52 protein-coding genes and 1 pseudogene (1 of these 53 only partly in view) are annotated in these 55335 nt (G+C 63.1%); 27 read left to right on the top strand and 26 right to left on the bottom strand.

What is annotated here, in order from left to right; all coding sequences use genetic code 11:
- Nucleotides 1-303, top strand: a pseudogene (locus tag ACNFBR_RS12955) (hypothetical protein); the annotation flags it as partial.
- Between the two features lie 90 nt (nucleotides 304-393).
- The gene (locus ACNFBR_RS12950; protein WP_416735249.1) at nucleotides 394-1290 is read left to right on the top strand and encodes a formate/nitrite transporter family protein; all 897 of its coding nucleotides are present in this window, start codon (nucleotides 394-396) and stop codon (nucleotides 1288-1290) included.
- Nucleotides 1291-1293: 3 nt separating this feature from the next.
- Here ACNFBR_RS12950 and ACNFBR_RS12945 read toward each other — a convergent pair whose 3' ends face one another.
- On the bottom strand, nucleotides 1294-2385 hold the full coding sequence (locus ACNFBR_RS12945) for an MBL fold metallo-hydrolase (protein ID WP_416735248.1): 1092 nt from the start codon (nucleotides 2383-2385) through the stop codon (nucleotides 1294-1296).
- A gap of 129 nt (nucleotides 2386-2514) precedes the next feature.
- On the opposite strand from ACNFBR_RS12945, the gene ACNFBR_RS12940 reads away from it, so the two are divergent.
- Nucleotides 2515-3588 (top strand): diguanylate cyclase, encoded by a 1074-nt coding sequence (locus ACNFBR_RS12940; RefSeq protein ID WP_416735258.1) that lies wholly within the window; start codon nucleotides 2515-2517, stop codon nucleotides 3586-3588.
- 50 nt (nucleotides 3589-3638) lie between these two features.
- The gene (locus ACNFBR_RS12935; RefSeq protein ID WP_416735247.1) at nucleotides 3639-6224 is read left to right on the top strand and encodes an EAL domain-containing protein; all 2586 of its coding nucleotides are present in this window, start codon (nucleotides 3639-3641) and stop codon (nucleotides 6222-6224) included.
- Between the two features lie 105 nt (nucleotides 6225-6329).
- Here the strand turns inward: ACNFBR_RS12935 and ACNFBR_RS12930 are convergent, their stop codons facing one another.
- Both ACNFBR_RS12930 and ACNFBR_RS12925 read right to left on the bottom strand, forming a co-directional pair.
- On the bottom strand, nucleotides 6330-6659 hold the full coding sequence (locus tag ACNFBR_RS12930; protein ID WP_416735246.1) for a DUF2025 family protein: 330 nt from the start codon (nucleotides 6657-6659) through the stop codon (nucleotides 6330-6332).
- A 119-nt stretch (nucleotides 6660-6778) separates the two neighbouring features.
- On the bottom strand, nucleotides 6779-7693 hold the full coding sequence (locus ACNFBR_RS12925; protein ID WP_416735245.1) for a LysR family transcriptional regulator: 915 nt from the start codon (nucleotides 7691-7693) through the stop codon (nucleotides 6779-6781).
- Between the two features lie 112 nt (nucleotides 7694-7805).
- On the opposite strand from ACNFBR_RS12925, the gene ACNFBR_RS12920 reads away from it, so the two are divergent.
- A complete protein-coding gene (locus ACNFBR_RS12920) occupies nucleotides 7806-8564 on the top strand; it encodes an SDR family NAD(P)-dependent oxidoreductase (RefSeq protein ID WP_416735244.1) in 759 nt (252 codons plus the stop codon).
- A 35-nt stretch (nucleotides 8565-8599) separates the two neighbouring features.
- Here ACNFBR_RS12920 and ACNFBR_RS12915 read toward each other — a convergent pair whose 3' ends face one another.
- From ACNFBR_RS12915 to ACNFBR_RS12885, 7 genes are all read right to left on the bottom strand, one after another.
- The gene (locus tag ACNFBR_RS12915) at nucleotides 8600-9457 is read right to left on the bottom strand and encodes an efflux RND transporter periplasmic adaptor subunit (protein WP_416735243.1); all 858 of its coding nucleotides are present in this window, start codon (nucleotides 9455-9457) and stop codon (nucleotides 8600-8602) included.
- Nucleotides 9458-9469: 12 nt separating this feature from the next.
- Complete coding sequence (locus ACNFBR_RS12910) at nucleotides 9470-9676, bottom strand: DUF1656 domain-containing protein (RefSeq protein ID WP_416735242.1); 207 nt, start codon at nucleotides 9674-9676, stop codon at nucleotides 9470-9472.
- Complete coding sequence (locus ACNFBR_RS12905; protein WP_416735241.1) at nucleotides 9663-11651, bottom strand: FUSC family protein; 1989 nt, start codon at nucleotides 11649-11651, stop codon at nucleotides 9663-9665. The genes ACNFBR_RS12910 and ACNFBR_RS12905 overlap by 14 nt, the downstream gene beginning before the upstream one ends.
- A 263-nt stretch (nucleotides 11652-11914) precedes the next feature.
- Nucleotides 11915-12031 carry a cytochrome c oxidase subunit CcoM gene (ccoM, locus tag ACNFBR_RS12900; protein WP_008097462.1) on the bottom strand — a complete coding sequence of 39 codons (117 nt, stop codon included), beginning with the start codon at nucleotides 12029-12031 and terminating at the stop codon, nucleotides 11915-11917.
- Nucleotides 12032-12166: 135 nt separating this feature from the next.
- On the bottom strand, nucleotides 12167-12328 hold the full coding sequence (locus ACNFBR_RS12895; RefSeq protein WP_416735240.1) for a hypothetical protein: 162 nt from the start codon (nucleotides 12326-12328) through the stop codon (nucleotides 12167-12169).
- Between the two features lie 67 nt (nucleotides 12329-12395).
- Nucleotides 12396-12722 (bottom strand): aspartate-semialdehyde dehydrogenase, encoded by a 327-nt coding sequence (locus tag ACNFBR_RS12890; protein WP_416735239.1) that lies wholly within the window; start codon nucleotides 12720-12722, stop codon nucleotides 12396-12398.
- 63 nt (nucleotides 12723-12785) lie between these two features.
- Complete coding sequence (locus tag ACNFBR_RS12885; protein WP_416735238.1) at nucleotides 12786-13481, bottom strand: M949_RS01915 family surface polysaccharide biosynthesis protein; 696 nt, start codon at nucleotides 13479-13481, stop codon at nucleotides 12786-12788.
- Nucleotides 13482-13643: 162 nt separating this feature from the next.
- Here ACNFBR_RS12885 and rapA point away from each other — a divergent pair, with 162 nt between their 5' ends.
- Together rapA and ACNFBR_RS12875 are read left to right on the top strand one after the other, a co-directional pair.
- Nucleotides 13644-16490: an RNA polymerase-associated protein RapA gene (rapA, locus tag ACNFBR_RS12880; protein ID WP_416735237.1), complete on the top strand. Its 2847-nt coding sequence runs from the start codon at nucleotides 13644-13646 to the stop codon at nucleotides 16488-16490.
- Between the two features lie 285 nt (nucleotides 16491-16775).
- The gene (locus tag ACNFBR_RS12875) at nucleotides 16776-19040 is read left to right on the top strand and encodes a putative bifunctional diguanylate cyclase/phosphodiesterase (protein ID WP_416735236.1); all 2265 of its coding nucleotides are present in this window, start codon (nucleotides 16776-16778) and stop codon (nucleotides 19038-19040) included.
- Here the strand turns inward: ACNFBR_RS12875 and ACNFBR_RS12870 are convergent.
- Nucleotides 18940-19827, bottom strand: coding sequence for an NAD(P)-dependent oxidoreductase (locus ACNFBR_RS12870; protein ID WP_416735235.1), 888 nt, complete (start codon nucleotides 19825-19827; stop codon nucleotides 18940-18942). The genes ACNFBR_RS12875 and ACNFBR_RS12870 overlap by 101 nt on opposite strands.
- 166 nt (nucleotides 19828-19993) lie before the next feature.
- Nucleotides 19994-20305 carry a DUF2288 domain-containing protein gene (locus ACNFBR_RS12865; protein WP_416735234.1) on the bottom strand — a complete coding sequence of 104 codons (312 nt, stop codon included), beginning with the start codon at nucleotides 20303-20305 and terminating at the stop codon, nucleotides 19994-19996.
- Between the two features lie 358 nt (nucleotides 20306-20663).
- Here ACNFBR_RS12865 and ACNFBR_RS12860 point away from each other — a divergent pair, with 358 nt between their 5' ends.
- The 8 genes from ACNFBR_RS12860 (at nucleotide 20664) to nhaA (ending at nucleotide 29642) form a co-directional block, all read left to right on the top strand.
- Nucleotides 20664-21779: a branched-chain amino acid ABC transporter substrate-binding protein gene (locus tag ACNFBR_RS12860; protein WP_416735233.1), complete on the top strand. Its 1116-nt coding sequence runs from the start codon at nucleotides 20664-20666 to the stop codon at nucleotides 21777-21779.
- Between the two features lie 185 nt (nucleotides 21780-21964).
- Entirely contained in the window at nucleotides 21965-22888 is a 924-nt protein-coding gene (livH, locus tag ACNFBR_RS12855; RefSeq protein ID WP_003254876.1) for a high-affinity branched-chain amino acid ABC transporter permease LivH, read from the top strand.
- A complete protein-coding gene (locus ACNFBR_RS12850; RefSeq protein ID WP_416735232.1) occupies nucleotides 22885-24141 on the top strand; it encodes a high-affinity branched-chain amino acid ABC transporter permease LivM in 1257 nt (418 codons plus the stop codon). The genes livH and ACNFBR_RS12850 overlap by 4 nt, the downstream gene beginning before the upstream one ends.
- Nucleotides 24138-24905 (top strand): high-affinity branched-chain amino acid ABC transporter ATP-binding protein LivG, encoded by a 768-nt coding sequence (gene livG, locus ACNFBR_RS12845; protein WP_013973920.1) that lies wholly within the window; start codon nucleotides 24138-24140, stop codon nucleotides 24903-24905. Before ACNFBR_RS12850 ends, livG begins: the two co-directional genes overlap by 4 nt.
- Nucleotides 24906-25607 (top strand): ABC transporter ATP-binding protein, encoded by a 702-nt coding sequence (locus tag ACNFBR_RS12840; protein WP_003254879.1) that lies wholly within the window; start codon nucleotides 24906-24908, stop codon nucleotides 25605-25607. It begins immediately after the preceding gene.
- Nucleotides 25608-25785: 178 nt separating this feature from the next.
- A complete protein-coding gene (locus ACNFBR_RS12835; RefSeq protein ID WP_416735231.1) occupies nucleotides 25786-26460 on the top strand; it encodes a COG3650 family protein in 675 nt (224 codons plus the stop codon).
- 103 nt (nucleotides 26461-26563) lie between these two features.
- Complete coding sequence (locus ACNFBR_RS12830; protein ID WP_416735230.1) at nucleotides 26564-28171, top strand: NAD(P)/FAD-dependent oxidoreductase; 1608 nt, start codon at nucleotides 26564-26566, stop codon at nucleotides 28169-28171.
- Between the two features lie 295 nt (nucleotides 28172-28466).
- Nucleotides 28467-29642 (top strand): Na+/H+ antiporter NhaA, encoded by a 1176-nt coding sequence (nhaA, locus tag ACNFBR_RS12825; protein ID WP_416735229.1) that lies wholly within the window; start codon nucleotides 28467-28469, stop codon nucleotides 29640-29642.
- Between the two features lie 69 nt (nucleotides 29643-29711).
- On the opposite strand, the gene ACNFBR_RS12820 is transcribed toward nhaA, so the two are convergent.
- Nucleotides 29712-30176 (bottom strand): glycine zipper 2TM domain-containing protein, encoded by a 465-nt coding sequence (locus tag ACNFBR_RS12820; RefSeq protein WP_009684613.1) that lies wholly within the window; start codon nucleotides 30174-30176, stop codon nucleotides 29712-29714.
- A 147-nt stretch (nucleotides 30177-30323) separates the two neighbouring features.
- On the opposite strand from ACNFBR_RS12820, the gene ACNFBR_RS12815 reads away from it, so the two are divergent.
- Complete coding sequence (locus ACNFBR_RS12815) at nucleotides 30324-30557, top strand: hypothetical protein (RefSeq protein ID WP_416735228.1); 234 nt, start codon at nucleotides 30324-30326, stop codon at nucleotides 30555-30557.
- Nucleotides 30558-30589: 32 nt separating this feature from the next.
- On the opposite strand, the gene pdxH is transcribed toward ACNFBR_RS12815, so the two are convergent.
- The 5 genes from pdxH to dinG form a co-directional block, all read right to left on the bottom strand.
- Nucleotides 30590-31237, bottom strand: coding sequence for a pyridoxamine 5'-phosphate oxidase (gene pdxH, locus ACNFBR_RS12810; RefSeq protein WP_416735227.1), 648 nt, complete (start codon nucleotides 31235-31237; stop codon nucleotides 30590-30592).
- Between the two features lie 18 nt (nucleotides 31238-31255).
- Nucleotides 31256-32233 carry an OmpA family protein gene (locus ACNFBR_RS12805; protein ID WP_416735226.1) on the bottom strand — a complete coding sequence of 326 codons (978 nt, stop codon included), beginning with the start codon at nucleotides 32231-32233 and terminating at the stop codon, nucleotides 31256-31258.
- Between the two features lie 99 nt (nucleotides 32234-32332).
- A complete protein-coding gene (locus tag ACNFBR_RS12800) occupies nucleotides 32333-33478 on the bottom strand; it encodes a serine hydrolase domain-containing protein (RefSeq protein ID WP_416735225.1) in 1146 nt (381 codons plus the stop codon).
- A gap of 139 nt (nucleotides 33479-33617) precedes the next feature.
- On the bottom strand, nucleotides 33618-35852 hold the full coding sequence (locus ACNFBR_RS12795; RefSeq protein ID WP_416735224.1) for a beta-galactosidase: 2235 nt from the start codon (nucleotides 35850-35852) through the stop codon (nucleotides 33618-33620).
- A gap of 79 nt (nucleotides 35853-35931) precedes the next feature.
- The gene (dinG, locus tag ACNFBR_RS12790) at nucleotides 35932-38076 is read right to left on the bottom strand and encodes an ATP-dependent DNA helicase DinG (RefSeq protein WP_416735223.1); all 2145 of its coding nucleotides are present in this window, start codon (nucleotides 38074-38076) and stop codon (nucleotides 35932-35934) included.
- Between the two features lie 97 nt (nucleotides 38077-38173).
- Here dinG and ACNFBR_RS12785 point away from each other — a divergent pair, with 97 nt between their 5' ends.
- Nucleotides 38174-38638 (top strand): CopD family protein, encoded by a 465-nt coding sequence (locus tag ACNFBR_RS12785; RefSeq protein ID WP_416735222.1) that lies wholly within the window; start codon nucleotides 38174-38176, stop codon nucleotides 38636-38638.
- Nucleotides 38639-38792: 154 nt separating this feature from the next.
- On the opposite strand, the gene ACNFBR_RS12780 is transcribed toward ACNFBR_RS12785, so the two are convergent.
- The 4 genes from ACNFBR_RS12780 to ACNFBR_RS12765 form a co-directional block, all read right to left on the bottom strand.
- Entirely contained in the window at nucleotides 38793-39551 is a 759-nt protein-coding gene (locus ACNFBR_RS12780; protein ID WP_416735221.1) for a collagen-like protein, read from the bottom strand.
- Nucleotides 39544-39819, bottom strand: a complete 276-nt coding sequence (locus ACNFBR_RS12775; protein ID WP_416735220.1) for a DUF1145 domain-containing protein — start codon at nucleotides 39817-39819, stop codon at nucleotides 39544-39546. Before ACNFBR_RS12775 ends, ACNFBR_RS12780 begins: the two co-directional genes overlap by 8 nt.
- 98 nt (nucleotides 39820-39917) lie before the next feature.
- Nucleotides 39918-40637 (bottom strand): OmpA family protein, encoded by a 720-nt coding sequence (locus ACNFBR_RS12770; protein ID WP_416735219.1) that lies wholly within the window; start codon nucleotides 40635-40637, stop codon nucleotides 39918-39920.
- Between the two features lie 89 nt (nucleotides 40638-40726).
- A complete protein-coding gene (locus ACNFBR_RS12765; RefSeq protein ID WP_416735218.1) occupies nucleotides 40727-41419 on the bottom strand; it encodes an OmpA family protein in 693 nt (230 codons plus the stop codon).
- Between the two features lie 159 nt (nucleotides 41420-41578).
- On the opposite strand from ACNFBR_RS12765, the gene ACNFBR_RS12760 reads away from it, so the two are divergent.
- The 4 genes from ACNFBR_RS12760 to ACNFBR_RS12745 are packed head-to-tail and all read left to right on the top strand — an operon-like array spanning nucleotide 41579 to nucleotide 43236.
- On the top strand, nucleotides 41579-42073 hold the full coding sequence (locus ACNFBR_RS12760) for a DUF6231 family protein (RefSeq protein WP_416735217.1): 495 nt from the start codon (nucleotides 41579-41581) through the stop codon (nucleotides 42071-42073).
- Between the two features lie 2 nt (nucleotides 42074-42075).
- Nucleotides 42076-42552, top strand: a complete 477-nt coding sequence (locus ACNFBR_RS12755; protein ID WP_416735216.1) for a YchJ family protein — start codon at nucleotides 42076-42078, stop codon at nucleotides 42550-42552.
- 2 nt (nucleotides 42553-42554) lie between these two features.
- Nucleotides 42555-43031: an LEA type 2 family protein gene (locus tag ACNFBR_RS12750; protein ID WP_416735215.1), complete on the top strand. Its 477-nt coding sequence runs from the start codon at nucleotides 42555-42557 to the stop codon at nucleotides 43029-43031.
- A 7-nt stretch (nucleotides 43032-43038) separates the two neighbouring features.
- Nucleotides 43039-43236, top strand: a complete 198-nt coding sequence (locus ACNFBR_RS12745; RefSeq protein WP_009684590.1) for an SEC-C metal-binding domain-containing protein — start codon at nucleotides 43039-43041, stop codon at nucleotides 43234-43236.
- A gap of 47 nt (nucleotides 43237-43283) precedes the next feature.
- On the opposite strand, the gene ACNFBR_RS12740 is transcribed toward ACNFBR_RS12745, so the two are convergent.
- Genes ACNFBR_RS12740 through ACNFBR_RS12725 form a run of 4 tightly spaced genes read right to left on the bottom strand, consistent with a single transcriptional unit; the run spans nucleotide 43284 to nucleotide 46889 of the window.
- The gene (locus tag ACNFBR_RS12740) at nucleotides 43284-44186 is read right to left on the bottom strand and encodes a pyridoxal-phosphate dependent enzyme (protein WP_416735214.1); all 903 of its coding nucleotides are present in this window, start codon (nucleotides 44184-44186) and stop codon (nucleotides 43284-43286) included.
- On the bottom strand, nucleotides 44183-45394 hold the full coding sequence (locus tag ACNFBR_RS12735) for an MFS transporter (RefSeq protein WP_416735213.1): 1212 nt from the start codon (nucleotides 45392-45394) through the stop codon (nucleotides 44183-44185). The genes ACNFBR_RS12740 and ACNFBR_RS12735 overlap by 4 nt, the downstream gene beginning before the upstream one ends.
- Nucleotides 45391-46179, bottom strand: a complete 789-nt coding sequence (locus tag ACNFBR_RS12730; RefSeq protein ID WP_416735212.1) for an alanyl-tRNA editing protein — start codon at nucleotides 46177-46179, stop codon at nucleotides 45391-45393. The genes ACNFBR_RS12735 and ACNFBR_RS12730 overlap by 4 nt, the downstream gene beginning before the upstream one ends.
- A complete protein-coding gene (locus ACNFBR_RS12725; RefSeq protein ID WP_416735211.1) occupies nucleotides 46176-46889 on the bottom strand; it encodes a serine O-acetyltransferase in 714 nt (237 codons plus the stop codon). The genes ACNFBR_RS12730 and ACNFBR_RS12725 overlap by 4 nt, the downstream gene beginning before the upstream one ends.
- Before the next feature lie 172 nt (nucleotides 46890-47061).
- On the opposite strand from ACNFBR_RS12725, the gene ACNFBR_RS12720 reads away from it, so the two are divergent.
- The 6 genes from ACNFBR_RS12720 to ACNFBR_RS12695 form a co-directional block, all read left to right on the top strand.
- The gene (locus ACNFBR_RS12720; RefSeq protein ID WP_416735210.1) at nucleotides 47062-48402 is read left to right on the top strand and encodes a PLP-dependent aminotransferase family protein; all 1341 of its coding nucleotides are present in this window, start codon (nucleotides 47062-47064) and stop codon (nucleotides 48400-48402) included.
- 103 nt (nucleotides 48403-48505) lie between these two features.
- Nucleotides 48506-50947, top strand: coding sequence for a penicillin acylase family protein (locus tag ACNFBR_RS12715; RefSeq protein WP_416735209.1), 2442 nt, complete (start codon nucleotides 48506-48508; stop codon nucleotides 50945-50947).
- 382 nt (nucleotides 50948-51329) lie between these two features.
- Complete coding sequence (locus ACNFBR_RS12710) at nucleotides 51330-52346, top strand: ligase-associated DNA damage response exonuclease (protein WP_416735208.1); 1017 nt, start codon at nucleotides 51330-51332, stop codon at nucleotides 52344-52346.
- Entirely contained in the window at nucleotides 52343-54001 is a 1659-nt protein-coding gene (locus ACNFBR_RS12705) for an ATP-dependent DNA ligase (RefSeq protein WP_416735207.1), read from the top strand. The genes ACNFBR_RS12710 and ACNFBR_RS12705 overlap by 4 nt, the downstream gene beginning before the upstream one ends.
- A 109-nt stretch (nucleotides 54002-54110) precedes the next feature.
- Entirely contained in the window at nucleotides 54111-55226 is a 1116-nt protein-coding gene (locus tag ACNFBR_RS12700; protein ID WP_416735206.1) for a succinylglutamate desuccinylase/aspartoacylase family protein, read from the top strand.
- A gap of 67 nt (nucleotides 55227-55293) precedes the next feature.
- Nucleotides 55294-55335: the 5' end (the start) of a ligase-associated DNA damage response DEXH box helicase gene (locus tag ACNFBR_RS12695; RefSeq protein ID WP_416735205.1), read on the top strand. The gene runs 2409 nt beyond the window's last position; the window shows 42 of its 2451 coding nt (coding positions 1-42); the start codon lies at nucleotides 55294-55296; the stop codon falls past the right edge of the window.

Here is a 55335-nt window from a genome sequence, read left to right as displayed (position 1 = left end):
TCTCGCATGGCCACTTGTGATGCTGATAATCTTTTTGACTATCAGTCCGTACTCACAAGCACCCACACGAATTGCTTGATTCGATTTGTTAAAGAGCGTTTGGTTAAGAGCTTTTCGTCTCAACCGAGGCGCGCATTCTACGCTTTCCTCATCTACTGTCAAGCGTTTATTTTGAAGTTTTTTACCGCCACCTTCTTTCGAAAGCTAACAACTTCAACAACTTACCGCCTGCCCCGAAGCGTTCATCGCTGCGAGGAGGCGAATAATACGCGCTTTAAAATCAGAGTCAACACCCTGTTCTGAAAAAACTTTCCATAAACCTTTGCCGCAACCGGGCAACTAATGAAAGCGCCGTGAATCTGTAAAGAAACACCCCCACGGAGCGTAGCGGCCATGAGCGATGCGCAGAGCGAGAAAACCCCCGGCCTGTCTGCAGATGAAGAGCAGGAGGTCAGCCACAACCAGCCGCCACGGGCGGCAGTGCTGCACGAGATCATTCGCTATCAGGGCGACCAGGAACTGGAACGTACCCTTGCCGCACTGTGGTGGTCGGCACTGGCCGCCGGGCTGTCCATGGGGCTGTCGCTGATGGCCATGGGCCTGTTCTACGCCCGCCTACCGGAAGGCGACGGTGCCCAGGTGGTCGCCAGCATCGGCTACAGCGCAGGCTTTCTTGCCGTGATCCTGGCCCGCCAGCAACTGTTTACCGAAAACACTCTCACCGCCGTGCTGCCGGTCATGACCGCTCCCACCCTGGCCAACTTCGGGCGCCTGCTACGTCTATGGGGCGTGGTACTGCTTGGCAACCTGGCCGGCACCCTGCTGGTGGCCTGGGTGATGCTGGAACTGCCGATCTTCGACACCAGGACCGATGCGGCCTTCCTGGAGGTTGGCCGCAAGGTGATGAAGAACGACGTCAGCCAGATGTTCGCCAAGGGCATCGTCTCGGGCTGGATGATCGCCACCATGGTCTGGATGATCCCGTCCATGGAACACGCCAAGATCTGGATCATCCTGATGATCACCTACCTCATGGCCCTTGGCGATTTCACTCATATAGTAGTGGGGTCGGTCGAAGTGTCCTACCTGGTCTGGGCGGGTGAAGAAACCTGGCGCAGCTTCTGGCTGGAGTTCGCCCTGCCGACGCTGGCAGGCAACATCATCGGCGGCAGTTTCATCTTCGCCCTGATCAGCCATGCGCAGGTGCGCAGCGACAGTGGCAAGCCACCTTCACGCCTTCTGCACGACGACCAGCCCCAGCCCCCGCGCAGCAAGGACAAGCACGCATGATACTCAGCGTACCGCTACCGTTCGCTCATGCCCCTGGCCCCGCTGACGCACAGGCCGTGGCTGCCACCAGTTCTGCCCGGCATGCGGTGAGTCCAGGCTGAGCCGCTCGCCCATCTGTGGCGTGCTCAAACGCACCTGAGCCTGGTTGGCCAGCGTCACAATGCGCTCGAAGGGCTCCTGCCAGCCATGGATGGATAGATCGAAGGTGCCGTTGTGGATCGGCAGCATCCAGCGCCCGCGCAAGTCAAGGTGAGCCTGCAGGCTCTGCTCCGGCTGCATGTGCACATCGGGCCAAGCGACGTTGTAGGCACCGGTCTCGATCAGGGTCAGGTCAAACGGCCCGAAGCGTTCGCCAATCTGCTTGAAACCATCGAAGTAACCGGTATCGCCACTGAAGAACACCCGCACATCCTCGTCGAGGATCACCCACGACGCCCACAAGGTACGGTTGCTGTCCAGCAAGCCGCGCCCGGAAAAGTGCTGGGCGGGTGTGGCGACGAAGCGCACGCCCTCAACGATGCTCTCCTGCCACCAATCCAGTTGCCGGACCTTCGCCGCCGCCACGCCCCAGTTGATCAACCGGTCGCCCACACCCAGCGGCGCCAGGAACACCCCAGTGCGCGGCGCCAACTGGCGAATCGCCTGCTCATCGAGGTGGTCGAAGTGATCGTGCGACAGCACCACCGCCGCCAGCGGCGGCAGTTGCTCCAGCGCCAGCGGCGGCGCATGGAAACGCAACGGGCCGGCCCACTGCACGGGTGAGGCGCGCTCGGCGAACACCGGGTCGGTAATGAAGAAGCGACCACGCAATTTCAGCAATACTGTGGAATGGCCCAGACGCCACAAGCTGTGGTCAGGGGCGTCGAGCACTTGCTGGCGGGTCATGGGCTGCAGGCTGATAGGTGCGGCGGGCCGGGTTTCCGGCGGTTTGCGCAAGAACAGGTATTTGAGCCCGATGCGCAGCTTCTTCCACACGCCATCCTGCGGCAGCAATGCCTGGTTGTGAAAACGTCCGTCCCGCTGTGGCGCCGGCTCGCCGGCGGGGGTGGCCAAAGGAGACATCAGCAGTACTCCAAGCAGCAGGAAAGCCTTCATGTTACCCCACAGTGATCGGATCAACCGTGAAATGGCTTGCAAGGTCATTTTTCGTTGATGAAACACTGTTCAACAATATTCATGCGAGTTATGCGATAAACGGCACCCCGGCAGAAGAACATGACCATGATGGACAACCGCAGCGGCAAGGGCCTTTCATTCGTCAAGCGCATCTATTTGCCGCGCGTCATCGGTCTGGGCATCGGACTGTTCAGTGTCATGGCGGCCATTGCGCCGCTGTCGCCACCTACCTGGGCATGGCTGTTGGTACTGTTCAACGGGCTGTTATGGCCCCACGTGGCTTACCTGTGGGCTGCCCGCTCGGCAGCACCGTACCAGGCGGAACAACGCAACTTGCTGCTGGACTCGCTGATGGGCGGGTTCTGGACCGCCGCCATGCACTTCAACCCGCTGCCCAGCGTGACCGTACTGTCGATGATGACCATGAACAACGTCGCCGCCGGTGGCAAGCGTATGGTCTTTCACGGGGTGCTGGCGCAATTGGCTGGCATGTTTGTCGCCCTCCTGCTGCTCGGCCCCGGCCTGCAGGTGACCGCCACACCCCTGCAGGTCTATGCCTGCTTGCCAATGCTCACGCTGTACCCATTGGCCCTGGGTTGGGTGTGCTACCAGTTGGCGATCAAACTGGGTGACCACAAACGCCGGCTGAGCGCCCTGAGCCTCACAGACAGCCTGACCGGGCTGCTCAACCATGGTGCCTGGAAGGACCTGCTGCTGCTGAAGTTCCAGGCCTGCAAGCAGCAACAGGGGCACGCGGTGGTTGCCCTGATCGACATCGACCACTTCAAGGCCATCAACGACACCTTTGGCCACGTGGTCGGCGACTGCGTATTGCGCCAGCTCAGCAGCGAGCTGCGGCGCAACCTGCGTGACGGCGACCAGGCCGGGCGTTACGGCGGCGACGAGTTCTGCGTGATCCTGCCCGATACCAGCGAAGCCCAGGCCTGCCAAGCGATGGAGCGCCTGCGCGAGCGGGTTTCCAGCTACCGCAACCCGCAGTTGCCGCACCTGCGCATCAGCCTGAGTATTGGCCTGTCGCCATTCGACGCCGACCTGGAATCCCCTGAGCACTGGCTCGAACAGGCGGACAAGGCGCTATACACCGCCAAGCACGCTGGCCGCGATCAGGTCAATTTTGCCCGCAGTGAAGCTGCCGCGCTCAAGCTGGCCTATCCTGATTGAACCCCCGTCCTGACGACTTGGCGGGGGTTGCCTGAAGGAGCTGCTCGCGCATGGCCAGGACCGCCAAGCTTCCACCCGCCAGCCATACACCACGCTTTCAGGTGCGCCACTTGATTGCCGGTTTCAGCGCAGTGTTCGGCCTGGCCTGCCTGGTCATTCTCGGCGCCCTGTTCAATATCGCGACCACACTCGACCAGCAGGAGCGCCAGCGTAGCGCCTTCCATGCGAACCAGGCGCTGCAACAACGGTTGCTCGCCTCGCGCCAGTTTCTGTCCAGCTATGCCGTATGGGATGCGGCCTTCGAGCACCTGGCGGGTCACGCCGACTGGCATTGGGCCTACGAAGAAAAGAATGTAGGTGAGTCGCTCTACAGCGCCAGCGGCTACGAAGGGGTTTTCGTGGTGGAAAACGACCGTACCACCTATGCCCTGTTCAAAGGCCAACCCAGCCAGGCGGGCGCCAGCACTTACATAGATGCACCGCTTCAACCGATCATCGACCAGGCCCGTGCGGCCGCGATCCCTCGCGAGCAGATCACTCAGTTCGTGCTGTTCAATGGCTGGCCGGCCGTACTCAGTGCCGCAGCCGTGCGCCCGGACCGAGACGTCAGCGAAAGCGAGGTGAGCCAGGCGCCGGTGATGCTGTTCGTCGACCAGCTTACCGAAGAAAAACTGGCGCAGCTGGGCAAGGGTGCCGGCCTGAATGGCATGCACGTGGAAAAGGAAGACATGCAGCAGCATGGCCACCTGCGCATCGACCTGGGCGACACCGGCTATCACCTGTCCTGGAGCAGCCCGCTACCTGGGCACCAATTGCTGTGGGCTATCTTGCCAGCCCTGTTGAGCGTGCTGCTGATACTCGGCCTGGTCATGCTGTACCTGTGCCGCCATGCCCTGCGCAGCTCGCGGGCGATCGGCCTCACCCTGGTGCATCTGCAACAGAGCAACCAGGCGCTGGAAGCAAGCGAGCAACGCTTTCGCGCGGTAGCCGAATCGGCATCCGATTGGATCTGGGAAACCGACCGGCAACAACGCCTGACCTACCTGTCGCAACGTTTTGCCAATGTAACTGGCTACCCGGTAGACGACTGGCTAGGCCACCCGCTCAACCAGTTGCTGGCCTGCGATACCACCCCGCTGTCGCCCTGGCTGGACGCCCTGGCGACCGCCGACCCGCAGCAACTGGCCAACCTGCGCTGCACCTACCGCGACCAGAATGGCCAGAACCGCTACTGCCGGGTTTCCGCCCGCGCCATCTGGCACCACGGCCACACCATTGGTTTTCGCGGCACCGCCAGCGATATCACCGACGAAGTCGACGCCCACGCGCGCATCCAGCACCTGTCGCTGCACGACCCATTGACCGGGCTGGCCAACCGTAACAAGCTCGCCAGGCACCTGGAGCTGGCACTGCAGCGCGGCAGCGACTCCCCACCCCTTACCCTATTGCTGCTGGACCTGGACAGCTTCAAGCCGATCAATGACTCGCTCGGCCATGCTGCCGGGGATGCCGTGCTGCAGGAGGTAGCAACGCGCCTGCGCGACACCACCCGCGATGGCGATCTGGTCGCGCGCCTGGGCGGCGATGAGTTCATCGTTGTATTAAGCGGCATGGACAACCGCAACGAAATCGACCGTTTCTGTGCGCGACTGATCAGCCTGCTGCAGCAATCCATCGTCTTCGACAGCCAGCCCCTGCACATCGGCGCCAGCATTGGCGTCGCTCAGACCCGCACGCAAGGCTTCGATGCCGGCGAACTGATTCGCTGCGCCGACATTGCCCTGTATCAGGCCAAGGCCGACGGCAAGAACACCTGGTGCTACTTCGCTGCCGAAATGAACCAGCAGATCCAGTACCGCCGCCAACTGGAGAACGACCTGCGCCGGGCCCTGCGCAACCAGGAGTTCGTGCTGCATTACCAGCCGCGCTACCGCCTCAGCGACCTGCGTATCGTCGGGGTCGAAGCCTTGCTGCGCTGGCAGCATCCACAGGAAGGGTTGCTGGGCCCAGACACCTTCATCCCGCTGGCCGAGCAAAGCGACATCATTGTCGCGCTGGGCCGCTGGGTGCTGCGCGAAGCCTGCCGCACAGCCCATGACTGGCCCGACGACATTCTGGTGTCGGTGAACCTGTCGCCTGCGCAGTTCCTGCGCAGCGATGTGGTGGCCGACGTGCGCGAGATTCTGCTGGACACGGCCTTCCCCGCCCAACGCCTGGAGCTGGAAATTACCGAGAACGTGATGCTCAACGACATCGAGGGTGCGCTGGGCACCATGCTGTCACTCAAAGAGCTGGGTGTGCGCCTGAACATGGACGATTTCGGCACGGGCTACTCGTCGCTGGGCTATCTGCGCACCTACCCGTTCGACAGCATCAAGATCGATAAACGCTTCATCAGCGGCCTGAACAACAACGGCGGCAGCGACCGCGCCGTGGTCCAGGCCATCATCAACCTGGGTGAGGCGATGGGGCTGACAGTGACGGCCGAGGGTGTGGAGAGTGAACAGCAGCTCAAGGCGCTGGAGAAGGACCACTGCCATGAAGTGCAGGGCTATTACATGAGCCGCCCGCTGGACAGTGCAGGGTTGCAGGCGTTGCTGCAGCACACATCCAAAAACACAGCGCAGCCCATGTAGGAGCAGCCTTGTGCTGCGAAGAGGCCAGTGAAGCCACCACCCACAGTGCAGTTGCCACTGGCCTCTTCGCAGCACAAGGCTGCTCCTACATGCACAAGGCTGTCCTTATATGGGCTGCTGCAGGCTGCGCTCGGCCACGATTTCCGGCAGATCGCGCCGGCGCAGGTAAGCGCGCAGTGGTTCACCGATGTTCAAGCGGTCATCCACATGCTGCCCCAGCAACAGCGCCAGCCGTTCGCGGCACAGCGCCATACGCCGCCCTTGCTCGGGCCGCCAGACAAACTCGCTGCAGGGCGTGATGGTGGCGTCGGCCACGTCCATGCCGAACGAGTCCTCGGAGAAACGCACGATATGAACGCCGCGCTTGCCGTGAAACCCGACAAAGCCCTTGAGCTGGTCGGCAGCGTTGCAGATATCCTGGGAAGTGATGGCCATGACGTAACCTCGCAATGAAATCGGAAGATACGCACGCCTGGCGGGGATGGGTCGCCTCTGCCGGGCAACTCGCAACGGGCAGCCTAACGCAAGTGGCCTTTCATGCGCCATGGCTTTGCTCAATCACCGGCCACTGCATCGACCTGAGTGTGCAGTACCTCACCCAACCACTGCATGAACGCCTGCACCCGACGTGGCACATGCCGTTGCCGGGCATAGAGCAGCGACACCGGCATGGCCGGCGCCTGCCAATCCTCCAGCAACGAAACCAGTTCGCCGCGCCGCAGGTGCTCGGCCACCCCCACAGCAGGCACCTGGATCAGCCCCAACCCGGCCAGGCAGGCCGCCGAGTAGGCTTCGGCATTGTTGACCGTAACCACACCGGCCATGGCCTGATACCGCAGCTCGCCGCCTTGCAGGTATTCGAACCCGGCACTGCGTGCGCCCAGGGTGCGCACGTAATGCACCAACTGGTGACTGGCCAGGTCCTGCGGCGTGCGCGGTGCGCCATGGCGGGCCAGATAGGCGGGGCTGGCACAGTTGCGCATGCTCAGTTGCCCGACTGGCCGAGCCACCACGTCCAGGTCATGCAAGGCGCCAATACGCATCACGCAGTCAAAACCTTCGCGCAGCAGGTCGACTTGGCGATCGGTGCAACTGAGCTCCACTTGCAGACGCGGGAAGCGCTGCAGAAACCGCGGTAGCGCCGGGATGATGACACGGCGCGCCATCATGGTTGGCAGGTCGATGCGCAGGCGCCCGGCCAGCTCGGCGTCGTCGGCACTGAACAGGCTTTCTATCTCGTCCATGCCCGACAGCAGGTCCTTGCTACGCTCGTACAGCAAGGCGCCATCCTGGGTCGCCTGCACCCGGCGGGTGGTGCGGTTGAACAACTGCGTGCCCAGCAAGCGTTCAAGCGCCCTCACCTGCTCCGACACGGTCGAGCGTGGCAACCCCAGGCTCTCGGCAGCCAGGGTGAAACTGCTGACTTCACTCACCCGCACAAAGGTACGTAACAACTCCAGCTTGTTCACTGGCGGCCTCGACTATCCAATTTAAGCGAACAGTATTTCCATATTTTCAGGATTTAACAGCCTCGCACCGACCAATAACCTGTCCTCATCCACCCACCACGAGGTATTCACCATGACCCGCAAAATTGCCCTGATCACTGGCGCCAGCCGCGGCCTCGGCCGCAACGCCGCCGAGCACTTGGCCGCTCGCGGCATCGATGTCATCGGTACCTACCACAGCAAGGCAGACGAAGCACAGGCCGTGGCGGCGCGACTGGAGCAGGCCGGGGTCAAGGCGACCATGCTGCAGCTGGACGTCAGCGACAGCAGCAGCTTTGCCGAATTTGCCGAGCGCCTGGGCACGACCCTGCAGCAGCACTTTGGCCGCGAGCGTTTCGACTTTCTGGTGAACAATGCCGGGATCGGTCTGAACGTGCCGTATATCGACACCACCGAGGCGCAATTCGACCAGTTGCTGAACATTCAGCTCAAAGGGCCGTTTTTCCTCACCCAGCGCCTGCTGCCGCTACTGGCGGACAATGGCCGGATCGTCAACATTTCCACCGGCCTGGCGCGCTTTGCGCTGCCGGGGTATGCCGCCTATGCCGCGATGAAAGGCGCAATGGAGGTGCTGACTCGCTACCAGGCCAAGGAACTGGGTGCGCGAGGCATTCGCGTGAACATTCTGGCACCCGGTGCGATCGAGACCGACTTTGGCGGCGGCGTGGTGCGGGACAACCCACAGGTGAATGAATACATTGCCGGCAACACGGCATTGGGTCGAGTGGGGTTGCCGGATGATATCGGGGCGGCGATCGCGCTGCTGCTGGAGGACGGCAATGGCTGGATTACCGGGCAGCGGCTGGAAGTATCGGGCGGGATGTTCCTCTGAGTTCGGAATTGCGGGGCCACAAAGTGGCCCCTGGCCTACTGCTCATGTACCTGCACGCTCGCAGTCATCCCGGCACTGAGGGTTACCCCTTCCGGCACCTGGTCCAGGCGAATCCTCACGGGTATGCGCTGGGCCAGCCGCACCCAGTTGAAGGTCGGCTCCACCTCCGGCAGCAACTGGCTGTCCGGGTTGCTGTTGCGGTCGGTGATGCCGCGGCTGATACTTTCTACATGCCCTTGCATCGGCTCGCCCGCGCCCATCAGCCAGACTTTCACGGTGTCCCCCACGCCAATGCGCGGCAACTTGGTCTCCTCGAAGTACGCCTGGATGTAGAAAGTCGAATCATCCACCAGGGCCATCACCGCTTGCCCGATATTCACGTAGTTGCCTTCGGCCAGACGCAGGTTGGTGATATGCCCGCTGCGCGGTGCCCGCACTTCACTGCGCGCCAGGTTGATCTTGGCCACCTGCAACTGCGCCTCGGCCTCATGTAACTCGCCACGGGCGATGGCGGCATTGATCTGGGCATTTTCACGCAATTCGGCACTGATCGCCTCTGGCCCCAGGGCGGTACGCCGGGCTGCTTCGCGCTCGCGCAAGCGCAGTTGCTGGGCGCGGGTCTCGGTCACGGCGCTGGCCTGGTCGAAAGCGGCCTGGAAGCGCTCGCGGTCGATACTCATCAACAGGTCGCCCGCCTTGACCTGCTGGTTGTCATGCACCTTCAATTCGCGCACCCAGCCAGACACATCAGGCGCGATCACCACCACATCGGCGCGCACCCGGGCATCGCGGGTCCATGGGGTCAGCATGTAGTACTGCCACAGCTGGTAGCCCGCCAACACGGCCAAGGCCACCACACACAAAGTCACCAGAGTACGTACGGCCGCACGCATCGAAACACTCCTTTATAAAGCTCCCAGCAAGCGTACTACCAGGAACAACACACAAACGAACAGCGCTGCATCGAATAGCGCCTCGTGCCAGATCCAGCGCCCCAAAGGCGTGGCCTGCACCACCAGACGAAGCACGCCAGTGACCAGCAGCGCCAGCAACACATAAAGCAGAAACGGGCTAAGCAGCACGCCCCCGACTTCCCACTCACGCAACCCCATGGGTTTCCTCCTGCCAGCGGCACCACTTGCCCCAGCTCTTCTGCAACTGCAATACCGCCCCCTCGGCCAGCCGCAGCGGGTCGCTAGCAGGCAGCCGGCGCAAAGCAGCGATGAACTGTTCACTGGCAGTGTCCAGGCGCTGCCCACGCCCGGCAGCTGGCCCCTTGGCCAGCACTGCCTCTACTTGTTGCAGGTACTCACGCTCGGCTTGCCCCAAAGGGGCCTGGGCGATCGCCAGGCACATGCGCAGGTGCACCAGCTCGTCGCCGATATCCAGCCCGTGCAGGCCGTCATCCCAGCGTTTGCGCTCACTTTCCGGCAACTCACTGGCGTGCCGCGCCAGTTGCATCAAGCGGTCGGCCATGCGCCCGCCAAACCAGCTGTCGGCCCCACGCAGGTCGCGCCGGGTCAAGCGCACCAGGTCGCTCTGGGTTGCCGCGCGCAAGCGCCGGCCCAGCCAAGCCGGGTGGCGCAGTACCAACAAGCGAAAGGCCATGACCGCCGCCGACACCCCCACCAGCATGGCCAGGGCACTGTTGAGCATGGTCGCCACACCGAACTGCATGGCGTTGAGCGGCGACACCAGCACGATGAAGTGCAGGCAATAGGACGTGGCAGTGGCCCCGGTACGTGGGTGGGCCATACCCAACGCGCCCAGAAACAGCGGCACGCCCATGCCCAGGCAGAGCATGGCGAAACTGCTCCATTGCGGCAGCACGATTTGCCCGACCAGAAACGCCGCAGGGATCGCCAGGAAGATGCCCCGCAAAAAGCTCAAACCAATCTGCGCGCCGTTCTCCCGGCTGGCGAACAGGCTGCAGACCACGCAGGTCAGCACCAGTCCCCCCGGCGCCGAAGGCCAGGCCGTGGCCAGCCAGAAGCCACTCATGACCAGAAAGGCCAGCGCGCTGCGCGAACCGAACAGCAAGGCCAGCGACCAGTCACGGTGTGCGGCCAAGCCCTGGGACACGTCCTTGGGCGCCCTGCCCGCCTCCACGTCCTCCAGCGCCTGGCTGGCAGCCATGGCGTAATCGAGCAGCAGGGCCATGCGCGCCAGGCAGAAGTGTTCCGCCGGGCTGATCTGCTCATCGTGGGCGGCATCCCAGATACGCTGACGCAACAGCAACAGACTGGGCTGATCGGGTTTTCCAAGCAACGTGCGCACGTCCTGCAACCAGGGCGCCAGGCGCACGGCCTCGCGCTCATCCAGCTGCCGCCACTGGCGGCGTACCGAACGGGAGATGCGCAACAGCACCATCAATTTCTGACTAAGGCCACGAATGGCACGGGCACGCTGGCGCCCACGGTTGCCCTCGAACCAGGCATGCTCACGCTGGCTGTCGATGGCAACGATGCGCCCCAGGCTCTCTAGCAGGCCTTTGCGCGCCTCGTCCTCACCGCCCAGCATGGCGCTGGCGGCCTGTAAGCCGTTCTGCCAGGCCTGCCGCGCCTGCCCACCCAGCTGCTGCTCAACCCGCATGGGCCAGAGCAAGGCGCTACTGGCAGTGGCGCAGAAAATGCCCAGGCAGATCTCGGTGCAGCGGGCCACGGCCTGATCGAACACCCGCAGCGGGTGGTCGATGGCTGGCAAGGCAATGATCGCGGCAGTGTAGCCGGCCAGCACGAAGGCATATGCCCAGGCGCTGCGCAACTGGGTGGACGCGGCGGTACACAGGGCCAGCCACAGGGCCAGGGTTAGCAGGAACAAGCCGGGGGTCTGGGCGAACAGGCCGATGAACAGTACCGACATGACGGTGCCGACCAAGGTACCCGCCAACCGCGCCAGGCCTTTCTGCACCACCATGCCCGACAGCGGCTGGGCGACGATGAACGCCGTCATCAGTGCCCAGGACGGTTGCTCCAGGCCCCAGCGCATGGCCAGCCACAAGGCCAGGCCACCGCCGAGCAGGGTCTTGATGGCGAACTTGAGGGCGAGGCTGCTGGGGGCGAACAGGGCCTGAAGGGTGATGGGCACGAGGCGGACCTTGCGGGGAATGGTCTTGATGAAACGATAGACAATGGTGAGCAGGATAAAGTGGAAACGATTAATTAGCTAGCTAATCATCTTTATAGCCATATCAGTCGGCCCTTTCGCAGCACAAGGCTGCTCCTACACAGCCCCCTGTAGGAGCAGCCTTGTGCTGCGAATGGGCCGCGCAGACAACACAAAAATTGCAGGCAAAAAAATGGGCGACCGAAGTCGCCCTAAATGCCTTGCGTGCTCGTGTACCCGGAAGGTCAGCGCGGCTTGCGCTTGTTCGAGTCCTTCCAGATGAAAATGCCCAGACCGGCAAAGAAGGCGAACATCAACCCGACCGTTACCACACCGGCGATAACTACGTTGTCGAAGAACATGCTGGCCTCCCCATTCGTTTGCCGTTGTCCGATGGGGGCAAGTTAACCAATGTGCGGGCAGGGAAAATTGATCGGGGTCAATGGTGCCCGGGGCCGGGCACGCGAGGCGGGTGCAGGGTTGACCTGCGTCAAGTTTCAGCGCTTCTTCGGCTTGCCCTTGGGCTTCTTTTTCTTGCTGGCATTCAACGGCAGGGCCTGCTCGAATGCGTTGCGCATTTCGTTCAGGCGCTTTTCCTTGAGGTCGTGGACGCGCTTGGCGCGTTCGGCATCGAAATCGATGAGGTTGTCTTGGCTCATGGGCGGGCTCGACGATCAACTGAGACGTTCATGATGAAGCCAGGCGCAGGCGCTGACCAGCCCCGCGTCAGACTTCGATGTCGACCAGCAGCCCTTGGCGTACATGTTCGCCCATCAATGGCGCCACCGGCACGGTGTTGTCGGCGTTGACCTCGTCTCCGGGCAATGCGCTGTAGCGTTGCTGGTCGCCCTGTTGCCGGCGCTGCCGGCGACGCTGCTCGTCGCGCAGCAACAGCGCCTGCTCTTGTGGGTCGCGCTGCTGCTTGAGGTCGATGGCACTTTCGCTGGACGCAGGCTGCGCCGGCACCACCGGCTTGATGTCGGGGGTTGGCTTGACCGGGTCCTGTTGCGAGGTCACCGGGGCGGCACTGAGCGGTATGATCGGCGGCAGCATGGACGTTCTCCTATGCCCCCTGTATCGGCAGGCGCTGGCTTACCTTGATGTGACGGACGACATTTACTCGGCTTCGTCTTCAGGCTCATCGTCGCTTGGCGGGCTGGCTTCGCTCCAGGGCCGTTTGTAAACCTGCTGCCAGACCGCATCCATATGATCCCGCACGACCTGCGGCGCCGCTTTCAGCGAAGCGCTGTCCTCGCGCTCGCCACCGACCGGCTCCTCGCCCGCCGGGGTGATCAGCGATTGGCCGGTAATGGTGTAGCTGGCCTGCCCTTCGCGCATCTCGATGGCAATGTCGTGTGGATCGATGCCGCCGCCACAGAACGCATGGCTGGCCACCGTCACCTCGGCCACGCCGTCTTTGTTCAGGTCACTGACATCACTGACGTCAGAGTAGAAGTCCACGTCCAGGTCCAGCCCCGGGCAGGTGGTTTCCTGCTCGATCTGCCAACGCGCCTTGAAGGCGTCGCTTTCGGCTGTGCGCCCGTACAAGGTGGCCTTGAGCACCACCTTGTCCACTTCCTGTTCGCTTTCCGGGTCGCTGGCCTGGCCATCGCTGCGGCTCAATACCAGCAGGCCTTCGCCGTCGCGGTCACGAAAGTGCACGCTCTTGATCGGCGTCTGCACGCCCAGTACCTCAAGCTGCTCCATCGGGATGGGGGGCAAGGTCTCGAAGTTTTTCTGTTCGCAGGCGCTGAGCAGCAACAGGCTGCCCACAACCATCGAAGCGCTGATCCAGCGGTGCTTGGCGGACATGTTGATGCGGGGCCCTCGTCGGCTGCACGGTGCAAGACGATGAAACGGCTAGACTGACTTACTTCCTGTTGTCGTTCGGCACCTTTCGGTGCGTTCGCACTTTGGTCTGACCGGCCGATCCGTTAACATAATCGGCTTTTTCATCGCGGGAGTTCAGGCAGTATGGCGCAGCAGTATCAACCGGGGCAACGCTGGATCAGCGACAGCGAAGCAGAGCTCGGCCTGGGTACCATCCTGGCGCAGGATGGCCGCCTGTTGACCGTGCTTTACCCGGCCACTGGCGACACTCGCCAGTATTCCCTGCGCAATGCGCCGCTGACCCGCGTGCGTTTCTCGCCAGGTGACCAGATCACCCACTTCGAAGGCTGGAAGCTGACCGTACGCGAAGTCGAGGACATCGACGGGCTGATGGTCTACCACGGCCTGGACGCGCAGAACCAACCGCGTACCCTGCCCGAAACTCAGCTGTCGAACTTCATCCAGTTCCGCCTGGCCAGCGACCGCCTGTTCGCCGGGCAGATCGACCCGCTGTCGTGGTTCAGCCTGCGCTACAACACCCTGCAGCACACCAGCAAGCAGATGCAGTCGGCGCTGTGGGGCCTGGGCGGCTGCCGTGCACAGCCCATTGCCCACCAATTGCACATTGCCCGCGAAGTCGCCGACCGCAGCGCCCCGCGTGTACTGCTGGCCGACGAAGTGGGCCTGGGCAAAACCATCGAGGCCGGCCTGGTCATTCACCGTCAGCTGCTGTCGGGCCGCGCCAGCCGCGTGCTGATCCTGGTGCCGGAAAACCTCCAGCACCAGTGGCTGGTGGAAATGCGCCGGCGCTTCAACCTGCAGGTGGCCCTGTTCGATGCCGAACGCTTCATCGAAAGCGACGCCAGCAACCCGTTCGAAGACGCCCAACTGGCGCTGGTCGCCCTGGAGTGGTTGGTCGACGACGAAAAGGCCCAGGATGCGCTGTTTGCCGCTGGCTGGGACCTGATGGTGGTCGACGAAGCTCACCACCTGGTCTGGCACGAAGACCAGGCCAGCGCCGAGTACAGCCTGGTCGAGCAACTGGCCCAAGTCATCCCGGGCGTGCTGCTGCTCACCGCCACCCCCGAGCAGCTGGGCCAGGACAGCCACTTCGCCCGCCTGCGCCTGCTCGACCCTAACCGTTTCCACGACCTGGCCGCTTTCCGCGCCGAGAGCGAGCACTACCGCCCGGTTGCCGAAGCGGTACAGGAACTGCTTGACGAAGGCCGCCTGTCGCCCAAGGCCCACGCCACCATCCAGGGCTTCCTGGGCGCCGAAGGCGAAGCCCTGCTGGCCGCGGTCAGCGATGGCGACACCCAGGCCAGCGCGCGCCTGATCCGCGAACTGCTGGATCGCCACGGCACTGGCCGCGTGCTGTTCCGTAACACCCGTGCGGCGATTCAGGGCTTCCCCGAGCGCCAACTGCACCCCTACCCGCTGGCCACGCCCGAGCAATACCGCGACCTGCCGGCCGGCGAGCACGCCGAGCTGTACCCGGAAGTCGCCTTCCAGGCCCAGGGTGACGTGGCCGACGATGAGCGTTGGTGGCGTTTCGACCCGCGCGTCGACTGGCTGATCGACACCCTGAAGATGCTCAAGCGCACCAAAGTGCTGGTGATCTGCGCCCACGCCGAGACCGCCATGGACCTGGAAGACGCCTTGCGCGTGCGCTCCGGCATCCCGGCCTCGGTGTTCCATGAAGGCATGAGCATCCTCGAACGCGACCGCGCCGCCGCCTACTTTGCCGATGAAGAGTTCGGCGCGCAGGTGCTGATCTGCTCCGAAATCGGCAGCGAAGGCCGCAACTTCCAGTTCGCTCACCACTTGGTGATGTTCGACCTGCCAGCGCACCCCGACCTGCTCGAACAGCGCATTGGCCGCCTTGACCGAATCGGCCAGAAGCACACCATCCAGCTGCATATCCCGTACCTGCAGGACAGCCCGCAAGAGCGCCTGTTCCAGTGGTATCACGAAGGCCTCAACGCCTTCCTCAACACCTGCCCCACCGGCAACGCCCTGCAGCACCAGTTCGGCCCACGCCTGCTGCCGTTGCTCGAAGGCGGCGAAAGCAAGGCCTGGGATACCCTGGTGGCCGATGCCCGCAGCGAGCGCGAGCGCCTGGAGGCCGAACTGCACACTGGCCGTGACCGCCTGCTGGAGCTCAACTCCGGCGGTGCCGGCGAAGGCCAAGCGCTGGTCGAGGACATTCTTGAACAGGACGACCAGTTTGCCCTGCCGATCTACATGGAAACCCTGTTCGACGCCTTCGGTATCGACAGCGAAGACCATTCGGAGAACGCACTGATCCTCAAACCGAGCGAAAAAATGCTCGATGCCAGCTTCCCGCTGGGCGACGATGAAGGCGTGACCATCACTTACGACCGTGCCCAGGCGCTGTCGCGCGAGGACATGCAGTTCCTCACCTGGGAGCACCCGATGGTGCAGGGCGGCATGGACCTGGTGCTGTCCGGGTCGATGGGCAACACCGCCGTGGCGTTGATCAAGAACAAGGCACTCAAGCCGGGCACCGTGCTGCTCGAACTGCTGTTCGTGAGCGAGGTGGTGGCACCGCGCAGCCTGCAACTGGGCCGCTACCTACCGCCGGCGGCATTGCGCTGCCTGCTCGACACCAATGGCAACGACCTGGCATCGCGGGTGGCCTTCGAAACCCTCAACGACCAGCTCGAAAGCGTGCCGCGCGCCAGCGCCAACAAGTTCGTCCAGGCCCAGCGCGATGTCCTGGCCAAACGCATCAGTGGTGGCGAGGAGAAGATCCTGCCAACCCATATCGAACGCGTGGCCGAAGCCCAGCGCCGTCTGGCGGCTGAAGCCGACGAGGAACTGGCACGCCTGGTGGCACTGCAAGCGGTCAACCCGAGTGTGCGCGACAGCGAAATCGACGCCCTGCGCAAGCAGCGCGAAGATGGCCTGGCGATGCTGGAAAAAGCCGCCCTGCGCCTGGAAGCCATTCGCGTGCTGGTGGCTGGCTGACCCACCCTTACTGCCCTGACCACCCTCCTGTAGGAGCAGCCTTGCGCTGCGAAGAGGCCATTAGCCTTACAACATTGTTGTGAGGCATCCGGCCCTTTCGCAGCACAAGGCTGCTCCTACCCATCATTTCCATTTATTCCTGCTGGCGATTGGCTTGATAACCAAATCGTAGAAATCAATGTGCCATTAGTCAGGAAGGCTTAAATACTCCTTCCTATACTGCCTCTGGACAGTCTGCACAGGGTTGTAGCGCAGACGAGTGAAAACTCGATCAAGAGGCACTCCATGGAATGGCTGGGGCTGCAACTGTTCGCCGATCTTCCGGCAACCGGGCGCATCGTTATCGATTGCCGGCATGAACCGTTCCTGGTTCTGCTCGCCTACATCGTCGCCAGCGCGGCCTGCTTCGCCACTCTCGACATGGCCGAGCGACAATCCCACAGCGACGACCCCACCGCTCACCGGCAATGGAACATGCTCGGCGCCTGCTGCCTGGCCGGCGGCATCTGGGCCATGCACTTCATCAGCATGCTGGCGTTCGAGGCCCCGGTGGAAGTGCACTACGATGTCTCCTTGACCATCCTTTCGCTGCTCATTGCCCTGGGCGTGGCCTGGCTGGCCATGCACAGCCTCGAACGCGGCCAGGTGCACACGGATCACTTTGCGCTTAGCGCCGTGCTGATCGCCTTGGGTATCATCCTCATGCACTTTGTCGGCATGGCTGCGATGGAAACCGGCGCCGTTCAGTATTACCAGACCGGCCTGCTGCTGACCTCTGCCGCCATCGCTCTGCTTACCAGCCTGGCCGCACTGTGCCTGGCCCGCTACTTGCGCAATGGCAGCGGCACCCTGTACCAGACCATGAAGTACGGCGCCAGCCTGTTGATGGCCGGCGGCATCGTAGCCACTCATTTTACCGCGATGTCGGCCATGACCCTGGTCATCCCAGCCGATACCGCACTGCGCCTGCCGTCTGGCGACAACAGCCTGCAATTGGCACTGGGCATCGGCTTCATCACCCTGCTGATCAGTGGCGCCAGCATCAGCGCCGCACTGGCCGACAAAAAGTTGCAAAGCAAGGAGCACGATCTGCGCCGGGTCAGCGTGCTGCTCAGCCAACTGGACCAGGCCCGCGCTTCGCTGCAACAGGCAGCGCACTACGATGCCCTGACCAATCTGGTCAACCGCCGCGGCTTCAACCAGGTTCTCGCCGAGCGCCTGGCCGAGCATCAGGCCAGCGAAAGCCGCCTGGCAGTGATGTTCCTCGACATCGACCATTTCAAGCGCATCAACGACAGCCTCGGCCACGACGCCGGAGACGAACTGCTCAAGGTGATCGCCAACCACATCAAGGCGGCCACGCGCAGCCAAGACCTGGTTGCGCGCTTCGGTGGCGACGAGTTCTGCGTGGTCACCAGCCTGAACAACCGCGACGAAGCCCGCCACCTGGCCCAGCGCATCATGCAAAGGATGAAAGAACCCATCGACCTGGGCGGTCGGCGCATGGTCATGACCACCAGCATCGGCATCAGCATCTTCCCAGACGACGGCAGCACAGCCGAAGAGCTGCTCAAGCATGCCGACCTGGCTCTCTATCAATCCAAGGACAACGGGCGCAACAGCCTGAACTTCTTCAACGACAGCCTGAAAGCCAGGGCTTCGATAGCCCTGCAACTGGAAGAAGAGCTGCGCCTGGCCCTGCTCGAAGAACGCGGGCTGTGCGTGCACTACCAACCGATTTTCGACCTGCGCAGCGGGCAGGTGGCAAAACTGGAAGCACTGGTGCGCTGGCGGCACCCGCAACACGGCCTGCTCGGGCCCGACCGCTTCGTTGGCATTGCCGAAGCCAACGGCCTGATCATTGACCTCGACCTGTGGGTGCTGCGCCACGCCTGCGCCGACCTGGCCTACCTGCAACGTCACGGCTATGGCGACATCAAGGTCACGGTCAATTGCTCGGCGGTCACCCTCAGCCACGACGAACTGCCCAACGAAGTCGAAAAGGCGCTGTTCCACGCAGGCCTCGCGCCGCGCCAGCTGGAGCTGGAAGTGACCGAGAACGCCCTGATGGGCGATATCCAGCGTACGGTCAGCCTGCTCAAGCGTGTTCGCGCCCTGGGCGTGGCGCTGTCGATCGACGACTTTGGTACCGGCTACTCATCACTGGCCTACCTCAAGCGCCTGCCACTGGACGTACTGAAGATCGACCGCACCTTCCTGCAGGATGTGCCGGGCAGCCAGAAAGACCGCGAAATCGTCCAGGCGATCATCATCATGGCGCATACCCTGCACCTGCAGGTCGTCAGCGAGGGCGTGGAAACCGTCGAACAACAAACCTTCCTCGAAAGCCACGGCTGCGATTACCTGCAGGGCTACCTGCTCGGGCGCCCCGCGCCGCTGGCCGAACTGCGGCCGCTGCTGGAACTGGCGCAGCGCCAGAATGGCCTTGTCACACCTTGCTGCGGTACAGCTCTACCAGGGTCGCCGGATCTTTTTGCAGGTAACCCTGGCTACCGTGCAGGCGCATCAGTTGCGCGGCGAGGCCACTGAGCGGCGTCGCCGAGCCTTGCTCGCGGGAGAACTTGACCGCACCGTCGAGGTCCTTGAGCAGCGTGCGTACGTGCCACTTGATCGGCTCGAAACGGCTCTCGGCCATTTGCGGCGCCAGGATCTGCAGTGGCTTGGAATCGGCAAAGCCACCGGCCAACGCTTCGGCGATCAACGACGCATCTACCCCGGACTGTTCGGCCAGTGCCACCACTTCGGCAATCACCAGGGCATTGCAGGCGACGATCATCTGGTTGCAAGCCTTGGTCACCTGGCCCGCGCCTACCGCGCCCATGTGCGTCACGCGCTGGCCAAGCACCTGCAGCACTGGGCGTGCACGCTGCAGGTCAGCCGCTTCACCGCCAACCATGATCGCCAGGGTGCCAGCTTCGGCACCCGGCGTGCCGCCCGACACCGGTGCATCGAGCCAGGCCATGCCGCACAGTGCTGCCAGTTCGGCAGCCATTTCACGGGTGGCGGTGGGTTCCAGGCTGGAGAAATCGATCAGCAACTGGCCGCTGCTACCGCCTTGGGCAATGCCTTGCTCGCCGAACACCACCTCGCGCACCACCGCCGTGTCGGCCAGGCATAGCAGCACCATGTCACTGTCGCGGCACAATTGGGCCGGGCTGCTGGCCAGGCGCGCGCCAGCAGCGACCAGGGCCGCGCACTTGTCCGGGCTGCGGTTCCATACCGTCAGCGGATAGCCCGCTGCCAGTAGGCGGCGGCACATGGGCAGGCCCATCAGGCCAATGCCGGCGAAGCCAAGCGAAGGTAGTTGTGAGCTCATCAACGTCTCCAGACAAATTCGATATCGATCCGGGCCGCTTTGCAGCCCCCATTACGCATCCCGTAAACTGTTACCGCCACGCCGAATTGTTACTTACCTCTACCCGCCTTGCACGGCATCAAGCACCAAAACGGGGCTGCTGCGTATTTTTGCGCACCAAAAAAGATCACGCCTCTTCCGCGCGCTTCGCCTGGATCACGATGAACGGCGAAACCACCACCGCCCAGATCTCTGGATCGCGGCTTTGCAGGTCCAGTGCCTGCTCGGCCGACACCGGCCCAACAGTGCCATCACTACGCCACTTGGCGAAGATCTCGCTGCGATTCTCGGCCATCGCTTCGGCAACGGTGATCAGGTCCAGGCTGGGGTCGACCCAAATCAGGTCACCCTTGGCCCAGAATCGTTCCAGTGCTTTCCACTCGATGATTGCCGTCTCGCCAAGCAATTTGGCATAGAGGGTGCTTGTTTGATCAGTCATGGGTGGTATCCGCAAAAATCGCCAATAAAAAAGGCCGGCATTTTTGCAGAAAAACCCGGTTTCAAATATGTAATTTGGTCGATTGACCCCGAAGTTGTGGGGCGGGGTCACAGATGCAGGCAGTTTGATGGCGCCTTTCTGTATCTTTCTGTCGATCAAGCGACAACCCAGGAAGCAGGCACTTTTCGACCGCTTTTCAAGCGCTCGAACAGCGCTCTACACTGTACCGGTACAGTTCCGGGACATGTTCCGGGGGAAGGTGGGCTTGCGCGTTGGCATGGCCACGCCGCAAATCCCGCCCGGTCTGTAGCCCTGGCCGCCAGGACTATAAGAATTACAACAGAATGAGTGGAGCACTATGATCAAGATTTCCAAGCTGTTCGCCGCAATGGTTCTGGCCGGGGTAGCCAGCCATTCGTTTGCCGCCGATACCATCAAGATCGGGATCGCGGGCCCTAAGACCGGCCCTGTGACCCAGTACGGCGACATGCAGTTCATCGGCGCCAAGCAAGCCATCAAGGATATCAACGCCGCGGGCGGCGTGGATGGCAAGATGCTCGAAGCCAAGGAATACGACGACGCCTGCGACCCTAAACAGGCCGTGGCAGTCGCCAACAAAGTGGTCAACGACGGCGTCAAGTTCGTCATCGGCCACCTGTGCTCCAGCTCCACCCAGCCTGCGTCCGACATCTACGAAGACGAAGGCGTGATCATGATCACCCCGGCCGCCACCTCGCCGGAAATCACCGCCCGTGGCTACAAGCTGATCTTCCGCACCATCGGCCTGGACAGCGCTCAGGGCCCGGCTGCCGGCAACTACATCGCCGACCACGTCAAGCCGAAGGTCGTCGCCGTCCTCCACGACAAGCAACAGTACGGTGAAGGCATCGCCACTGCAGTCAAGCAGACTCTGGAAGGCAAAGGCACCAAGGTTGCCGTGTTCGAAGGCCTGAACGCCGGCGACAAGGACTTCTCCTCGATCATCCAGAAGCTCAAGCAGAACAACGTCGACTTCGTCTACTACGGCGGCTACCACCCAGAGCTGGGCCTGATCCTGCGCCAGGCTCAGGAAAAAGGCCTGAAAGCCAAGTTCATGGGCCCGGAAGGCGTGGGTAACGACTCCATTTCGCAGATCGCCCAGAACGCCTCCGAAGGCCTGCTGGTCACCCTGCCGAAGTCGTTCGACGCCGACCCTGAGAACAAGAAGATCGTCGACGCCATCAAGGCTGACGGCAAGGACCCAAGCGGCCCATTCGTGTTCCCGGCCTACTCGGCTGTCGAGCTGATCGCCCAGGGCATCAAGGCGGCCAAGTCCGAAGAGACCGACAAGGTGGCAGCGGCCATCCACGCCGGTTCCTTCAAGACCCCTACCGGCACCCTGTCGTACGACGAGAAGGGCGACCTGAAAGACTTCAAGTTCGTGGTCTACGAATGGCACTTCGGCAAGCCGAAGACCGAAGTCTCCCCTCAGTAACTGCGTGACTAATAGCTGACCGTAGAAGCCCACTGTGCGAGCAGTGGGCTTTGTTTTACGAGGTTCATGGGCCTGATCCCCGCGATCCGGGGGCGGGCTCACCTGAAAATCTTAAAACCGTCACCCGCGGTTTCCTGGCCTACCCCCGCCAGCGAAATGCAAATCAGGTTTTTAGGAGCGCTGTAATGCCTGAGATCTACCATTTCTTCCAACAACTGGTTAATGGATTGACCATCGGCAGCACCTATGCCTTGATCGCCATCGGCTACACGATGGTGTACGGCATCATTGGCATGATCAACTTCGCCCACGGCGAGGTGTACATGATCGGTTCCTATGTGGCCTTCATCGCCCTGGCGGGCCTGGCCATGATGGGTATCCATTCGCTGCCGATCCTGATGACCGTCGCCTTCGTCGCGACGATCTTCGTCACCAGTGCCTATGGCTACAGTATCGAACGGGTTGCCTACCGCCCCCTGCGCAACAGCAACCGGTTGATCCCGCTGATTTCCGCCATCGGCATGTCGATCTTCCTGCAGAACACCGTCTTGCTGTCGCAAGACTCCAAGGACAAGTCCATCCCCAACCTGATCCCCGGCAGCTTCTCCTTCGGGCCAGGCGGTGCTGAAGAAGTACTGATCAGCTACATGCAGGTCCTGGTGTTCGTCGTCACCTTGGTGGCCATGACCCTGCTCACCCTGTTCATCTCCCGCTCCCGCCTGGGCCGCGCCTGCCGCGCCTGCGCCGAGGACATCAAGATGGCCAACCTGCTGGGCATCAACACCAACAACATCATCGCCCTCACCTTCGTCATCGGTGCCGCCCTGGCTGCCGTGGCGGCCGTGCTGCTGAGCATGCAGTACGGGGTGATCAACCCCAACGCCGGTTTCCTGGTGGGCCTGAAAGCCTTCACCGCGGCGGTGCTGGGTGGCATCGGCAGCATCCCGGGCGCCATGCTCGGCGGGCTGGTGCTGGGCGTGGCCGAAGCGTTCGGCGCCGATATCTTCGGCGACCAGTACAAGGACGTGGTGGCATTCGGCTTGTTGGTTCTTGTCCTGCTATTCCGGCCGACCGGCATCCTGGGCCGCCCGGAGGTTGAAAAAGTATGAACAGAAATCTCAAACAGGCGTTCTTCAGCGCCTTGCTGGTATGGGCCGTGGCCTTCCCGGTGCTGGGCCTGAAACTGAGCATCGACGGCATCAGCCTGGCTGTGCACAGTCAGGGCTCGTTCACCATCAGCATCATCGCCGTGTGCTCGGTGCTGATGTTCCTGCGTGTGCTGTTCGACAAGCAGTGGAGTTCAGTGATGGGCCGCCGTTCGGATCGCAAGCTGATCCCACCGGCTGTCAGCAATTATCTGACCCTGCCGAAAACCCAGCGCTACGTGATCATGGGCCTGATCGTGGCGGCATTGGTGTGGCCGTTCTTCGGTTCCCGAGGTGCGGTCGACATCGCCACGCTGATCCTGATCTACGTGTTGCTGGGCCTTGGCCTGAACATCGTGGTCGGCCTGGCGGGCCTGCTCGACCTCGGCTACGTGGGCTTCTATGCCGTCGGCGCCTACAGCTACGCCATGCTCTCGCACTACCTGGGCTGGAGCTTCTGGGTGTGCCTGCCGATTGCCGGCTTGATGGCCGCCACCTTCGGCTTCCTGCTTGGCTTCCCGGTACTGCGCCTGCGTGGTGACTACCTGGCGATCGTGACCCTCGGCTTCGGCGAGATCATCCGCCTGTTCCTGCGCAACCTCACCGATTGGACCGGCGGCCCCAACGGCATCAGCAACATCCCCAAGCCGGAGTTCTTCGGCCTGACCTTCGAACGCCGCGCCGCCGAGGGCATGCAAACCTTCCACGAGTTCTTCGGGCTGGAATACAACTCGATCAACAAGGTCATCTTCCTCTACCTGGTAGCCCTGCTGCTGGCCTTGCTGGCGTTGTTCGTGATCAACCGCCTGCTGCGCATGCCGATCGGCCGCGCCTGGGAAGCCCTGCGTGAAGACGAGATTGCCTGCCGTGCACTGGGCCTGAACCCGACTGTGATCAAGCTCTCGGCATTCACCCTGGGTGCCTGCTTCGCCGGTTTCGCCGGCAGCTTCTTCGCCGCACGCCAAGGCCTGGTGACGCCGGAGTCGTTCACCTTCATCGAATCGGCGATCATCCTCGCCATCGTCGTGCTTGGCGGCATGGGCTCGCAACTGGGCGTGATTCTCGCGGCCATCGTGATGATCCTGCTGCCCGAGCTGATGCGTGAGTTCAGCGAATACCGGATGCTGATGTTCGGTGCGCTGATGGTGTTGATGATGATCTGGCGTCCGCAAGGCCTGCTGCCTATGCAACGTCCACACATGGAGCTGCGTCGATGAGCCGCGAAATTCTGCAAGTCAGCGGCCTGAGCATGCGCTTCGGCGGCTTGTTGGCGGTCAATGGCGTGGGCCTGACCGTCAAGGAAAAACAAGTGGTGGCGTTGATCGGCCCGAACGGCGCCGGCAAGACCACGGTGTTCAACTGCCTGACCGGCTTCTACAAACCCAGCGGCGGCACCATCCTGCTCGATGGCCAGCCAATCCAGGGCCTGGCCGGCCACCAGATCGCCCGCAAGGGCGTGGTGCGGACCTTCCAGAACGTGCGCCTGTTCAAGGAGATGACCGCGCTGGAAAACCTGCTGATCGCCCAGCACCGCCACCTCAACACCAACTTTTTCGCCGGCCTGTTCAAGACCCCAAGCTTCCGCCGCAGCGAGAAGGAGGCCATGGAACGCGCGCAGTACTGGCTGGAAAAGGTCAACCTGACCGAATTCGCCAACCGTACCGCAGGCACCCTCGCCTACGGCCAGCAGCGCCGCCTGGAAATCGCCCGCTGCATGATGACCCAGCCACGCATCATCATGCTCGACGAACCGGCCGCGGGCCTGAACCCAAAGGAAACCGAAGACCTCAAGGCATTGATCGCCTACCTGCGCGAGTCGCACAACGTCACTGTGCTGCTGATCGAGCATGACATGAAGCTGGTGATGAGCATCTCCGACCATATCGTGGTGATCAACCAGGGCACGCCTCTGGCCCACGGCACGCCGGAAGAGATTCGCGACAACCCTGACGTGATCAAAGCCTACCTGGGGGAAGCGTAAATGCTGAAGTTCGAAAACGTTTCCACCTTCTACGGCAAGATCCAGGCGCTGCACAGCGTCAATGTGGAGATCAACCAGGGCGAGATCGTCACCCTGATCGGCGCCAACGGCGCCGGCAAGTCGACCTTGCTGATGACCCTGTGCGGCTCGCCGCAGGCGCACAGTGGCAGCATCAAGTACCTGGGTGAAGAACTGGTCGGCCAGCCATCCTCGCACATCATGCGCAAGAGCATCGCCGTCGTGCCGGAAGGCCGCCGCGTGTTCGCCCGCCTGACCGTCGAGGAAAACCTGGCGATGGGTGGTTTCTTCACCGACAAGGGCGACTACCAGGAGCAGCTGGACAAGGTGCTGCAGCTGTTCCCGCGCCTGAAGGAACGGTACATCCAGCGTGGCGGTACCATGTCCGGTGGCGAGCAGCAAATGCTTGCCATTGGCCGGGCGTTGATGAGCAAACCCAAGCTGCTGCTGCTCGACGAGCCTTCGCTGGGCCTGGCGCCGATCATCATCCAGCAGATCTTCGACATCATCGAACAGCTGCGCCGCGATGGCGTGACGGTGTTCCTGGTGGAGCAGAACGCCAACCAGGCGCTGAAAATCGCCGACCGGGCGTACGTGCTGGAGAACGGCCGGGTGGTGATGCAAGGAACGGGTGAAGCACTGCTGACTGACCCGAAGGTGCGCGACGCGTACCTCGGCGGTTAAACGAAAAGGGCCTTCGGGCCCTTTTTTCTGCCTGTCACCAACGCATGGCCAGTGCCATACCTGTGGGAGCGGGCAAGCCCGCGAAGAGGCCAGCGCGGTTAACCATTAACTTGAGATCCACCGCCAGCCTGAGTAACGTGGCCAGCTTTCACGGCAAAGATTCCCCGGAGCCCGCCCCATGCGCCTCACCCCCACCCTGCTGTTCACCGCCTTGCTGCCCCTGTTCGCCGGCTGCCAGCTCATGGCTGACGCCCCCAGCGACCCGAACATCGGCACCACGCGCATGCAGGGCGAACTGCGTGCCGCCGGTGGCCAGTTGCTGTTCAAGCCATGCAGTGAAAACCGCACCTTCGTGATCAATGACGTCGGCACCACCGGCATCCTGCAAGAGGCCGCCAACCTCGCCAAGGATGCCAACGACAAGTTGTTCGCCGACGTCCGTGGCCGCCTCACCGGCAGCAAGCAGGCCAACAACGACGGCCAGTTGGAAGTACGCCGCCTGTACCGCCTGGAACCTTCCACCCGTGCCTGTGACGACCCCAACTTCAAACAGCTGACCCTGCGCGCCAGCGGCCAAGAGCCGTTCTGGGCGGTGAAAGCCAGCGGCAAGGGGATGATCATAGAGCGCCCCGGCCAAGATCCGCTGCCCCTGCCGTTCCTTGAAGAAGAAGTGCCCGGCGGCGGCCTGACCCTGAGCAGCGAAGCCAACGGTCAGCACGTGGAACTGTGGGTCGCCCCGCAACGCTGCGCCGACAGCATGAGCGGCGCCGTGCGCCATCTGCGTGCCGAGTTGCGCATCGACGGCAAGACCTTGCAAGGCTGCGGCTACTACGGTGGCGCACGCGACAACTGATCGCCGGGCGCTTTTATCCTGCCAGTCAGGGCGGCGAACAGCTTATACTTGGCGGTTTGTGTAAAGCCGCCGGCCGCCCATGGCCGGGATACTGGACCCTGCCATGCTACGAATCACCGAACTGAAGCTGCCCCTGGACCATCCCGACGAAGCGTTGCGTGAAGCCATCGTCCAGCGCCTGGGCATCCGCGACGAGCAACTGCTCAGCTTCAACCTGTTCAAGCGCAGCTACGATGCGCGCAAGAAGAACAGCGAACTGCTGTTCATCTACACCATCGACCTGGAAGCCAGCAACGAAGCCGAATTGCTTGGCAAATTCGCCGACGACCGCAATATCGGCCCGGCGCCAGACGTCACCTACAAGTTCGTCGGCCACGCCCCGGCAGGCCTGCAGGAGCGCCCGATCGTGGTCGGTTTCGGCCCCTGCGGCATCTTTGCCGGCCTGCTGCTGGCACAGATGGGCTTCAAGCCGATCATCCTCGAACGCGGCAAGGAAGTGCGCCAGCGCACCAAGGACACCTGGGGCCTGTGGCGCAAGAGCGTGCTCAACCCAGAGTCCAACGTGCAGTTCGGCGAAGGCGGCGCCGGCACCTTTTCTGACGGCAAGCTGTACAGCCAGATCAAGGACCCGCAGCACCACGGCCGCAAGGTACTGGAAGAATTCGTAAAGGCGGGTGCGCCGGACGAAATCCTGTACATCAACAAGCCGCACATCGGTACCTTCCGCCTCACCGGCATGGTCGAGCAGATGCGCCAGGACATGATTGCCCTGGGCGCCGAAGTGCGCTTCCAGGAGAAGGTCACCGACCTGCTGGTCGAAGACGGCCAGCTGACCGGCGTGGTACTGGAGAGTGGCGAGCAACTGCACTCGCGCCATGTGGTCCTGGCCCTTGGCCACAGTGCCCGCGACACCTTCCGTATGCTGCACGCCAAAGGCGTGTACATGGAAGCCAAGCCGTTCTCGGTCGGTTTCCGCATCGAGCACCCGCAAACGCTGATCGACAAAGCGCGCCTGGGCAAGTACGCCGGCCACCCGAAACTCGGCGCCGCCGACTACAAGCTGGTGTACCACGCCAAGAACGGCCGCTCGGTGTACAGCTTCTGCATGTGCCCAGGTGGCACCGTGGTCGCGGCCACCAGCGAGCCAGGCCGGGTGGTCACCAACGGTATGAGCCAGTACTCGCGTAACGAGCGTAACGCCAACTCCGGTATCGTCGTTGGCATCGACCCCGAGCGTGACTACCCGGGTGGTCCGCTGGCCGGTATCGAACTGCAGGAGCGCCTGGAAGCCCACGCCTACGTGATGGGTGGCAGCAACTACCAGGCCCCGGCGCAGCTGGTGGGTGACTTTGTCGCCGGCCGGCCGTCGACCGCGCTGGGCAGCGTCGAGCCATCCTACAAGCCAGGCGTGACCCTGGGTGACCTGGCGCCGAGCCTGCCGGACTTCGCCATCGAGGCGATCCGTGAAGCACTGCCGGCGTTCGATCGGCAGATCAAGGGCTACAACCTGCACGATGCAGTGTTGACCGGGATCGAGACGCGTACCTCGTCGCCATTGCGCATTACCCGTGGCGAGGACTACCAGAGCCTGAACCTCAAGGGGCTGTTCCCGGCAGGCGAAGGGGCCGGTTACGCGGGCGGGATCCTGTCGGCAGGTGTGGATGGTATCCGCATTGCCGAAGCGGTAGCGCGGGATATGCTCGGCCTCTGATCACTTGTGGCCTTCCAAGGCCTCTTCGCGGGCACGCCCGCTCCCACAGGGACGCCGATGCCACTGTGGGAGCGGGCGAGCCCGCGAAGAGGCCCTTCCAGGAATCAGAAATATCCAATCCAAACACCGGATTTTCCCTTCCCCTTCCCTCCCGATCTGCATCTAGGCTTGCCTGAGCCCAGCCAGCAACACCATATAACAAAAACGAATATAGTTTTTGTTTTAAAGAATATCGTCACAGGCTAGGGTGTACGCCCGCACCATTCGTAAACTGCCCATGGAGAGCCTATAGCCCGTGCGTAGCCTGTTAACCCGTTTTTTCCAACTTGAAGCCGCCAGCGGCCTGCTGCTGATCGCCGCCGCCGTTCTGGCGCTGATCATCAATAACTCGCCACTGTCCTACCTGTACAGCGGGCTGCTCGACGTGCCCGTCGCCGTCCAGGTCGGCGCGCTGAACATCGCCAAACCCTTGCTGCTGTGGATCAACGACGGCCTTATGGCCCTGTTCTTCCTGCTCATCGGCCTGGAGGTCAAGCGCGAGGTGGTCGACGGTCACCTGTCCAAGCCGTCCCAGGTGATCCTGCCAGCCACTGCTGCCGTGGGCGGCATGGTAGTGCCGGCACTGATCTACTGGTTCATCAACCGTGACAACCCGGCGGCCGTTGCCGGCTGGGCAATCCCCACCGCTACCGACATCGCCTTCGCCCTTGGCGTCCTGGCCCTGCTGGGCAAGCGCGTACCGGTATCGCTGAAACTGTTCCTGATGACCCTGGCGATCATCGACGACCTGGGGGCGATCATTGTCATTGCCCTGTTCTACTCCGGCACCCTGTCGAGCGTTTCGCTGCTGCTGGCTGCAGCCTGCCTGGTGGTGCTGGTGGCGATGAACCGGCTTGGCGTGGTCAAGCTTGGGCCGTACATGGTCGTTGGCCTGATCCTGTGGGTCTGCGTGCTCAAGAGTGGCGTGCATGCCACCCTGGCCGGTGTCGCCCTGGCCTTGTGCATCCCGCTGCGCACGCGCAACGCCGAAAGGTCGCCGCTGCTGGCCCTGGAACACGCCCTGCACCCCTGGGTGGCCTATGCCATCCTGCCATTGTTCGCCTTCGCCAATGCCGGCGTTTCGTTGGCGGGCATGACCGTAGAAAGCTTCACCCACCCAGTGCCGATGGGCATCGCGGTCGGCCTGCTGCTGGGCAAGACCGTGGGGGTTTTCGGCCTGACCTGGGTGGCGGTCAAGCTGCGCCTGGCCGCATTGCCTGCGGGTGCTGGCTGGGGGCAAATACTGGGGGTGGCGATACTCTGTGGCATTGGCTTCACCATGAGCCTGTTCGTTGGCTCGCTCGCCTTTGCCCCGGGTAGCAGTGAATATGCCGGCATGGATCGCATGGGCATTCTTACCGGCTCATTCTTCGCCGCAGTGCTTGGCTACGCCGTCACCGCCATGGCCAGCCGCAAAACCCGTGTCGGTTGACGCGGCTGAAGCATGAAAAAACCCCGACTGGCAGCCGCCATGTCGGGGTTTTGTTTGACTGCGCTAAGGTCAGTGCGAAACGCGGCTGGTACCGTCGACAGTCATGATGCGAACGCGGTCGCCAACACGGAAGATTTCGTTCTCCTGCACGGCCTGCACATAGGCACGCATGCTGCCGTCATCTTCACGCACGGTGATTTCGACACCTTGGGTGCGGGTCAGGCCTTCTTCGGCAGCGGAACCGGCCAGGCCACCGGCAACAGCACCGATCACCGCAGCAACGATACTGCCGCGACCGCCGCCGACGGCGCTACCGGCGACGCCACCGACGATGGCACCGGCACCACCGCCGATTGGGGTCTTGGTACCCTCGATCTTGACCGGGCGCAGGGACTCGATGGTGCCCATACGCACGGTTTGCACGCGGCGGGCTTCGTCACGGGAGTAGCTGTCACCGGTCAGGCTCGAGGCACAGCCCCCCAGCAGCAGCGACATGGTGGTGAAGGTCGCCACCAGCAAAGCGGATTTACGCATGGGTAAAGTCTCCATAAGTCAGGTGCTCATTAGACGCTGCACATTGACGGCTGTCACGGTACAAACGTAATAAAATTGTTTTCATTCAGCCGGGGTACAGCCTGCTGGGCTGTGTCGAAGGCCTTTCAAGTGAGACCAAGGATAGCCATGGATTACTTCATCGTCGTGGTCACCACCGTTGCGGGGTTGTATTTCCACGGGTGGTTGTATGTGCGCATGCGCCGCTGGATGGACCGCGACCTGGCGTTGTCGCTGGCGGGAGCTGACCCAGGGAAGCGCGCGTACATGCTGCAGAGGCTGGAGCAGGCGCGATCGGATAAGGTGGGGCGCAAACAGTTGGCGGCGTGGTTGGAACGGGAAGCTGCGGGGTACTCGGGGTAGGAGGATTGGGGCTGCTGCGCAGCCCCAGGTACTCAGGGTGCCAGCCGCTCGCGCAGCCATTGCCCATCCACAAACCGGTAGTTCAAGCGGTCATGCAGACGGCTCGCCCGCCCCTGCCAGAACTCGATGCGCTCAGGCAACAAACGGTAGCCGCCCCAATGCTCGGGGCAGTGCGGCTGGGTGTCGGAGAAACGTGCTTCGGTGGCTTTGACCAAGCCTTCCAGCTCTTCGCGCCCGGCAATGACCCGGCTCTGTGGCGAAGCCCAGGCCCCCAGGCGGCTACCCAGTGGGCGCACCTGGTAGTAGTCGTCCGACTCTTTGGCTGTAACCTTTACCACCCGGCCTTCGATGCGCACCTGACGCTCCAGCGCCGGCCAGAAAAACGTCATGGCCGCATAGGGGTTGGCTTGCAGTTGCTGGCCCTTGGCGCTGTCGTAGTTGGTGAAGAAGGTGAAACCCTGCTCATCGAGCCCCTTCAGCAGCAATACGCGGCAATGCGGACGGCCTTCGCCGTCCACAGTGGCCAGGGTCATGGCGTTGGCTTCCACCGGTACCTGCTCGGTTTTCACCGCATCGGCAAACCACTGGTGGAACAGGGCGAACGGCTCGCCCGGTGCCTGGGCTTCGGCCAGGCCATCACGGGTGTAGTCGCGGCGCATATCGGCCAGGGATTGGGTCATTGCTGCGTTCCTTGACGATCAGTTGGTCTTCGCAGGGCTGTTGGCAGCTACTTTCTTGTCAGTGGTAGCTTTCTTGGCGGCAGGCTTGGCCGGTGCGGTTTTCTTCTTGGCCGCGGTCTTCGCAGGTGCCTTGGCCTTGGCCACGGGCTTCTTCGCCGCAGGCTTGGCAGCCGGCTTGCTGTCGGCGGCCTTGGCGGCTGGTGCCTTGGCATCCTGTACGGCCACCATCGAGGTCGGCGCCGGTGCCGGGGCGGCCTGCTGGTACTTGGCCAGCAGTGCGACCATGGTGTTTTGCGGGGTCAGCAGCATTTCCACGCGACGGTTCAGGGCACGACCTTCGGCGCTGTCATTGGCGGCGCGCGGCATCACCGAGCCCATGCCCTTGAGGGTCAGGCGGTCACGTTGCAGGCCGCTGAGGCGGAAGATGGCCGAGACCGAAGCGGCGCGCTCCAGGCTGAGTTTCTGGTTGGCAGCAGCAACGCCGCTGGTGTCGGCATGACCGAGTACCAGCACGGCAGTCTTGGGGTCGCCTTCGACGGTCTTGGCCACGCGGGTGATCGGGCCGAGGGTCATGGGCAGCAGCATGTTCGGGCGGTCAGGGTTGTACGAGCTGTCGACCGGCAAGGTTACCGCCAGCACATTGTCGCGGCGCTCAAGCTCCAGCTTGCTGTCCTTGATCGCTTCGCGCAGCTTGGGCTCGTATTCGTCCAGCCAGGCCTGGGTGGCCTTCTGGTCAATCTTCGGCACCACTGGGCCCTTGGCCTGCTTATCATCGCCACCAAACGGCCACCACCAACGGCTGGCGCTTTCCGACTTGGCGTCAGCCTTGGCCACGTTTTCAGTGACGGCTGCCTTCACCTCCTGCTCGGCGACCTTGTCCGAACCGAAAGGCCACCAGCTGGAGCCACCTTCCTTGGAGCCGTCCGGGGAGTGACTGGCGCAGCCGGTAACGGCGGTCAGGCACAGGGCGAGTGCTAAGGTTTTATGTGAAGACATCAGCGATACACCATGAAATAGAAAGATATTTTGCCTAGGCACTTGAGGCGTTGGCATTGAGGATAGTCAAAGGGGTGGGGCAATACCCGCATTACCCGATCAAAGGCAACTGGCAAGGACACGTACCAATTTTTGCGCGCGTGGGTCCATCAGCACATAAGGGCCGAGGGTATTGACCACGAAACCGAAGGCCACATCGTGCTCCGGATCGGCAAAACCGACCGAACCACCGGCACCGGGGTGGCCAAAGGCGCGGGCGCCGAGGCCAAAGGTGGCGTTGGCCACATCGGGCTGGTCGAGCATGCAGCCCAGGCCGAAACGGGTCTGGGTGAGCAGCGTACGATCCTGGCCCAGGCTGTGCTCGCGAGTCAGTTCATCGAGCAGTTCCGATTCGAGCAAGCTGCCGTCCAGCAAACCGGCATAGAAGCCCGCCAGGCTGCGTGCGTTACCATGCCCATTGGCCGCTGGCTGCTGCATGCGCCGCCATTCCGGCTTGTTGGTGCTGGTCAGGATCGCCGGCGGGTTGGTGAAGGCACGGGTCGACAGCGCCTCGGGCTCGCGCATGGTCACTTGCAGCAAACGCTGCGCTGCGGCATCCCCGGGGTTGCCCTTGCCACGGGCGATATGCGCCACGCGGTGGAACTCTTCGTCGGCCAGGCCAACATGGAAATCCAGCCCCAGCGGCCGAGCAGTGCGGGCCACGATCGAGTCGCCGGGGCCCCGGCCGTCGGCACGGCGGATCAGTTCGCCGATCAGCCAACCATAGGTGATGGCGGCGTAGCCGTGTTCCGTGCCGGGCGTCCACCACGGTGTCTCGGCCGCCAGGGCATCGACCATGGCCTGCCAGTCGTACAAGGCTTCGGCGGGCAGCAGCTCACGGATGGCCGGCAAGCCGGCGCGGTGGCTGAGCAACTGGCGCAAGGTGATCGACTGTTTACCGGCCTGGGCAAACTCGGGCCAGTAATTGGCCACCGGGGCATCGAGGGCCAGCTTGCCCTCGCCGACCAATTGCAGTGCGGTAACAGCGGTGAAGGTCTTGGTGCAGGAGAACAGGTTGGCGATGGTATCGCTGTGCCAGGCCTGCTGGCCGTCCTTGTCGGCACTGCCGGCCCACAGGTCGACGACGGTTTCGCCACCCACCTGGATGCACAGCGCGGCGCCACGCTCCTGGGGATCATCGAACAGCGCGGCAAAAGCTTCGCGCACGGCTTCGAACTTCAGCTCATAGTGACCCTGGATCTGCACCCGCTGCTCTCCGTACGACCATATCCAAAAAGGTGTGCATTGTTTCAGTAGTTTGGCGTTTTGCAAACTGGCTTGGGCCAGATGGTAGCGACGAACGGTAGCCTTCGATGCAGAGCGCCCCCCTGTGGGAGCGCGTTTGCTAAGGGACCGGTTTTTCCAGTTCGCCACGCAGTTGGCTCATGGCCTGCAGGTTGCTCTTGCGCACAGCATCGACAAACCCCGGGTAGGGCATATCGGTGATCGCCACCAGCCCGAGGTGGCCGTTCTCGCCATCGAGCAAGCGACCGCTGGCCGGCTGGTCGAGGTACTGGAACCAGTGCGCGCCAACGATCATCGGCTGCGCCAGGGCGGCCTTGAGGAAATTGCCGTAGGCCGGGCCACGGTCTTCTTCTCGCGCCAGCTCCAGTGGCCCCGGCCAGAACGGCCCGCGATCGCGCGAACCAAACTGGAACTCGGACACCAGCACCGGCTTGTCCAGTTCGGCCAGGCGAGCGAAGTCGTAGCCGTCCTGCGGCTTGAGGGTATAGAAGTTGAAGCTGAGCACATCGCAGAACTCGGCACAGGCCTTGACCGCCTCGGGTGTGCTGACGGCATAGCGGCCACCCAGCAGCAAGTGATTGGGCGCATGCCATTTCAACGAGTCGGCAATGGTCTTGAAGTAGGTTTCGGCAAATACCTGTTGGAAGTGCTGGAAGTCACGTTCGATTTCCGGGTGCTCCGGGTTGGGCAGCGGCGCCTCGAAGCCTGGGTCCTCCATCAATTCCCAGGCCGTCAGCTCAATGCCCCAGGCCTTGGACAGCCCTTCCTGGTTGCGATACTTGTCGCGCAGTTGCTTGAGAAACGCGCGCTTGGCCGGCACGTCGGTGGTCAGGCGCAAGGTGCCATAGGCCAGGCCATAACGGGCCTTGGGGTCGTCGCCCGGGGCAGCCCAGGCCAGTTCGTTGTCGGCGAAGTAGCCGATCAGCCAAGGGTCATCGCGGTGATCACGTGCAGCGATAGCCACGGCGCGCTCGGTGGCCATGGCAAAACGCGGGTCGAACGGGTCGGGCATACTGCCCCACCAGTCCATGCCGGTGCTGATGCTGGCGTAATCGCCCACGATCGACAGCGGCAAGGTGTAGGGCATTCGCTTGGCCTGGCCCAGCGCGGGTTCGCTCCAGTTGCCGACCGTATTGAAACCCCAGGCCTGCAAACGGTCGAGCGCGTGTGCCTGCCAGCGATCGGCATCCAGTACCAGGGGCGGGCAGTTGGCTGGTTGCCCCTCTACGGCAGGTGGGCAGGGTTTGCCGTAGGTACGTTGCACGTTGGCGGCATAAAAGTCGAACCAGCGGCCTTGCTTGAAATTGCGCCCTTGCGAAGAGGCATTGCCGTCGTCATTGTTGCCTTCGCCATAGAATGCGGCCAGTGCATCACCTTCGCCCGGCAACGCCTTGAACATGCCTTCACGGCCTGCGACGTAGGTGCGACCACCGTCTGTCGCTACCGCATTGACCCCCAGGGAATAGAACGGATGCCCCTCCGGCGTTACCAGGTACCAGCGGCCATTGCGTTTCTCGGTGCGGAAGAAGCCCTTGGCCTCGAACGCCGGCCCGGCCAGCAGCCCGCCATAGCTGTCCAGTGGCTGCTTGCCTCGTTCCGCCAGCCAGCCCTTTAGCTGCTGCTGTTCACGGGTATCGGCCGCCTTGAGCTGCTCGTCGTTGGCAACCTTCTCCGGCCAGTTGCCACGAGTGGACTGGCCATAGGTATCGATCAGCTCGTGATAGGCCGCCTGGTAGGCCTGGTCGTCATCCTGAATGCCAACCCGTTCGATCAGCAGGTTTTGCGCAACCTTCGGGTTGGGGATGCTCAGGCTGACCGAGGCCACTTGCTTCAGGTCGACCGCCCCGGCGCTGCTGGTCAGCAACAGCCGCTGGCCAGCATGGTTCCAGGGCATTGGCGGGCCGGCGCGCATGCCCTGGCTCAGCGGCGAACTGGCTGTCAGCGGCACCATCACGGTTTGCGCGGGGCCGGCCGGCAGGTCGATACGGCTGGTCAAGGTACGACCATCGCTGCCTTGCACCGTGACATCCACGGTCAACGCCCAATCCATGGCACTTTGCAGGCGCAAGGTCAGGAACTGCCCGGCGGACCAGTCCCACACGCCACCTTGCGGGCTCAGGCGCAACGTTGGCCGCTGGGCCGGGTTGAACACCACACGCCGCAACACCTCGCCTTCGGCTGTTTGCTCCGCGTTGTACTGCGGCATGCCGGCATCCTCGGTCGCCACATTGACCACCGAGGCCGGACGCACGAAGCTGAACAGCGTCTGCTGCCCAGCCAGCAAAGGCGAGCTGAACAACAGGGCGAAAACGGCGGGCAGGGTACGGCGGACCATAAGGCTGGTGCTCTCCTTCAGGGCCGTCATGGCCCAAGACTGAGTAATGGACAATGCACCGGAGCAAGTGCTCCGGCAATCAGGAAATCTCCCGCCGGAACGGCGGCAGCGCGTTGAGAATAGCCTTGCCGTAGCGCTGGGTGACCAGGCGCCGGTCGAGCAAGGTAATGACACCGCGATCCTGCTCGGTACGCAGCAGGCGGCCACAGGCCTGGATCAGCTTCAGCGAGGCATCGGGCACGGCAATTTCCATGAATGGGTTGCCACCGCGGGCCTCGATCCACTCCGACAAAGCGGCTTCCACCGGATCGTCGGGCACGGAGAAAGGAATCTTGGCGATGACCACATGCTCGCAGTAAGCACCCGGCAGGTCGACACCCTCGGCAAAGCTGGCCAGGCCGAACAACACGCTGTGCTGGCCATCGTCGACCCGCGCCTTGTGCTTGTTCAGGGTTTCCTGCTTGGACAGGTTGCCCTGGATCAGCACCAGCTTGCGCCAGTCGCGGTCCAGGCCGTCGAACACATCCTGCATCTGCTTGCGTGACGAAAACAGCACCAGTGCGCCACGGGCATCTTCGACGATGTTCGGCAACTCGCGGATGATCGCCGCCGTGTGCGCCGCCGCATCACGGGGGTCGGCCTGCAGGTCGGGGACTCGCAACAGGCCGGCATCGCCATGCACGAACGGGCTGGGCACCACGCAGGTAACGGCATCGCGCGGCAACCCCGAGCGCATGCGGAAGCGGTCGAACTTGCCCAGCGCGGTCAATGTCGCCGAGGTCACCAGCGCGCCATGGGCCACGCTCCACAGGCTGCGACGCAGCATTTCCGCGGCGAGGATGGGGCTGGCATTGACTTCGATATCGAACAGCGCGCCGCTCTCGGCCAGCGTCAGCCAGCGCGCCATGGGGGGGCTGTCTTCCGGGTCTTCGGCGGTAAAGGCCGTCCACAGCTCCCAGTTGCCCTGGGCACGGGTGACCAGGCTGCCGAACAGTGGATACCACTCCTCGGCCTGGTGGCTGGCAATGCCGATGTTGACCTCGCCGTCCATGCCCTCCTTGAGCAGGTCGGCCAGGCGGGTGAACAGGTCGTTGAGGCGCGCAAAGCCCTTTTTCAGCTCGATGCCTACTTCGCGAATCTGCTCCGGCACCACCCCACCCTCGAAACGGTAACGCGGGCGCTCACGGCCTTCGGTGTCCTCGCTGGGGCGGAAGTCAGCCACCTGTTCGCACAGGGTGAACATGAACTGCTGCTGGGTGCGCACTTCTCGCGCCAGCTCAGGCACTTGCTCGATGTACTTGCCCAGGTCGCCGGGCAGCGGATGCTGAGCCAGCAGCTTGGTCAGGTTCTTGGCGGTCTGCTCCAGCCAGTCGGCGGTGGAACGCAGCCGCGAATAATGGGCGAAATGGCCGATGGCCTTGTCTGGAAGGTGGTGGCCTTCGTCGAATACGTACATGGTATCGCGTGGGTCGGGCAATACCGCGCCGCCGCCCAGCGCCAGGTCGGCCAGGACCATGTCGTGGTTGGTGACGATCACATCGACCTTGCCCATGCCTTCGCGCGCCTTGTAGAACACGCACTGCTGGAAGTTCGGGCAGTGGCGGCCGGTGCACTGGCTGTGATCGGTGGTCAGGCGTGCCCAGTCCTGGTCTTCCAGAGCCTCGGGCCAGCTGTCACGGTCACCGTCCCAGCGGTTGCCGGCGAGCTTCTCGATCATGCTGGTGAACAGCTTCTGGCTGCGCTCGTCGACCTCGATGCGGAAGCCTTCTTCTTCGAACAGCTGGGCGGTGGCCGACTGGGCGTGGCCTTCCTGCAGCAAGATGTCGAGCTTGGACAGGCACAGGTAACGGCCACGGCCCTTGGCCAGGGCAAAGCTGAAGTTGAGGCCGCTGCTGCGCATCAGGTCGGGCAGGTCCTTGAAGACGATCTGCTCCTGCAGGGCCACGGTGGCGGTGGCAATCACCAGCCGTTTGCCGGCGGCCTTGGCGGCCGGGATGGCCGCCAGGCTGTAGGCCACGGTCTTGCCGGTACCGGTGCCCGCCTCCACCGCCACCACGGCAGGCTCGCCGGCACGGCGGCCTTCATCGTCGCAGGCAATGTCGCCAAGCACCTTGGCCACTTCGGCGATCATCAGGCGCTGGCCATAGCGCGGCTTGAGGCTCTTGGCTTCGAGAAAACGCGAATAGGCGCCCTGGATGGTGGCTTTGAGTTCGTTGCTGATCATGGTCTGCGGCGCCCGGAGGGCTGGATATATTTTCAGTGTTTCACACGGGGCGGCTATCATACCCCGCTATTGCCCTTTGTGCCGCATGGAGATCCGGATGCTCGCCTTTGCCCTGCCCTACACACTGCATGTTCTGGCCGCCCTGGTATGGGTCGGCGGCATGTTCTTCGCCTGGCTGGTGCTACGCCCGGCAACGGTTGCAGCCCTTGAAGGGCCTGCCCGCCTGCGCTTGTGGGTGGAAGTTTTCCGACGCTTCTTCGGCTGGGTCTGGCTGGCGGTGGCGATCTTGGCGATAAGTGGTATCGGCATGTTGCACCTGCGCTTCAGCGGTTTCGAGACCGCGCCCAAGTACGTGCAGGTGATGATCGGTGGCGGGATCGCCATGTTCGCCTTGTTCATGCGTATTCAGGCGTTGCTGCTGCCGGAGCTGAAAGCGGCCGTGCTGGCCGAGGATTGGCCGACGGGTGCGGCGGTGCTGGGGCGGATTCGGCGGATGGTGGGCATCAACCTGCTGCTGGGCCTGGCAGTGGTGGCAGTGGCCAGCTCGCGCCTGATGTTCTGACCGCTGATTTTCTGAAACCTGCGTTATCCCTGTAGGAGCAGCCTTGTGCTGCGAAGAGGCCGGCAAGCCTAAAGCCTTTCTTCGACAGGTATGGCCTCTTCGCAGCACAAGGCTGCTCCTACAGAGGTAGTCTGAGCTGAGGTCCCCCCAGCGTTCAGAGGTGCTCCAGGATCAACTCCCCCGCCGCCCCTGCCAAGCCGGGCTGGCCCGGCTGCCCTGGCCGGCCATTGGCCCCAGCATCGGTGCTGTACACCAGGCAACCCTTGCTAGCCCCACCTTTACCAGCCTTGCCTGCCGCCCCGGGCTTGCCCGGTGCGCCGCCATCCAAGCGCACGACAATGCGTTCTTGCGCGAAGCCCTGCGGCACGCTCAGGCGAATACGCCCACCCGGTGCGCCATCATGCCCATTGCCACCATCGTCACCATTGGCACCGCGGCTGGCCTGGCCCCAAGTGCAGCCACCGGCTTGGCCGTTACCACCATCAAGCCCTACATAACCTGGCGCACCGGCGCCGCCACGGGCATCGATCGCGACTCGCTCGGCATCCAGTTCTGCCAGTTTCAGGTCCAGGCTGCGGCCCGAGCGGGCTGCACGCTGGTAACTGCCCGCCGCCCCCGGTGCACTGAACTCACTGCCCTCGCCTAGCCGCGCGCTGCGCGCTTCAATCAGCAACGGGTTATCGGAAGGTGCAATGGCGATACGCGCATCACGCCCAAGCTCAAGTTGATCGACCTTCAGTTCCGCGAGCGAGGCCGGCAATAGCAAGGTCGCCGCGTCGGCGACACGCAGGTGCGTGAGGTGCACACTGGCTGACTTGTCGGGCAGGCGCAGCATGGAATTGGCAGCGACTTCCAGGCTTTCGGCCTGGGCCAGGGGAGCGGCCAACATGGCCAGCAACATCAGATTACGCATTACGCGGCGCCTCCTGCGCACGGGGAATGGACATGACATGGAAGATACCCGTCAGCAGGATCTGCAAGCGGTCGAACCAGCGGTGGCTGCGCCCACGCAGGCTGCCATTGAAGAACAGCACTTCGAGCAGATGCAAGCCGAACAGGACGATACCCGCGGCATTGATCAGCAGATTGAAGGGCAAGGGTTGTGGCATCAGCTGATTGAACAACACCACACCCCAGAAAGCGACCGTCAGGACCTTGCCCAGGCCCAGGATGAACTTCATACCCCGCCCCTATCGATTGTTGTTATGTCGAGACGGCCCGATCGAGCGGGCCGTGCGCCCCACATTAACTGCAATGCCAAGGCAGGCGCCAGCACCGCTCAGTTGAGGTGCAGCTCCACCCGTCGGTTGCGCGCGCGGCCCTCTTCGGTTTCGTTGTCGGTGACCGGCTCGCTTTCGCCACGGCCCTGGCTGGTGACCTTGCCGGCCTCCAGGCCCTGGCCAATCAGGTACTCGGCCACACTGCTGGCGCGGCGTTCGGAAAGCGCCTGGTTGTAGCTGTCGGAGCCCACGTTGTCGGTGTGCCCGATCACACGGACCTTGGCCACGGTCGGTGAATTGAGTTTCGCCACCAGGCCTTGCAAGCGCTGCTGAGCCGCCGGCGTCAGATCGGCGGAATCGAAGGCGAACATCACCGCGCCATTGTCATCGAGGATGATCACCTCGGGCGAGGGTTCAGGCGCAGTGGCAGGTGCCGCTGCCGGGTACTCCTTCAACGGGCAGCCCATGTGGTCGACCGCTGTATTGGCCGGGGTATCAGGGCAGTAGTCGCGGCGGTCGAAAATACCGTCGCCGTCTTCGTCACCGTCCTGGGCGTAGCAGATCAGCCCACCGGCGATGGCGCCCAGGGCACCACCACCAGCGGCCCAGGTAGAACTTTCGATGGCACCCAGGCCACCACCGACCAAGCCGCCCAGCAGGCTGCAGATGGGCCAGGTCCTTTGGTTGAGGGGCGCGCTGCCATCGCTGTGCGTGGCGCAGCCCGCGAGCAGGCTGGCAGCCACCAACAGCGGCAATGCCGCCTTCGACGTCACACTCATGCTGAATGCTCCTGTGTCATTGGCCACGAACGGCTGACCGGCATGAAGACGCGCCCGTGCCACTGCTCAAGGCACGGGCGCACGCCGTTTTACCGCTGGATCTTGATCTCGGTACGACGGTTCATGGCCCGCCCTTCGGCCGTGGCATTGTCAGCCACAGGTTGGGTTTCACCGGCACCGACCACCGAAACGAAGCTGCTGCGCGGTACACCGCTCTCGACCAGGTAATCGGTCACCGAGTGGGCGCGGCGCTCGGACAGTTTCTGGTTGTAGCTGTCGGAGCCGACACTGTCGGTATGGCCGCTGACACTCAACCGAGCGGATGGCGCTTCCTGCTTCAGGCGCGTGGCAATGGTATTGAGGCGCTCTTTGTCGCTGGCAGTCAGGCGCGCAGAATCGAACTCGAAGTGCACATCGCGGATGACGATGACTTCTTCCTTCTGCACCACCACTTCCTCGACCACTGCTGCCGGCTCAGGCGGGCATCCGTTGGCATCGACCTGCACGCCACGCGGGGTGCCTGGGCACTTGTCACGGCTGTCCGGCACGCCGTCGCCATCCTCGTCGCCATCGCCATGGGCCCAGCAATAGCCCGCCGCCAGGCCACCGCCCAGCAACGCGCCCCAGCCAGCCCAGCTGGAACTCTCGATGGCGCCCAGGGCGGCGCCGCCTACACCCCCGACGGCGGCACACTTCGGCCAGTCGGTTTTTTGCAAACCTGCACAACCAGTCAACACACTGGTGAGCAGTACCAGGGGTAACGCTGTGCGTACTATGCTCATTTCATTGCTTCTCCTAGGGGGAATCGGCATAAGGCCGATCTCTGGGAGTAAAGACCGCCCATTCCATCCCTGCCAGCAATAAGCCACGACGTGGTCATATGCCCCTTTGCCCGCACGCTGCGGCCCGCTAGTCTTGGACGACTTGAACGAGGACTGGCAATGACCGACGGTTTTTCCCAACGCACCCCACAGCAGGCTTTGGCCGCACTGCTGGAGCGCTTCACCCCGCAACGCCTGCTGCTGGTCGGCACGCGCTTCCCGGCGCTGGACGCCTTCGCCCAGGCGCACCCGCAGGTAACCATTGCCAGCGCAGCCCCAGGGCCGTTGCCGAGTGAACTGGCCGCCCAACGGTTTGACCTGGCGGTTCTGGTGGACTGCCTGGAGCACCTGCCCAAGCGTACCGGCCTGGAGCTGCTCGGTGGCATTCGCAACCTCAATGCCAGCCGGGTTGCCGTGCTGGCCGACCTGGCCGCCTGCGGTTGGCAGGACACCGACTTTTTCGCCCTGGCCTTGTCGGCCAGCGAGAAATTCTGCCGTGACCAGCAGGTTTTGAGCCTGTTCACCTATGATCTACATGACTACAAGCAGGTCCCGGACTGGCTCAACGCCAGGTTCTGGGCCAACCCTGAAAACTTCGGCAAGTACTGGTGGTGAAGATGAGTGTCTCGGTCTGCCCTTGTGGCAGTGGCAACCTGCTTGACGCCTGCTGCGGGCATTACCACGCTGGTACCTCGGCACCGGATGCCCAGGCGCTGATGCGCTCACGCTACAGTGCCTACGTGCTGGGCCTGGTCGACTACCTGGTGGCCACCACCCTGCCGGCCCAGCAGGCCGACCTGGACCGTGCCGCCATGGCAGCCTGGAGCGCCCAGAGCACCTGGCTGGGCCTGGAGGTGGAAAGCGCAGAAGTGCTGGGCGGCCAGCCGGAACACGGCTTTGTCACCTTCACCGCACGCTGGCACGACCAGGAAGGCGATCACCAGCACCGCGAGCGCTCGGCATTCGTACAGCATGCCGGGCGCTGGTACTTCATCGACCCCACGGTCGGGCTGAAGGCTGGGCGCAACGACCCTTGTCCCTGCGCCAGCGGGCAGAAATTCAAGAAATGCTGCGCCAGTTATGTAGGGAGCTGAACATGATCGACCGCGCCCGTCTGCTACTGCTCGGTACGCTGATGGCATGGCTGACGGGCTGCGCCAGTTGGGGCGGCGACGACTGGCGCGAACCCGAAGTGCACCTGGCCGAGGTCGAAACGGTCAAGGCCAGGTTGCTGGAACAGGAATTCGTGTTGCACCTGCGGGTCGACAACCCCAATGACAGCCGCTTGTTCATCCGCAACCTGTCGTACGCAATTCGCCTCAACGACCTGCTGCTGGTGCAGGATGAAACCAGCGTATGGCGCAGCGTGGGCGGGCATGCCAGGCGCACCTTCAAGATCACCGCACGAACCAACCTGTGGCAGCACCTCAAACCCCTGGCCAAGCTGCTGAGAAGCAAGCAGCCGCTGCATTACTCCCTGCAGGGAGAACTGGCGACCGGGCTGCTCATCCATCGGGACCTGCACTTATCGCGCAGTGGTGAGATAATCCCCGGCGATCATATCCCGGAGTAACCCTGCAATGTCCCAACAACCCCACGTTCATGGCCCTGACTGCAACCACGACCATGACCATCACCATGATCACGGCCATGTGCACGGCCCGCACTGCAACCACGGTCACCAGGAGCCGGTACGCAACGCCCTGAAGGACGTTGGCCGTAACGACCCATGCCCGTGCGGCAGCGAGAAGAAGTTCAAGAAGTGCCACGGCGCCTGATTGGCTGACGCTCTGTGGGAGCGGACATGCCCGTTCCCACAGCGGTGCTACGCGGCTTTGCGCCGGTTCGTCCCCAGTAGGTCCTGGTACCACAGGCCGGCGTCATAGGCGATGGTCACCAAGGTGGTCCCGACATAGCGCGGGTGTTGGGCCATGCGCTGGGCAACCGAAAGGCAGGCTGCGGCGGTATTGCCGACGAAAATGCCACTTTGCATGTAGAACCAGCGCTGCGCGGCCAGCATTTCGGCATGCTGCACCTGGGCCCGTTCGTCCACCAGCGACCAATCCATGAACGGTGGGCATACCCCCACTGCCATGCCTTCGAAGCGATGATCGGCGAACACACCCGCCCTCGAGTCGCAACCGCTGGGGTCGACCAGCACCGTCGACACCTCGAAACCATGGTCCTTCAACCCCAGGGTAATACCGGTGAAACTGGCGCCAGTGCCCGCGCAGCCGACGAACAGGATCTCCCGCCCGGCCCCGGCGTTGGTCAGTTGCACGGCCAGCTCGCTGGCTGTCTGGTAACGATGGGCTTCGACACCCACCGGGTTGTTGAACTGATCGGTATAAAAGTATGACTTGCCCAACGCGGCCTGGTTGTCCAGGTGATGCATCACCACATCCTTGGGTGTGGCACCGGCCATCAGCATTTCCTTGCCGATCAGACGGGCACCGAAGCACTCCAGCAGGTCCCGCTTGGTCTGGCTGAAACTCAGCCCGACTGCCAGCTCCACGGCGACCTGGTACTTGTGACAAGCCGCCAGCAAGCCAAACCCGAAACTGCCACCGGTTTTTTCGATGACGGTCGTCACCCCGGGAATGATGTCGCCATTGCGCACGGCATGCTCGACGATGCGCCGGGCCGCGCGGAACTTGTGGCTACCGCCTGGGTTGTTCATTTCCAGCTTGGTGTAGATGCGATCACTGACGCTGATGAGCTCGCTCATTTGCGGCTACCTTCCATTGAAGTATGCAGGCAGGCCTTGTTCTGCAGCAGGCCGGCAGTGGCAAACAGCAGCCCCACGCAAAGGACCATGCAGATGGCATTGGTGCCGTCCCAACCGACCGAACTCAGCAACAGCGAAGGGCTGAATGCGCCGATGGTGGCGAAAATGGCGATGGCCAAATCGTTCTTGCCCTGCATCTGCATCGCGGCCGGGCTGTTTTGCAACGACTGGGCGAGCAAGGCACCGCCGCCTACATACGTCAGGTTCCACCCCAGGCCGAGGGCAATCAGCGCCAGGGTCATCATGGCGTAGCTGTGCGACCAGATATTCAACGCCGAGCAACCGATCAACAGGGCCAGGCCCGCGCAGATGGTGGTCCTGATGCCCAGCCGCTGGATGATGGCACCGGTGAAGAACGACGGGGCGAACATGGCAATCACATGCCACTGGATCGCCAGGCGCACATCCGAGAAGTCCTCATGCATGTGTTTCATGTGCATCGAGGCCTGGATCATCAACAGGTTCATGATCCCGTAGCCCAGCGCGGCAACGGCCATTGCCACCATCACGCTCGGGCTCGCAGGCTCAGTGCGGGTGCCGGCCGACCTGGCTGTGTGGTTGACCGCTGTGGCCGTGCCGGCATCGTCGGGCAGGCACAGGGCAATCAGCAGTGACAGCAGCGCCAGGCCGACGAACGCGGCATAACACAGCGAAAACAGTGGGTAACCGCCCACGTCCCGCAGCCACTCGGTGAGTGTCGGCCCGACCACAGCGGCGATGACACCCCCTGCCACCACCAGTGAAAGGGCCTTGGGCTTCAGGGCCTGGGAAAGATTGTCGGTGGCGGCGAAGCGGTTGAAGTTGGCGAACGCGATGTACACGCCCAACGCAGAATGGCTGAGTACCAGGGTTGGAAAATGCTGGTGCTGCACTGCCAGGAAGCCGCTTACACCAGACAGCGCCAAGGGAATCGCCCCCAGCATGAAGGCCTTCTTACGGCCGATGCGGCTCATCAACCTGGAAACCGGGTAAGTTGCCAACATCAGGCACAGAAACTGAAACCCGTACGGTACCGTGGACCACGCGGCGTCAGGCGCCAGCGCTGCGCCAACGATGGCCGCCATGGTCACCGACATGACGGCAGTCGTCAGGTTGATCGACTGTGCGGTGAAATACAGGTAGGTGCGCCGCGGTAGCGTGCTGTTCATAGTGCATGCTCGTGGTAGGTGGTCAGGTCGATTTCGGCATCGGGGAATACGCAGATCAGCCGTTCCTTGCCTTTACCCAAGCGTTTGCGCTTGACGCTCAGGCGACCGATGCGCCGAGGTGAATCGAGGTGCGTACCACCGCACGGAATTTCGATGCCGTTGTAGGTCCACAAACGCGCGTCTTCCAACCCCTGGACCGGGTAATGCTCGATGGGCGCCGCGCAGCCGATCAGTTCATTGGCCCGCCGTTCGATTTCATCCACCTCTTCGGCAGTGAAGGCGTCCTCGACCAGGAAATCGAAACGCGCCGAATCCTCTTTGATATGGCAGCCGATGGTCCATTGCTTCAACTCTTCACGCAGCCCGATGGCGGCGGCGTACAGGAAGTGGCTGGCGCTGTGAGACAGCGTCAACCGTTCGCGCCGTTCGACATCGATCGTGACCCGCGCCGGCATGCCTGCGGTGACATCATCCAGCAGGTGCAGGTCATCAGGGTGCACACTGTGAATAATGATGCCGCCCAATTTTCCGCCTTTGAAACCTTCGAGGCGAATGGGGCTTCCGTAGAGTTTTTTAACCCAGATAAACCGTACGGTACCAATGGGCAGTTCAATCGTGCCGATGTCTGCTTCCTGGCCGCCACCTTCTGGATAGGCCACGGTACTTTGCAACTCGATACCGTCACTGTGGACCCGGGTTACTTGCGTATTCGCACCCGCCAGGTGTTGGTCTTTGTAATACAGTTTCTCGGTATTGCGTAAAACTTCATAGTTCAGAGCGTTCATGATTCAAGTACCACCTGCAATGATGTTTTAACCTGGACCCGGGCAGCGGCTGGGACGTCTTTTGTAATAATGCAGCCCGGCCCGATGAATGCGCCGTCGCCGACGTGGATAGCACCCAGCACACTGGCGAAAGCGCCAACCTGCACGCGGTTGCCGAGGGTCGGGTGGCGAGGGCTCGAAGGGTTGTCACTGATACCGCGGGCACCCAGGGTGACGCCGCCAAGCACGTAGCAATCGTCACCGATGGTCGAGGTTTCACCAATGACGGTGCCCATGCCGTGATCGATGATGAAGCGCGCACCGATACGGCTGCGGAAATGGATTTCCGCACCGGAGAGCATTTTCCCGCGCCTTGAAATCATGGCGGCCAGGCACTGGCCGCCAGCACCGTAGGTAGAAGCCGTATTGCTGTAGATCCAATGGGCGAGCCGATAATGTAAAACCGCAGAATACGAAGTATAGGTTTTTGCAATGAATACCAGGTCGCGACCAGCCGCCGGGTCTTTCTGGGCAAATGCCTGCAAATCGGCATGAGCCTGTTCAGTAACACTTTCAATAATCAACGTTTCTTTCAGCGCTTCGAACTCGTCGATTGAACAGCACTCCAATAACGCCGAGGTCACAAGGTTTTTTACAACTTTGAATGACGCCAGTTCGTCAAGCACAGGGAGCCTGGCAATGACGGCTGATTGCATGTCCATAGTATGCATGGGCTTGATATCCAGTAGTCTGGTCTGCACAGACGCTAAAAGTGCCGCCTTTGCTGGCAGCCGAAAGTTCCGACAAGGGGATAGTGGCATGTACTGGCCATTTGCAAACGAACAGTCGACAAGCATTTCCGTTAACTGTTAGGCTTTTTTTTCTAACGGTTTGGGACTCGCCATGAACCCCAGCAGCCTTCATCACCTGTTGAAACAACGCCTGGATGCAGGCGAGTGGTTGCCAGGGCAACGCATGCCCTCCATTCGCAAACTGACGGCTGCAGTCGATTTCAGTTACCACGACGTCGTATCGGCCTATGCCCAACTGGTCAGCGAAGGTGTGTTGACGGCCTCACCCGGCCGAGGCTACTTCGTCGCAAACCGGGCTCGGCAAGCGAGCGTTATCCACGAGCCCGAGTGCATGGCCGGCGATCCGCTGTTTCGGCTGCTGCAGGGCGGCCAGCACTACACCAAGCTGGGCAGTGGCTGGTTGCCCCCTGCGTGGCGTGACACCGAGCTGCTGGCCAAGGCGATTCGGCGCACGGCGCGGCTGGAACAAAGCTCACTGGCAGAGTACGGCGACATCCAGGGTTACCTGCCCATGCGCAAACAGTTGTGCGTGCACATGAAGCGGCTGACCCGTGTCGAAGCCCGCCCCAACCAGTTGCTGACCACACTGGGTGCCACCCAAGGCCTGGACCTGGTCGCACGGTTGTTGATCAAGCCAGGCGACCACGTTTTCGTCGACGAACCGGGCAACGGCAACCTGATCAAGCTGATCCAGCTGGCGGGTGGGCACGTCGTCGGCATTCGGCGGACCCAGGACGGGCCCGACGTGGAAGAAATGCGCAGCTACCTGACCACGCACAAGGTCAAAGCGTTTTTCTGCAACAGCACCTTCCACAACCCGACCGGCAGCAACATCAGCCCACATAACGCCTTCAGCGTCCTGCGCCTGGCGGTGGAGCACGAGTTCTTCGTGGTCGAGGACGATGTGTATGGCGACTTCAGCCCCGCCGTGCGCCAGACCTTTGCCGAGTTGGACAACCTTGACCGGGTTATCTATATCGGCAGCTTCTCCAAATGCCTGTCGGCATCGCTGCGTGTGGGGTTCATTGCCTGCTCGCAAGACCTGATCGAACCGCTGACGCGCCTGAAACTGCTGACCTGCGTCGCCGTACCGGCGTTTTGCGAACGCTTCGTCAACACCATACTGTCGGATGGCACCTATGCCCGGCACATGAAGGACGTGCAGCAGCGCCTGATCCGCCAGCAAGTCCAGACCCAGCGCTTGCTGCTCGAACGCGGCTGGCAGTTCGATATAGCACCGCAAGGGGGCATGTTCCTCTGGGTCTACCACCCGGACCTGCCAAACCTGCAACCCTTCATGCGCAAACTGGAGCAACACAAGATCCTGTTGATGCCCGGTTCTGCGTTTGCGGTCACCCGTGACTACCAGCGCTACGCACGTATCAACTGCACGCATTTTTCCGACACCCTGGCTGACCACTTCGACGTCTGACCCGGCGTAATCAAATAAACCGACCTGGGACCTTGCATGGCGCCTGCGCGCTAACTACCTTAGCGCCTTTCCAAACCAGCCTCGCCTTGCAGGAGCCCTTGTCATGGCCGCCCCCGCCTTTCCTCCCTTCCGCCTGCGGTTCGCCACCGCCGCCACGCTGCTCGGCATGCTCGGGCTGGCCGGCTGCCAGACGGGCGGCTACCAGGACAGCGTGCCACCGACCAGCGGCGTGCAGCCGCTCAAAGGCTTGGCGCAAAACGTTTCGGTGCGGCGCAATGCCATGGGCGCGCCCCTGATCGAAAGCAGCAGTTTCCACGATGCGCTGTTCAGCTTGGGCTATGTGCACGCCGGCGACCGCATCGAGCAGATGGTCGCCATGCGCCTGCTCGCCCAGGGCCGCCTGGCCGAACTGGCCGGCAGCGAAGCGTTGGATATCGACCGCCTGATGCGCGCCGCCAACCTCAAGCAGAGCGCCGCCCAGCAGTACGCCGACGCGTCGCCACGGCTCAAGCGCTTCTTCGAGGTGTACGCGCGCGGGGTCAACGCCTACCTGTTCCGCTACCGCGACAAGCTGCCGGCCGGCCTGGCCAACAGTGGTTATCGCCCCGAGTACTGGAAGCCCGAAGACTCGGCGCTGATCTTCTGCCTGTACGCGTTCAGCCAATCGGTGAACCTGCAGGAGGAACTCAGCGCCCTGACCTTGGCGCAGAAAGCCGGCAGCGACAAGCTGGCCTGGCTGCTGCCCGGGGCCCCGGACGAGCCGTTGGCCGAAATGGAAGTGGACAAGCTCAAGAGCCTGAACCTGGCCAGCCAGTTGCCGGGGCTGCCAGCCCTGGCCGCTGCCAGCCAGAAGCTGGCCGACCTCGATTTGCTCGGCAGCCCAGGCTCGGCCAACCTGGCCCTGGCCCCGCAACGCAGCCGCAGCGGCAAGAGCCTGCTGGCCAGTGACAGCCGTGCCGCCTGGGCCCTGAGCCCGGTACAGATCAACACCAGCAAGTACCAGGTTGCCGGCCTGTCGTTGCCGGGCCTGCCGATTGCGCTGGCCGGCTACAACGGCAAGCTGGCCTGGAGCAGCAGCGCGGTAATGGCCGACAACCAGGACCTGTTCATCGAGCAACTGCGCCGCCAAGGCAACCAACTGAGCTACCTGGCCGATGGCAAATGGTTGCCGGCCCGCGCCCGTAGCGAAACCTTCTTCGTGCGTGGCCAACGCCCCCTGCGGGAGGTGATGTATGACACCCGCCACGGCACCCTGCTGGCCCAGCCAGACAACGCCAGCCTGGGCCTGGCACTGAACCTGCCGCAGTTCAAGGGTGACCGCAGCCTGGATGCACTGTTCGACCTGACCCGGGCCAAAAACGTGGAACGGGCCTTCGACAGCACCCGGGAAGTCACTGCTGCTGCCCTCAACTTCGTGTTCGCCGAACCTGAGCATATTGGCTGGCAGGTCAGCGGCCGCTACCCCAATCGCCGCGAAGGCCAGGGCCTGCTGCCCTCGCCGGGCTGGGACGGACGTTACGACTGGGACGGCTATGCCGACCCGATGCTGCACCCGTACGACCAGGACCCACCCGCTGGCTGGATCGGCCACGCCAACCAGCGCAGCCTGCCGCGCGGCTATGGCATGCAGCTGTCCAGCACCTGGTACTACCCCGAACGCGCCGAACGCCTGGCGCAGTTGGCCGGCAATGGCCGCCACGACAGCCGCAGCCTGATGGCCGTGCAGAACGATCAGGTAACCTTGCTGGCCGACAAGCTCAAGCAGATGTTCGACGCCCCCGGCATGGCCCAGCCACTGCAGCAAGCGATCGACGCCCTGCCCGCTGCGCAGCGCGACAAGGCCCGCGATACGCTGGCCCGGCTCAAGGCCTTCGATGGTCGCCTGAGCCCGGTGTCGGCAGATGCCGCGCTGTACCAGCTGTTCCTTCAGGAATTCGCTCGGCAGACCTTCCTCGATGACCTGGGCCCGGAGTCCGGCCCAGCCTGGCAGGCGTTCGTCAGCAATGCGCGGTTGTCGTTCTCGGCGCAGGCCGATCACCTGCTGGGCCGCGACGACAGCCCGTTCTGGGACGACCGCAACACCCCGCAAAAAGAAGACAAGCCTGCCATCCTCGCCCGCAGCCTGGCAGGTGCAATGGATGCCGGTATCGCGCAACTGGGCGCCGACCGCCGCGCCTGGCAGTGGGGCAAGCTGCACCAGTACCGCTGGCCGGCACCGGCCTACCATGGCCTGGGCGATGCCATCAGCCGCTCGCCGCTGGCCGCTGGTGGCGACTTCAGCACCTTGGCCCTGACGCCATACGCCTGGGGCAGCGACTTCGACACCCGCCTGCCAGCCTCGGCGCGGATGATCGTCGACTTCGGCCAGGCCGAACCCTTGCAGATGCTGACCAGCAGCGGCCAGTCCGGCAACCCGGCCAGCGCGCATTACAGCGATGGGCTGGATGCCTGGTTCAAAGGGCGCTTCATGAGCCTGCCGCTGCAACAGCAGAACTTCGGAAGGGCGTATGGCAACCAGCGTTTGACCTTGGTGCCGGGTCGGTAAGGCATTGATCAAACGATGCGCGGGTGCGGCTACCAAAAGATTTTCAGCGCCAGCGAAATCGAGCGCCGCCCGCGCGGCGCATCGCGAGCAAGCTCGCTCCTACATTTTTTCGGGCCAATGAGTCCTGAGCCAAGCAAGCGCGAACGCCTTGGTGCATGGCTCGGTATCGAAGGGTACAAACAAGGCGATCGCGTGCCGCCCCAACAGGCATGACTGGCCCGAAACAAATGTAGGAGCGAGCTTGCTCGCGATGCGCCGCGCGGGCGGCGCTCGATCTTACAGGCGCTGCCAGCCTTGCGCCCAACACCCGCCCCCCAACCCGTCCGAACTTCCCTCCACCACCACGGTTCCTAACTGGTAACACAACCAGTGCACATAGCCCATGGACCTTGTCATCGCCCGCCCCGAAGGCCTGTACTGCCCGCCCGGCGATTTCTACATCGACCCCTGGCGGCCCGTGGACCGTGCCGTGATCACCCATGGCCACGGTGACCATGCCCGGGCCGGCAATGGCCATTATCTGACCGCCAGCCCCGGTGCCGGTATCCTGCGCAGCCGCCTGGGCCTGGACATCGATTTGCAGACCCTGCCCTACGGCGAGCGCCTGTTGCACCATGGGGTGACCCTGAGCCTGCACCCTGCCGGGCACGTGCTGGGCTCGGCACAGGTGCGCCTGGAGTATCAGGGGGAAGTCTGGGTCGCATCCGGTGACTACAAGGTAGAGCCAGATGGCACCTGCACCGCCTTCGAACCGGTGGCGTGCCACACCTTCATCACCGAATCGACCTTCGGCCTGCCGATCTACCGCTGGCCCAGCCAAGGCGAGGTCTTCGCCGACATCAACGCCTGGTGGCGGGCCAACAGCGAACAGGGCAAGGCCAGCGTGCTGTTCTGCTATGCCTTCGGCAAGGCCCAGCGGATTTTGCATGGGCTGGATGCCAGCATCGGTCCAATCCTCGTGCATGGCGCCGTCGAGCCGCTCAACCGGGTATATCGGGACGCCGGTATCCATCTGCCGGAAACCCGCTATGCCGGCGATATTCCGCGCAACGACCCACCGCTGCGCAAGGCGCTGGTCCTGGCACCACCGTCGGCCAGCGGCACTAGCTGGATGCGCCGCTTCGGCGATTACAGCGATGCCTTCGCCAGCGGCTGGATGCTGCTACGCGGCACCCGTAGACGGCGTGGCGTGGACCGAGGGTTCGTGCTGTCCGACCACGCCGACTGGCCCGGCCTGCTCTGGGCCATCGGCCAGACCGGTGCCGAACGGGTGATGGTTACCCACGGTTCGGTCAACGTGCTGGTGCGCTACCTCAACGAACAAGGCTTGGATGCCCGCGCCTTCGTCACCGAGTATGGCGACGAAGACGATGCGCCGAATACCGGACCTTCGCCATGAAGGCCTTCGCGTTGCTTTATCTGCGCCTGGACGCCACCACGTCCAGCAACGCCAAGCTTGAGGCATTGCGCGACTACTTCGGCACGGCCCCCGCTGAAGATGCCGCCTGGGCGGTGTACTTTCTGGCCGGCGGGCGCCCACGGCAGCTGGTGCCCACCCGCCTTCTGCGCGAAATGGCCACGGCCCAGGCCGGCCTGCCAGACTGGCTGTTCGAAGAAAGCTATCAGGCCGTGGGCGACTTGGCCGAGACCCTATCGCTGCTGTTGCCGCTGCACGCCGATGACAGCGAAGAAGGCCTGGCCACTTGGGTGGAACAGCACTTGCTGCCCTTGCGCGGGCTGCCACCCGAGCACGTCCGGCAGCGCCTGCCGACGCTCTGGGCGCAGCTGGATCGCCCCAGCTTGATGCTGTGCCTCAAGCTGATTACCGGCAGTTTTCGCGTGGGTGTTTCAAAGCTGCTGGTCACCCGCGCCCTCGCGCAGTTGGCCGGGTTGGACGCCAAGCGCGTGGCCCAGCGCCTGGTCGGTTACACCGATATCAGCCATAGCCCCACGGCGGCCGACTACCAGAAGCTGATCGCTCCAGAGACCGCCGATGAGCACAGCCAGCGTGGCGGCCAACCCTACCCATTCTTCCTGGCCCACCCGCTGCAAGCCTCCACCGACCAATTCGATACCCTGCTCGGCCCCCCAAGCGACTGGCAAATCGAGTGGAAGTGGGACGGCATTCGCGCCCAGGTGGTCAAGCGCGATGGCCAGCTGTGGGTCTGGTCGCGCGGCGAGGAGCTGGTTACCGAGCGATTCCCCGAACTGCACAGTCTGGCGCAGACGCTACCCGATGGCGTGGTAGTCGACGGCGAAATTCTCGTCCGGAAGCCCGCTGACTCAGGCGCTGAACTGGCCGTGCAGCCTTTCGCCGTGCTACAGCAGCGCATCGGGCGCAAAACGCTGGGAAAAAAATTGCTGCAGGATGCACCCGTCGTACTGCAGGCCTACGACCTGCTGGAGTGGCGGGGCGAAGACTGGCGCAGCCGACCACAGCACGAACGCCGCAGGCAACTGGAACGCTTGGTCGATGAACACCCGCTTACCCCTGTACTGTTGTCGCCTCTGCTGACAGGCTCGGACTGGGCCGACCTTGCCCGCCAGCGCGAGCGGTCGCGCAGCCTGGGCGTCGAGGGCCTGATGCTCAAGCAACGCGAGGCGCTGTACGGCGTTGGCCGCACCAAGGACATGGGTACCTGGTGGAAGTGGAAGGTCGACCCCTTCAGCGTCGATGCCGTGTTGCTCTATGCCCAGCGTGGCCATGGGCGGCGGGCCAGCCTGTACAGCGACTACACCTTCGCCGTATGGGATGCGCCGGTAGGCACGCCTGGGCGGGTGCTGGTGCCTTTTGCCAAGGCCTATTCCGGGCTCAGTGACGAAGAAATGCGCAAGGTCGACGCGATCATTCGCAAAACCACGGTGGAAACCTTCGGCCCAGTGCGCAGTGTGACACCAACGCTGGTATTCGAGCTGGGCTTCGAAGGCATCGCTCTGTCCCGGCGCCACAAAAGCGGTATTGCCGTGCGCTTTCCGCGCATGCTGCGCTGGCGGCTGGACAAGCCGGTGGAACAGGCAGATGACTTGGCGACCCTGCAGGCCTTGCTGGCCTGAAAAAGTTGCGACCGCGCTACACGGATGGAGGCGCAAGGCCAAAAACTATGCTTCTATCTGTGTGCCAACCCGTGTCGCAGACCGTATTCGCCACGCAGCCAGGACCACCATGCACCATTCAACCCACGACCTGCTCTCACCTGTTCCGGGCATTACCCGTCAACTGCACAGCTTCCATTTCGGCCCCCGCGGTGGTGGCAAGGTGTATATCCAGGCCTCGCTGCACGCCGACGAATTGCCGGGCATGCTGGTGGCCTGGCATCTCAAACGCCGCTTAGGCGAACTGGAACAACAAGGCCGACTGCACCGCGAGATCATCCTGGTGCCGGTAGCCAACCCAGTCGGCCTGGAGCAAGTGCTGCTGGATGCGCCGCTGGGGCGCTTCGAACTACAAAGCGGCGAAAACTTCAACCGCAACTTCGTCGACCTGTCGGACAGCATCGGCGACCAGATCGAAGAACACCTGACCCAGGACTCAGCTCACAACCTTGAGCTGATTCGCGAATACCTGCGCCGTGGGCTGGACGCGCACCCAGCCCGTACACCGCTGCAAGCCCAGCGCCTGATCCTGCAGCGCCTGGCCTGCGATGCCGACATGGTGCTGGACCTGCACTGCGACTTCGAGGCGGTCGAGCACCTGTACACCACACCGGACGCCTGGCCACAGATCGAACCCTTGGCTCGCTACCTGGGCGCCCAGGCCAGCCTGCTGGCCACCGACTCGGGCGGGCAGTCGTTCGATGAATGTTTCAGCCTGGTCTGGTGGCAGTTGCAGCAGCGCTTCGGCAAGCGCTTTCCGATTCCGCTGGGTTGCTGCTCGGTCACCATCGAGTTGCGGGGCCAGGCCGATGTCAGCCATGACCTGGCCAGCAAGGATTGCCAGGCGATCCTCGACTTCCTGACCCACGCCGGCATCATCGAGGGCGCCAGCCCTGCCCAGCCCGCGCTGCTCCGCCCCGCCACCCCGTTGGCCGCCGTGGAGCCCGTGGCAACACCACTGGGCGGGTTGCTGGTGTACCACGCCAAACCGGGCCAGCACCTGGAGGCTGGCCAGCTCATCGCAGAAGTCATCGACCCGCTCAATGACCGGGTCACCGCCATCCGCAACAGCCAGCCAGGCCTGCTGTATGCGCGCAGCGTACGGCGCATGGCCACCGCGGGCATGGTCATTGCTCATGTGGCCGGCGAACAGGTATGCCGCAGCGGTTACTTGTTGGGCAACTGATCCAGTAAAACCATCGCTGCCAGCACGTGGTCTGTAGAAACACAGCCTTCGAAGGACCACCTGCCTCATGCCTGCCGCTACCGACCTCGCCAACGCCTGGTTCGCCAAG

Origin of the sequence: Pseudomonas sp. NY11955 (genome assembly GCF_048068035.1) — a bacterium.
Taxonomy (GTDB): Bacteria; Pseudomonadota; Gammaproteobacteria; order Pseudomonadales; family Pseudomonadaceae; genus Aquipseudomonas.
Note: the sequence above shows the minus strand (reverse complement) of the source record. Positions and strands in the feature narration are given on the sequence as shown.

Excerpts from the sequence above, each read along its gene's own strand:
- ACNFBR_RS12950 (WP_416735249.1), top strand. The coding sequence starts at position 394 with ATGAGCGATGCGCAGAGCGAGAAAACCCCCGGCCTGTCTGCAGATGAA.
- ACNFBR_RS12945 (WP_416735248.1), bottom strand. The coding sequence starts at position 2,385 with ATGAAGGCTTTCCTGCTGCTTGGAGTACTGCTGATGTCTCCTTTGGCC.
- ACNFBR_RS12940 (WP_416735258.1), top strand. The coding sequence starts at position 2,515 with ATGGACAACCGCAGCGGCAAGGGCCTTTCATTCGTCAAGCGCATCTAT.
- ACNFBR_RS12935 (WP_416735247.1), top strand. The coding sequence starts at position 3,639 with ATGGCCAGGACCGCCAAGCTTCCACCCGCCAGCCATACACCACGCTTT.
- ACNFBR_RS12930 (WP_416735246.1), bottom strand. The coding sequence starts at position 6,659 with ATGGCCATCACTTCCCAGGATATCTGCAACGCTGCCGACCAGCTCAAG.
- ACNFBR_RS12920 (WP_416735244.1), top strand. The coding sequence starts at position 7,806 with ATGACCCGCAAAATTGCCCTGATCACTGGCGCCAGCCGCGGCCTCGGC.
- ACNFBR_RS12915 (WP_416735243.1), bottom strand. The coding sequence starts at position 9,457 with ATGCGTGCGGCCGTACGTACTCTGGTGACTTTGTGTGTGGTGGCCTTG.
- ACNFBR_RS12910 (WP_416735242.1), bottom strand. The coding sequence starts at position 9,676 with ATGGGGTTGCGTGAGTGGGAAGTCGGGGGCGTGCTGCTTAGCCCGTTT.
- ccoM (WP_008097462.1), bottom strand. The coding sequence starts at position 12,031 with ATGTTCTTCGACAACGTAGTTATCGCCGGTGTGGTAACGGTCGGGTTG.
- ACNFBR_RS12895 (WP_416735240.1), bottom strand. The coding sequence starts at position 12,328 with ATGAGCCAAGACAACCTCATCGATTTCGATGCCGAACGCGCCAAGCGC.
- ACNFBR_RS12890 (WP_416735239.1), bottom strand. The coding sequence starts at position 12,722 with ATGCTGCCGCCGATCATACCGCTCAGTGCCGCCCCGGTGACCTCGCAA.
- ACNFBR_RS12885 (WP_416735238.1), bottom strand. The coding sequence starts at position 13,481 with ATGTCCGCCAAGCACCGCTGGATCAGCGCTTCGATGGTTGTGGGCAGC.
- rapA (WP_416735237.1), top strand. The coding sequence starts at position 13,644 with ATGGCGCAGCAGTATCAACCGGGGCAACGCTGGATCAGCGACAGCGAA.
- ACNFBR_RS12875 (WP_416735236.1), top strand. The coding sequence starts at position 16,776 with ATGGAATGGCTGGGGCTGCAACTGTTCGCCGATCTTCCGGCAACCGGG.
- ACNFBR_RS12870 (WP_416735235.1), bottom strand. The coding sequence starts at position 19,827 with ATGAGCTCACAACTACCTTCGCTTGGCTTCGCCGGCATTGGCCTGATG.
- ACNFBR_RS12865 (WP_416735234.1), bottom strand. The coding sequence starts at position 20,305 with ATGACTGATCAAACAAGCACCCTCTATGCCAAATTGCTTGGCGAGACG.
- ACNFBR_RS12860 (WP_416735233.1), top strand. The coding sequence starts at position 20,664 with ATGATCAAGATTTCCAAGCTGTTCGCCGCAATGGTTCTGGCCGGGGTA.
- livH (WP_003254876.1), top strand. The coding sequence starts at position 21,965 with ATGCCTGAGATCTACCATTTCTTCCAACAACTGGTTAATGGATTGACC.
- ACNFBR_RS12850 (WP_416735232.1), top strand. The coding sequence starts at position 22,885 with ATGAACAGAAATCTCAAACAGGCGTTCTTCAGCGCCTTGCTGGTATGG.
- livG (WP_013973920.1), top strand. The coding sequence starts at position 24,138 with ATGAGCCGCGAAATTCTGCAAGTCAGCGGCCTGAGCATGCGCTTCGGC.
- ACNFBR_RS12840 (WP_003254879.1), top strand. The coding sequence starts at position 24,906 with ATGCTGAAGTTCGAAAACGTTTCCACCTTCTACGGCAAGATCCAGGCG.
- ACNFBR_RS12835 (WP_416735231.1), top strand. The coding sequence starts at position 25,786 with ATGCGCCTCACCCCCACCCTGCTGTTCACCGCCTTGCTGCCCCTGTTC.
- ACNFBR_RS12830 (WP_416735230.1), top strand. The coding sequence starts at position 26,564 with ATGCTACGAATCACCGAACTGAAGCTGCCCCTGGACCATCCCGACGAA.
- ACNFBR_RS12820 (WP_009684613.1), bottom strand. The coding sequence starts at position 30,176 with ATGCGTAAATCCGCTTTGCTGGTGGCGACCTTCACCACCATGTCGCTG.
- ACNFBR_RS12815 (WP_416735228.1), top strand. The coding sequence starts at position 30,324 with ATGGATTACTTCATCGTCGTGGTCACCACCGTTGCGGGGTTGTATTTC.
- pdxH (WP_416735227.1), bottom strand. The coding sequence starts at position 31,237 with ATGACCCAATCCCTGGCCGATATGCGCCGCGACTACACCCGTGATGGC.
- ACNFBR_RS12805 (WP_416735226.1), bottom strand. The coding sequence starts at position 32,233 with ATGTCTTCACATAAAACCTTAGCACTCGCCCTGTGCCTGACCGCCGTT.
- ACNFBR_RS12795 (WP_416735224.1), bottom strand. The coding sequence starts at position 35,852 with ATGGTCCGCCGTACCCTGCCCGCCGTTTTCGCCCTGTTGTTCAGCTCG.
- dinG (WP_416735223.1), bottom strand. The coding sequence starts at position 38,076 with ATGATCAGCAACGAACTCAAAGCCACCATCCAGGGCGCCTATTCGCGT.
- ACNFBR_RS12785 (WP_416735222.1), top strand. The coding sequence starts at position 38,174 with ATGCTCGCCTTTGCCCTGCCCTACACACTGCATGTTCTGGCCGCCCTG.
- ACNFBR_RS12780 (WP_416735221.1), bottom strand. The coding sequence starts at position 39,551 with ATGCGTAATCTGATGTTGCTGGCCATGTTGGCCGCTCCCCTGGCCCAG.
- ACNFBR_RS12775 (WP_416735220.1), bottom strand. The coding sequence starts at position 39,819 with ATGAAGTTCATCCTGGGCCTGGGCAAGGTCCTGACGGTCGCTTTCTGG.
- ACNFBR_RS12770 (WP_416735219.1), bottom strand. The coding sequence starts at position 40,637 with ATGAGTGTGACGTCGAAGGCGGCATTGCCGCTGTTGGTGGCTGCCAGC.
- ACNFBR_RS12765 (WP_416735218.1), bottom strand. The coding sequence starts at position 41,419 with ATGAGCATAGTACGCACAGCGTTACCCCTGGTACTGCTCACCAGTGTG.
- ACNFBR_RS12760 (WP_416735217.1), top strand. The coding sequence starts at position 41,579 with ATGACCGACGGTTTTTCCCAACGCACCCCACAGCAGGCTTTGGCCGCA.
- ACNFBR_RS12755 (WP_416735216.1), top strand. The coding sequence starts at position 42,076 with ATGAGTGTCTCGGTCTGCCCTTGTGGCAGTGGCAACCTGCTTGACGCC.
- ACNFBR_RS12750 (WP_416735215.1), top strand. The coding sequence starts at position 42,555 with ATGATCGACCGCGCCCGTCTGCTACTGCTCGGTACGCTGATGGCATGG.
- ACNFBR_RS12745 (WP_009684590.1), top strand. The coding sequence starts at position 43,039 with ATGTCCCAACAACCCCACGTTCATGGCCCTGACTGCAACCACGACCAT.
- ACNFBR_RS12740 (WP_416735214.1), bottom strand. The coding sequence starts at position 44,186 with ATGAGCGAGCTCATCAGCGTCAGTGATCGCATCTACACCAAGCTGGAA.
- ACNFBR_RS12735 (WP_416735213.1), bottom strand. The coding sequence starts at position 45,394 with ATGAACAGCACGCTACCGCGGCGCACCTACCTGTATTTCACCGCACAG.
- ACNFBR_RS12730 (WP_416735212.1), bottom strand. The coding sequence starts at position 46,179 with ATGAACGCTCTGAACTATGAAGTTTTACGCAATACCGAGAAACTGTAT.
- ACNFBR_RS12725 (WP_416735211.1), bottom strand. The coding sequence starts at position 46,889 with ATGCATACTATGGACATGCAATCAGCCGTCATTGCCAGGCTCCCTGTG.
- ACNFBR_RS12720 (WP_416735210.1), top strand. The coding sequence starts at position 47,062 with ATGAACCCCAGCAGCCTTCATCACCTGTTGAAACAACGCCTGGATGCA.
- ACNFBR_RS12715 (WP_416735209.1), top strand. The coding sequence starts at position 48,506 with ATGGCCGCCCCCGCCTTTCCTCCCTTCCGCCTGCGGTTCGCCACCGCC.
- ACNFBR_RS12710 (WP_416735208.1), top strand. The coding sequence starts at position 51,330 with ATGGACCTTGTCATCGCCCGCCCCGAAGGCCTGTACTGCCCGCCCGGC.
- ACNFBR_RS12705 (WP_416735207.1), top strand. The coding sequence starts at position 52,343 with ATGAAGGCCTTCGCGTTGCTTTATCTGCGCCTGGACGCCACCACGTCC.
- ACNFBR_RS12700 (WP_416735206.1), top strand. The coding sequence starts at position 54,111 with ATGCACCATTCAACCCACGACCTGCTCTCACCTGTTCCGGGCATTACC.